At 45.8% G+C, this 57,671-nt stretch carries 56 protein-coding genes and 2 riboswitches (1 of these 58 running past the window's edge); of the genes, 9 read left to right on the forward strand and 47 right to left on the reverse strand.

Annotation, left to right across the window (positions count from 1 at the left end; all coding sequences use genetic code 11):
* Positions 1-690: 690 nt before the first annotated feature.
* Positions 691-1,497: an SGNH/GDSL hydrolase family protein gene (locus tag CHX35_RS13705; RefSeq protein WP_176392089.1), complete on the forward strand. Its 807-nt coding sequence runs from the start codon at positions 691-693 to the stop codon at positions 1,495-1,497.
* A gap of 253 nt (positions 1,498-1,750) precedes the next feature.
* On the opposite strand, the gene CHX35_RS13710 is transcribed toward CHX35_RS13705, so the two are convergent.
* Positions 1,751-3,877, reverse strand: coding sequence for an ATP-dependent helicase (locus tag CHX35_RS13710; protein WP_091838287.1), 2,127 nt, complete (start codon positions 3,875-3,877; stop codon positions 1,751-1,753).
* A 538-nt stretch (positions 3,878-4,415) separates the two neighbouring features.
* Here CHX35_RS13710 and CHX35_RS13715 point away from each other — a divergent pair.
* The 3 genes from CHX35_RS13715 (at position 4,416) to CHX35_RS13725 (ending at position 7,983) form a co-directional block, all read left to right on the forward strand.
* Complete coding sequence (locus CHX35_RS13715) at positions 4,416-5,579, forward strand: pyridoxal-phosphate-dependent aminotransferase family protein (RefSeq protein ID WP_091838289.1); 1,164 nt, start codon at positions 4,416-4,418, stop codon at positions 5,577-5,579.
* Positions 5,557-7,140, forward strand: a complete 1,584-nt coding sequence (serA, locus tag CHX35_RS13720; RefSeq protein ID WP_091838291.1) for a phosphoglycerate dehydrogenase — start codon at positions 5,557-5,559, stop codon at positions 7,138-7,140. The genes CHX35_RS13715 and serA overlap by 23 nt, the downstream gene beginning before the upstream one ends.
* Positions 7,141-7,284: 144 nt before the next feature.
* Positions 7,285-7,983: an SDR family oxidoreductase gene (locus CHX35_RS13725; RefSeq protein WP_091838292.1), complete on the forward strand. Its 699-nt coding sequence runs from the start codon at positions 7,285-7,287 to the stop codon at positions 7,981-7,983.
* A gap of 169 nt (positions 7,984-8,152) precedes the next feature.
* On the opposite strand, the gene CHX35_RS13730 is transcribed toward CHX35_RS13725, so the two are convergent.
* From CHX35_RS13730 to ribD, 17 genes are all read right to left on the reverse strand, one after another.
* Positions 8,153-8,953: a sulfotransferase domain-containing protein gene (locus CHX35_RS13730; protein ID WP_091838294.1), complete on the reverse strand. Its 801-nt coding sequence runs from the start codon at positions 8,951-8,953 to the stop codon at positions 8,153-8,155.
* Between the two features lie 173 nt (positions 8,954-9,126).
* On the reverse strand, positions 9,127-10,941 hold the full coding sequence (locus CHX35_RS13735; protein ID WP_091838295.1) for an ATP-binding protein: 1,815 nt from the start codon (positions 10,939-10,941) through the stop codon (positions 9,127-9,129).
* Positions 10,938-11,702: a response regulator transcription factor gene (locus CHX35_RS13740; RefSeq protein ID WP_425435363.1), complete on the reverse strand. Its 765-nt coding sequence runs from the start codon at positions 11,700-11,702 to the stop codon at positions 10,938-10,940. The genes CHX35_RS13735 and CHX35_RS13740 overlap by 4 nt, the downstream gene beginning before the upstream one ends.
* A gap of 21 nt (positions 11,703-11,723) precedes the next feature.
* Positions 11,724-12,941, reverse strand: a complete 1,218-nt coding sequence (ccsA, locus tag CHX35_RS13745; protein WP_091838297.1) for a cytochrome c biogenesis protein CcsA — start codon at positions 12,939-12,941, stop codon at positions 11,724-11,726.
* On the reverse strand, positions 12,938-14,533 hold the full coding sequence (gene resB / locus CHX35_RS13750; RefSeq protein ID WP_091838299.1) for a cytochrome c biogenesis protein ResB: 1,596 nt from the start codon (positions 14,531-14,533) through the stop codon (positions 12,938-12,940). Before resB ends, ccsA begins: the two co-directional genes overlap by 4 nt.
* A gap of 124 nt (positions 14,534-14,657) precedes the next feature.
* Complete coding sequence (locus CHX35_RS13755) at positions 14,658-15,380, reverse strand: pseudouridine synthase (protein ID WP_091838301.1); 723 nt, start codon at positions 15,378-15,380, stop codon at positions 14,658-14,660.
* 133 nt (positions 15,381-15,513) lie between these two features.
* On the reverse strand, positions 15,514-16,050 hold the full coding sequence (locus CHX35_RS13760) for a spore maturation protein (protein ID WP_091838303.1): 537 nt from the start codon (positions 16,048-16,050) through the stop codon (positions 15,514-15,516).
* A 29-nt stretch (positions 16,051-16,079) separates the two neighbouring features.
* Entirely contained in the window at positions 16,080-16,682 is a 603-nt protein-coding gene (locus CHX35_RS13765; protein WP_091838304.1) for a nucleoside recognition domain-containing protein, read from the reverse strand.
* A gap of 1 nt (position 16,683) precedes the next feature.
* Positions 16,684-17,829: a D-alanyl-D-alanine carboxypeptidase family protein gene (locus tag CHX35_RS13770; protein WP_091838306.1), complete on the reverse strand. Its 1,146-nt coding sequence runs from the start codon at positions 17,827-17,829 to the stop codon at positions 16,684-16,686.
* Between the two features lie 108 nt (positions 17,830-17,937).
* A complete protein-coding gene (gene ytfJ / locus CHX35_RS13775; protein ID WP_091838308.1) occupies positions 17,938-18,426 on the reverse strand; it encodes a GerW family sporulation protein in 489 nt (162 codons plus the stop codon).
* Positions 18,399-19,061, reverse strand: coding sequence for a DUF2953 domain-containing protein (locus CHX35_RS13780; RefSeq protein ID WP_091838310.1), 663 nt, complete (start codon positions 19,059-19,061; stop codon positions 18,399-18,401). The genes ytfJ and CHX35_RS13780 overlap by 28 nt, the downstream gene beginning before the upstream one ends.
* Positions 19,062-19,182: 121 nt before the next feature.
* Positions 19,183-19,839, reverse strand: a complete 657-nt coding sequence (gene scpB, locus CHX35_RS13785) for an SMC-Scp complex subunit ScpB (RefSeq protein WP_091838312.1) — start codon at positions 19,837-19,839, stop codon at positions 19,183-19,185.
* On the reverse strand, positions 19,832-20,599 hold the full coding sequence (locus tag CHX35_RS13790; RefSeq protein WP_091838314.1) for a segregation and condensation protein A: 768 nt from the start codon (positions 20,597-20,599) through the stop codon (positions 19,832-19,834). Before CHX35_RS13790 ends, scpB begins: the two co-directional genes overlap by 8 nt.
* Before the next feature lie 25 nt (positions 20,600-20,624).
* Entirely contained in the window at positions 20,625-21,107 is a 483-nt protein-coding gene (gene ribH / locus CHX35_RS13795; RefSeq protein ID WP_091838315.1) for a 6,7-dimethyl-8-ribityllumazine synthase, read from the reverse strand.
* A 19-nt stretch (positions 21,108-21,126) separates the two neighbouring features.
* Entirely contained in the window at positions 21,127-22,329 is a 1,203-nt protein-coding gene (locus tag CHX35_RS13800) for a bifunctional 3,4-dihydroxy-2-butanone-4-phosphate synthase/GTP cyclohydrolase II (RefSeq protein WP_425435364.1), read from the reverse strand.
* 39 nt (positions 22,330-22,368) lie between these two features.
* On the reverse strand, positions 22,369-23,001 hold the full coding sequence (gene ribE / locus CHX35_RS13805) for a riboflavin synthase (RefSeq protein WP_091838318.1): 633 nt from the start codon (positions 22,999-23,001) through the stop codon (positions 22,369-22,371).
* Positions 23,001-24,143, reverse strand: a complete 1,143-nt coding sequence (gene ribD, locus CHX35_RS13810) for a bifunctional diaminohydroxyphosphoribosylaminopyrimidine deaminase/5-amino-6-(5-phosphoribosylamino)uracil reductase RibD (RefSeq protein ID WP_245838834.1) — start codon at positions 24,141-24,143, stop codon at positions 23,001-23,003. The genes ribE and ribD overlap by 1 nt, the downstream gene beginning before the upstream one ends.
* Before the next feature lie 220 nt (positions 24,144-24,363).
* Positions 24,364-24,498: riboswitch (FMN riboswitch) on the reverse strand.
* Positions 24,499-24,701: 203 nt separating this feature from the next.
* On the opposite strand from ribD, the gene CHX35_RS13815 reads away from it, so the two are divergent.
* Positions 24,702-25,085, forward strand: a complete 384-nt coding sequence (locus CHX35_RS13815) for a hypothetical protein (RefSeq protein WP_091838320.1) — start codon at positions 24,702-24,704, stop codon at positions 25,083-25,085.
* A gap of 334 nt (positions 25,086-25,419) precedes the next feature.
* Positions 25,420-26,451 carry a beta-propeller fold lactonase family protein gene (locus tag CHX35_RS13820; RefSeq protein ID WP_091838322.1) on the forward strand — a complete coding sequence of 344 codons (1,032 nt, stop codon included), beginning with the start codon at positions 25,420-25,422 and terminating at the stop codon, positions 26,449-26,451.
* A 1,038-nt stretch (positions 26,452-27,489) separates the two neighbouring features.
* Here CHX35_RS13820 and CHX35_RS17315 read toward each other — a convergent pair.
* From CHX35_RS17315 to CHX35_RS13935, 22 genes are all read right to left on the reverse strand, one after another.
* Complete coding sequence (locus CHX35_RS17315; RefSeq protein WP_140413626.1) at positions 27,490-28,026, reverse strand: hypothetical protein; 537 nt, start codon at positions 28,024-28,026, stop codon at positions 27,490-27,492.
* 280 nt (positions 28,027-28,306) lie between these two features.
* Positions 28,307-29,233: a COX15/CtaA family protein gene (locus CHX35_RS13835; protein ID WP_091838328.1), complete on the reverse strand. Its 927-nt coding sequence runs from the start codon at positions 29,231-29,233 to the stop codon at positions 28,307-28,309.
* Between the two features lie 205 nt (positions 29,234-29,438).
* A complete protein-coding gene (locus CHX35_RS13840; protein WP_091838329.1) occupies positions 29,439-32,477 on the reverse strand; it encodes an efflux RND transporter permease subunit in 3,039 nt (1,012 codons plus the stop codon).
* A gap of 20 nt (positions 32,478-32,497) precedes the next feature.
* Positions 32,498-33,148 carry a TetR/AcrR family transcriptional regulator gene (locus tag CHX35_RS13845; RefSeq protein WP_176392090.1) on the reverse strand — a complete coding sequence of 217 codons (651 nt, stop codon included), beginning with the start codon at positions 33,146-33,148 and terminating at the stop codon, positions 32,498-32,500.
* A gap of 237 nt (positions 33,149-33,385) precedes the next feature.
* A complete protein-coding gene (gene lysA, locus CHX35_RS13850; protein ID WP_091838333.1) occupies positions 33,386-34,756 on the reverse strand; it encodes a diaminopimelate decarboxylase in 1,371 nt (456 codons plus the stop codon).
* Between the two features lie 81 nt (positions 34,757-34,837).
* A riboswitch (Lysine riboswitch) is annotated at positions 34,838-35,013 on the reverse strand.
* 142 nt (positions 35,014-35,155) lie between these two features.
* Positions 35,156-35,509, reverse strand: a complete 354-nt coding sequence (gene spoVAE / locus CHX35_RS13855) for a stage V sporulation protein AE (RefSeq protein WP_091838334.1) — start codon at positions 35,507-35,509, stop codon at positions 35,156-35,158.
* A gap of 63 nt (positions 35,510-35,572) precedes the next feature.
* The gene (locus CHX35_RS13860) at positions 35,573-35,998 is read right to left on the reverse strand and encodes a stage V sporulation protein AB (protein ID WP_091838336.1); all 426 of its coding nucleotides are present in this window, start codon (positions 35,996-35,998) and stop codon (positions 35,573-35,575) included.
* Entirely contained in the window at positions 35,982-36,614 is a 633-nt protein-coding gene (locus CHX35_RS13865; protein WP_091838338.1) for a stage V sporulation protein AA, read from the reverse strand. Before CHX35_RS13865 ends, CHX35_RS13860 begins: the two co-directional genes overlap by 17 nt.
* 93 nt (positions 36,615-36,707) lie before the next feature.
* Complete coding sequence (gene sigF, locus CHX35_RS13870; protein ID WP_091838340.1) at positions 36,708-37,475, reverse strand: RNA polymerase sporulation sigma factor SigF; 768 nt, start codon at positions 37,473-37,475, stop codon at positions 36,708-36,710.
* An 11-nt stretch (positions 37,476-37,486) separates the two neighbouring features.
* Complete coding sequence (gene spoIIAB / locus CHX35_RS13875; protein WP_091838342.1) at positions 37,487-37,942, reverse strand: anti-sigma F factor; 456 nt, start codon at positions 37,940-37,942, stop codon at positions 37,487-37,489.
* Entirely contained in the window at positions 37,939-38,292 is a 354-nt protein-coding gene (gene spoIIAA / locus CHX35_RS13880) for an anti-sigma F factor antagonist (protein WP_091838343.1), read from the reverse strand. The genes spoIIAB and spoIIAA overlap by 4 nt, the downstream gene beginning before the upstream one ends.
* A 136-nt stretch (positions 38,293-38,428) precedes the next feature.
* Positions 38,429-39,631: a D-alanyl-D-alanine carboxypeptidase family protein gene (locus CHX35_RS13885; protein ID WP_091838345.1), complete on the reverse strand. Its 1,203-nt coding sequence runs from the start codon at positions 39,629-39,631 to the stop codon at positions 38,429-38,431.
* Positions 39,632-39,777: 146 nt separating this feature from the next.
* A complete protein-coding gene (locus CHX35_RS13890) occupies positions 39,778-41,103 on the reverse strand; it encodes a pyrimidine-nucleoside phosphorylase (protein ID WP_091838347.1) in 1,326 nt (441 codons plus the stop codon).
* Complete coding sequence (locus CHX35_RS13895) at positions 41,103-41,933, reverse strand: purine-nucleoside phosphorylase (protein ID WP_091838348.1); 831 nt, start codon at positions 41,931-41,933, stop codon at positions 41,103-41,105. The genes CHX35_RS13890 and CHX35_RS13895 overlap by 1 nt, the downstream gene beginning before the upstream one ends.
* Before the next feature lie 144 nt (positions 41,934-42,077).
* Positions 42,078-42,914 carry a purine-nucleoside phosphorylase gene (locus tag CHX35_RS13900; protein WP_245838836.1) on the reverse strand — a complete coding sequence of 279 codons (837 nt, stop codon included), beginning with the start codon at positions 42,912-42,914 and terminating at the stop codon, positions 42,078-42,080.
* A 14-nt stretch (positions 42,915-42,928) separates the two neighbouring features.
* Positions 42,929-44,113: a phosphopentomutase gene (locus tag CHX35_RS13905; protein ID WP_091838350.1), complete on the reverse strand. Its 1,185-nt coding sequence runs from the start codon at positions 44,111-44,113 to the stop codon at positions 42,929-42,931.
* A 67-nt stretch (positions 44,114-44,180) separates the two neighbouring features.
* Positions 44,181-44,423 carry a DUF4227 family protein gene (locus CHX35_RS13910; RefSeq protein ID WP_091838352.1) on the reverse strand — a complete coding sequence of 81 codons (243 nt, stop codon included), beginning with the start codon at positions 44,421-44,423 and terminating at the stop codon, positions 44,181-44,183.
* 68 nt (positions 44,424-44,491) lie between these two features.
* Positions 44,492-45,625, reverse strand: a complete 1,134-nt coding sequence (ald, locus tag CHX35_RS13915; RefSeq protein WP_091838354.1) for an alanine dehydrogenase — start codon at positions 45,623-45,625, stop codon at positions 44,492-44,494.
* A gap of 96 nt (positions 45,626-45,721) precedes the next feature.
* Positions 45,722-46,201, reverse strand: coding sequence for a ferric iron uptake transcriptional regulator (fur, locus tag CHX35_RS13920; protein ID WP_091838356.1), 480 nt, complete (start codon positions 46,199-46,201; stop codon positions 45,722-45,724).
* 94 nt (positions 46,202-46,295) lie between these two features.
* Entirely contained in the window at positions 46,296-46,946 is a 651-nt protein-coding gene (gene spoIIM / locus CHX35_RS13925; protein ID WP_245838838.1) for a stage II sporulation protein M, read from the reverse strand.
* 77 nt (positions 46,947-47,023) lie between these two features.
* Positions 47,024-48,190 (reverse strand): endonuclease Q family protein, encoded by a 1,167-nt coding sequence (locus tag CHX35_RS13930; RefSeq protein WP_091838358.1) that lies wholly within the window; start codon positions 48,188-48,190, stop codon positions 47,024-47,026.
* The gene (locus CHX35_RS13935) at positions 48,187-48,732 is read right to left on the reverse strand and encodes an NUDIX hydrolase (RefSeq protein WP_091838359.1); all 546 of its coding nucleotides are present in this window, start codon (positions 48,730-48,732) and stop codon (positions 48,187-48,189) included. The genes CHX35_RS13930 and CHX35_RS13935 overlap by 4 nt, the downstream gene beginning before the upstream one ends.
* 90 nt (positions 48,733-48,822) lie before the next feature.
* Here CHX35_RS13935 and mciZ point away from each other — a divergent pair, with 90 nt between their 5' ends.
* Positions 48,823-48,960, forward strand: a complete 138-nt coding sequence (mciZ, locus tag CHX35_RS13940) for a Z-ring formation inhibitor MciZ (RefSeq protein WP_091838361.1) — start codon at positions 48,823-48,825, stop codon at positions 48,958-48,960.
* Positions 48,961-48,967: 7 nt separating this feature from the next.
* On the opposite strand, the gene bluB is transcribed toward mciZ, so the two are convergent.
* The 7 genes from bluB to CHX35_RS13975 all read right to left on the reverse strand — a co-directional run bounded on the left by bluB (position 48,968) and on the right by CHX35_RS13975 (position 55,304).
* A complete protein-coding gene (gene bluB, locus CHX35_RS13945; RefSeq protein WP_091838363.1) occupies positions 48,968-49,624 on the reverse strand; it encodes a 5,6-dimethylbenzimidazole synthase in 657 nt (218 codons plus the stop codon).
* A 73-nt stretch (positions 49,625-49,697) separates the two neighbouring features.
* Positions 49,698-50,822 carry a M20/M25/M40 family metallo-hydrolase gene (locus CHX35_RS13950; RefSeq protein ID WP_091838365.1) on the reverse strand — a complete coding sequence of 375 codons (1,125 nt, stop codon included), beginning with the start codon at positions 50,820-50,822 and terminating at the stop codon, positions 49,698-49,700.
* Between the two features lie 83 nt (positions 50,823-50,905).
* On the reverse strand, positions 50,906-51,214 hold the full coding sequence (locus CHX35_RS13955) for a hypothetical protein (protein ID WP_091838367.1): 309 nt from the start codon (positions 51,212-51,214) through the stop codon (positions 50,906-50,908).
* 20 nt (positions 51,215-51,234) lie between these two features.
* On the reverse strand, positions 51,235-52,764 hold the full coding sequence (locus CHX35_RS13960) for an acyl-CoA carboxylase subunit beta (protein WP_091838369.1): 1,530 nt from the start codon (positions 52,762-52,764) through the stop codon (positions 51,235-51,237).
* Between the two features lie 10 nt (positions 52,765-52,774).
* Entirely contained in the window at positions 52,775-53,218 is a 444-nt protein-coding gene (gene mce, locus CHX35_RS13965; protein WP_091838371.1) for a methylmalonyl-CoA epimerase, read from the reverse strand.
* The gene (locus CHX35_RS13970; RefSeq protein WP_091838373.1) at positions 53,215-53,625 is read right to left on the reverse strand and encodes a cobalamin B12-binding domain-containing protein; all 411 of its coding nucleotides are present in this window, start codon (positions 53,623-53,625) and stop codon (positions 53,215-53,217) included. The genes mce and CHX35_RS13970 overlap by 4 nt, the downstream gene beginning before the upstream one ends.
* A gap of 23 nt (positions 53,626-53,648) precedes the next feature.
* Positions 53,649-55,304: an acyl-CoA mutase large subunit family protein gene (locus CHX35_RS13975; RefSeq protein WP_091838374.1), complete on the reverse strand. Its 1,656-nt coding sequence runs from the start codon at positions 55,302-55,304 to the stop codon at positions 53,649-53,651.
* An 863-nt stretch (positions 55,305-56,167) separates the two neighbouring features.
* Here CHX35_RS13975 and CHX35_RS13980 point away from each other — a divergent pair.
* Both CHX35_RS13980 and CHX35_RS13985 read left to right on the forward strand, forming a co-directional pair.
* Positions 56,168-57,193, forward strand: a complete 1,026-nt coding sequence (locus CHX35_RS13980) for a YVTN family beta-propeller repeat protein (RefSeq protein ID WP_091838376.1) — start codon at positions 56,168-56,170, stop codon at positions 57,191-57,193.
* Between the two features lie 19 nt (positions 57,194-57,212).
* Positions 57,213-57,671, forward strand: partial view of a DUF6143 family protein gene (locus tag CHX35_RS13985; protein WP_091838378.1) — the 5' portion only. Its footprint extends 51 nt past the window's final position; 459 of the gene's 510 nt are visible here — the first part of the coding sequence; the start codon lies at positions 57,213-57,215; the stop codon falls past the right edge of the window.

The raw sequence follows: 57,671 nt of genomic DNA on the forward strand, positions 1-57,671 counted from the left end.
AACCGAAATTGAAACGCTTTGTGCAAAAGTTCACCCCCTTGCACTTAATTATATACGGGGATGGACAGACTTGCGAGGGGGAAAAAACACCCCTCGCAAGTCTGTCACGCCGATTCATCCCCCACCTACTTCGTTGAGGTGGGAGTATTCTCGGCGCAATTAAGATAAATAAAACACATGCTCCCCTGCGCCACACCTTTTCCCATAACTCTCATAATCCTGCCGATTATATTCAAAGAGTGGATCAATCTCACCCAATTGTCTTCGATCTTCTTCAGTATAGTAGTTAGCTCGATCTTTATAGGCATTTATCCAGACATACACCCCTTCAGGAAGCGAACGCCGCAATGACCGTATCGGCTCTATATACTTTTTTATTCCGACCACCCCGACACTAAAGGGAATCTGCTGCTCATATAAGCGATAACATGCATTCGCATTCCTTCTTCGTGTTGATCGTAATCAACGACGAGTCGAATCGTCTTCATCTGCCTCAATCCCTTCCCTTCGTTGTTTCATCAAGAACATATATTCGCTTCATTAATAATAAAACCCTTCTAATTCATATAAAAAACATTGGATATGGGAAATTATCCCCAAAAATCGTACTTCTGAGGCTCATATTTTTGTTATTTTTCTAAAATTTCATAATAACATGAATTATCACGGATAATGAAGGAGGCTGTTTTGATGCCAAGAGTTTCTCGCATACTGATGATTGTCCTGGTATTTGCTCTGTTTTTTCCTTTCACGACGAACCTTTCCGTTGCCCATGCAGCAGAAAAGGAAGCCAGCACAACCTATGAATACACGGCCATTGGCGATTCGATTGGATTTGGATTTGGGGCTTTTCATGGATATGTCCCCCGTTACGGTGATTACATGGAGGATGACACTTCCTCGAAGGTAAACATACAAAACAAAAGCGTGCTAGGATGGGAGACACCCCAATTACTCCATGCTGTGAAGACGGATACAGCAATGCGACTCCGCCTTGCCGTTTCTTCTGTTATCTCCTGGGATATCGGTGGAAATGATTTTCGAGTCGCCCGCAATAAATACATCGCTGGAACCTGTGGTGGCCCCAAAAATGAAGACTGTTTAGTGGAAACTTCTAAGTTAGTCAAAAAGAACTGGATCGAAATTGTCACCATTCTCCACGAATTACGTCAAGGGAAAGACACCAATTTCCGCACGATGGATCTGTATAATCCGTATATCGCCGTCGATAAAAAAGCAAAAAGTTACGATGGAACAAAGTCACGATTTGAAGTATTTAAGCCGTATCTGGATGACTTAAATCAATTTATCCATGACCAAGAATCAATGGGGTACACAACCGCCAATGTATATGATGCCTTTAATGGTCCCAAACACGATGAAGATCCAAGAGCAAAGGGATACATTTTCATCGATGGCCTTCATCCCAATTATAAAGGGTACGAAGTGATCGCGAAGGAATTTCGTAAATTGGGCTATGCGCCTTTAGTACCCTAACCCTATCCCCTTCGATCCATCTGAATCAATAGGATTAAGATGATCCCCAAGGGAATGACGATCAAATTGTTCTTAAAACTTTCCTGTTTGTATAAAAAGGAATACACACAATAAACCAACAACAAAATAGTAAAAATAATATTTAGATACCGCAACATAGCAATCAGCTCCTTTTGCTATCCACAATGAAAGCGCTTCCATGCATAAACCCTCTTCTTTTCCTTGACTCTCGTGAAGGAAATAAAGAGGGTTTTTATTTTGACGGCACTTTGATGAGCCCCAATTGACGGGAAAGCTCATAATGAAGAGAGATGGTTTCCTGTTGAAATCGCAGAGCAACCTTTCTCCCTGGTGTTGAACCTGTCAACGTTTCTACAGCGATAACCTCTCCCTCTCCCCAACGCTGGTGAGATACCTTCGAACCAATGGTGAGCACTTCCCCTGCATATTGAAGTTGGGGTTGCTCCTTTGACCCTTGATGGTTAATCCGTTGAGCATTCCATTTTGGTGAAAATGTTTCCTCTTTAGCTGGCACTTCTTCACCAAAACCCATCTCTTTCAAAAAAGGAGAAGGACCCACACGCCTTCCTTGTCGTGTACGACTAACGGAAAGCAGCAGTTCTTGTTTAGCACGGGTCATTCCTACATAGAGAAGCCTGCGCTCTTCTTCCCAAGCAGCATTTTTACGATGCTCTGCCACTTGAATACTCCTTCGGTGGGGAATCGTCATTGCATGAAGACCAATTAGAAATACACGATCAAACTCCAATCCCTTTGCCCTATGTAGGGTCATTAAATGAATGCGGGGATGCGATGCAGGTTTGCGTAGGGCTTCCTCAACTCGGTTCGCATGGTCAAGAAGTTCTTGGATCCCCTGAAAAGATCGAGCCGCAACAGCCAGCTCCTCCACTGGCTCCATGAGACTCATCACTTCCTGTCCTAGATCCTTTGCATAGGCAGTTAGAAAACGATCATATCCAATATCCTGTCGGATTCGCTGAATTGCTTCCCCGACGCCGAGTCCTTGGAGTGAGGTGACTTGTTTCTTAAGCTGACTCAGGTACTTTTTTTGATAGGTTTCAATCCCTGGTATTTCAGGTAAAGCATCTAACAGGGAACCCCTCATCGTTTGCGATTGATTCCAAACTGCATCAATCCATTCTTCACCAAAAAGGTATCGTTTGGGTTTATTCATAATGCGCACGAGGGAATCAAGGTCATTCGGATTTTCTACCAAAGAAAGGTAGGCAAAAAGATCTTTTATTTGCCAACGACGATAAAAGAGTGCATCCCCCATGGATGCAGCGAAGGGGATTCCCTTTCGCACCAGCGCATCAATTACGGCTCGAGCCTGGGTTGACGTGCGGTAGAGCACAGCGGTTTTGACAGAATCGTCAAGGGAGGCAATAATCTTTGCCGCTTCCTCTTCTTCATCAATCGGTTGAAGAAGGTCTGGTTTTTTCCCAGTCTGTCCGGTTCCAATTAGTTTTTTTTCTTGTCGCATTCGATTATGGCGAATCAGTTCTTGGCCAGCAGCAACAATCACATCCGTGGAACGATGATTAACCGAGAGAACAACTTGTCTACTTTTAGGGCGACGATTTAGCTCCTGCATAAATCTTGGGTCACTTCCACGAAATCCATAGATCGACTGATCATCGTCTCCTACAGCAAATAGACTCCCTTCATCTGCTAGCAAAAGCTTTAAAGATTCATATTGCACACGATTAATATCTTGGAACTCATCCACTAAAATATGTGAAAATGATCCACGTAGAGGATTATGCTCTTCCTTTAACCAACCACAGAATGCTAGTAAAATATCGTCATAATCCCAAACATTCTGTGCTTCTTTTTTCTTCTCGTAGGCTTGGAAGAGATCACGAAATAGTTGATTCTGTTGTTTTTTCACCTTCATTCGTTCGGGCAGTACCATATTTCCTTTGCAAAATCCAATCTGGCTGAGGGTTGTTGCTACCCCTTCTTCATCCGAGGGCTGTTCCTTTTCATTCAGAAGCTCTCGAATCCACATGCGTTGTTCACGATCATTGAGAAGGTGCGGGATCGATACCCCTTTTTGACGAAAGAGACGAAGAAAAATGGAATGAAAGGTGCCAAGGATCAGCCCCCTCGTCTTATTAGTCAGGGTCGTAATACGATGTTGCATTTCACCTGCCGCTGCACGTGTGAAAGTGACAACCAGAATCTGTTCAGGAGAAATTCCCCGTTCTAACAGGGTACATACTCGTTGGGTAAGTACGGTCGTTTTCCCACTGCCCGGACCTGCAAAAACCACGGTGGTTCCTTCACCGGCTGTAATGGCTTTCATCTGATCAGGGTGGAGTTTTACAGTGGAAATTGCCTGGGAAATCATTGTCATATAGGCTTCTCCTTCGCTCCTTTCTTATAATTCTTCCAGTTCTATGATCGTACCATATTCCCTCCGATGATGAGCTTAACAAAGTTGAAATTTTTCTGTTGACACCCTCCCTTTACCATGGTAGAGTAGTGAGCAACATTTAACCATATCCTACCGACTATGACAGAGCCAAGTCGCTTGATGGAACCTCAGAGAGCCGGGGTTGCTGAGAACCGGTGTTTCAGAAGCGATGGTCCACTCTAGAGTCATCCAGCCGAACCCTTTTTGTAAGCTGGATCGGAGAACCGTTATCCTATGGGTCTTTTATTTAATGACCTGCTGAGGCCCGGCGCTGTGAAGCCCGGGCGAATGAGGGTGGCAACGCGAGTCTTTCGCCCCTCACCGTATATCTGCGGTGTGTGGATGAAGGGCTTTTTTGTTTGCTCTTCTTCCTATTCAATCCTTGTTTACTCCTCTTTATCCGTTGTCTGTTGCCGCAGTTTAGTGCTCGCCTAAACATGAGGCGCTCACTTGACATATAAAACGAAGGAGAGAAATTATGCTACCCGATAAGTTTCGACTACAGATCCCTGGTCCCACACCGATCCCTCCCCGTGTTCAACAAGCCATGAATCAACCGATGATTGGACACCGTGACCCAGATTGTTCCAACATGGTGGCTCAACTAAGTCAACGCCTTGGTCCTTTATTTGGGACAAAAGAGCCCGTTCTCTTATTTGCATCAAGTGGAACCGCTGCCTTAGAAGCTGCCGTCGTCAATACCCTTGCACCTGGCGATGAAGCGGCAGTCATCGTCTCCGGTGCCTTTGGCGATCGATTTTCCAAAATCCTTTCCCGATACGATATTACGCTTCATCAGATGGATGTACCCTGGGGCGAGGCTTGTCAACCCGAGCAATTGGCCCGTTTCCTACAAAAACACGCCCAAGTTAAAGCAGTATTTCTCACCTATTGCGAAACGTCTACAGGGGTATTGCACCCGATTGGTGAGTTAGCCGCTGTGATCCATCGCGAAACGAATGCCTTAGTTATCGTCGATGGAGTCAGTTGTATCGGAGGTGTCGAGAGCCACTTTGATGAATGGGGCTTAGATATTCTGGTCACAGGTTCACAGAAAGCACTCATGCTTCCCCCCGGTTTATCCTTTGCCGCTGTGAGTCCACGAGCTTGGCAGATCATAGAGAAAAACCCCCGCCCTCGTTTTTATTTAGATTTTCAAACCTATCGAACCAATATCGCAAAGGAAACCACTCCCTTTACCCCTGCGGTTTCCCTGCTCTTCGGTCTTGCTGAAGTATTAGCTATGATCGAAGAAGAAGGATTTCAACAAGTGGTTGAGCGCCATCAATTGATGATGCGCATGACACGAGCAGGCATCCGGGCAATGGGCCTTACTTTAATGACTACGGATACCCATGCCTCACCCACTGTCACTTCCGTCATGGGAGACGATAACGGGTCCGCTGATGCTTTACGAAAAGAACTTCGTCGTCTATCCTTCCGAGTCGCTGGCGGACAACAACATTTAAAAGGTAAAATTTTTCGAATTGGACACATGGGTTACTGTGACCCCATCGATGTTCTTACTACCATTGCAACCATCGAAGTCGCTGCCAAACGACTCGAACTCCCTGTTCAACTAGGAGCGGGCATTCAAGCAGCCGAGGAGGAACTTATTTATGTATCGCATACTCGTAACTGATCCTTTGAGTGATCAAGGACTTGAACAACTGACCCAGGCACCTGATGTTGAAGTATCGATTCAAACCGCTTTAACCCCTAGCGAACTCCTCGAAGCCATTAAAGAGATGGATGCACTACTGGTAAGGAGCCAAACCAAGGTCACCAAAGAGGTCATCATGGCAGGGAAGCAACTAAAAGCAATCGGACGTGCAGGTGTTGGCGTTGACAATATTGATATCCCAGCCGCAACCAACAATGGTGTGGTGGTGGTCAATGCCCCTGATGGCAACACCATCTCCACAGCGGAACATACCTTCGCCATGTTAATCTCCATGGCACGTAACATTCCCCAAGGTTATCGCTCAACCGTCGAAGGCGAATGGAATCGTAAAGCCTTTGTAGGTGTCGAACTGAATCATAAAACCCTGGGTATCATTGGACTGGGTCGTATCGGCACCGAGCTTTCAAAACGCGCAAAAGCATTTAATATGAACGTACTCGCCTATGACCCTTATCTTACGGAGGAACGGGCACAAAAAATTGGGGTGACCAAGGCGACTTTAGATGATGTGATCGCCTCCTCCGATTTCATCACCGTGCATACGCCATTGACCAAGGAAACCCGTCATCTCATCAATGCAGATGCCTTCCGCCGCATGAAGGAGGGTGTGCGCATACTCAATTGTGCCCGTGGCGGAATCATTCAAGAAGAAGCACTTTATGATGCCATTCAATCGGGGAAAGTAGCAGGAGCTGCTTTGGATGTTTTTGAATCCGAACCTCCTGGAAACCACCCCCTTCTTTCTCTACCACAGGTGACAGCCACTCCCCACCTTGGCGCCTCTACCCATGAAGCCCAAGAGAATGTAGCCATCGATGTTGCTGCAGAGGTTTTAAATATCCTTCGGGATAAGCCCTTTAAAAATGCAGTCAATCTTCCTTCGATCCCACCCGAATTGGTGGAAAAACTGCGACCCTACCAAATTTTAGCTGAAAAACTGGGTCATTTTGCTAGCCAGACAACCCATGGCGCACTGAATGAAATCACCATCACTTACTCAGGTGAACTGAGTGACTGGGACACGGCTCCCCTTACCCGAATTGTCTTAAAGGGGGCACTCTCCCATTACCTTTCCGACATCAACTATGTAAACGCCCCTCATCTGGCGAAGGAACGTGGTGTTCGCGTCACCGAGCAAAAAGTATCCAAAGCCCAGGGGTTTACTAATTTAGTGACCCTCACCCTCAAAACGGATACTCAACATGAACACACCATCGCAGGAACTCTCCTCAATGGTTTTGGTCCTCGCATTGTTAAAATTGATCGTTATTCGGTTGATGTACAACCAACAGGCCATCAATTGCTGATTCACCATCATGACCGTCCCGGTGCAATCGGTAGAGTAGGGACTATCCTTGGGGAACGCAATGTTAATATTGCAACGATGCAAGTGGGTCGAACCGATATGGGTGGACGCGCTATCATGATGCTAACCGTGGATAAAGAAATTCCAGATGCGTTAATCATCGAACTGGAAGAACTCGAAGAAATTCAAGCCGTCACCGCCATCGATCTATAAATGAATCGATAAGCACACGCCCCCTAAAGGGGGCGTTCTTATATCCTTTGCGATTCCTTGTTATGATCACCATTGCCTTGGGTAATAGGTAATGAAGAGGACGATGAAAGGTTGCTTTAATCAACCAACTGGAAGGGGAATATTATGACTGATCTCAATGAAAAAGTGGCGATCGTCACTGGAGCAAGCAAGGGGGTAGGGGCAGCCATTGCTCGCCGTTTTGTAGAAAGCGGTGCACGAGTGATTGCCGCTGCTCGTAGTCGAGATAAACTTGAAGCTCTCCATCGCGAATACCCAGATCAAATTTTGGCAGTCCCCTGTGATATAACGGATCCTGACCAAGTGCAGGATTTAATCAACCATACTGTACGAGAGTTTGATCGCATGGATATCCTAGTAAACAATGCCGGAATCGGGCGCTTTGCCCCTGTGCAGGATCTCTCTGTCGAAGATTGGGAGCAAATGATCCAAGTCAACTTAAAAGGAACATTTCTTGCTTGCAAATTTGCGATTCCCCATCTTATAAAAAGCAAAGGGCACATTCTCAACATCTCCAGCGTGGCTGGTTCCGTTACCTTCCCAGGAGGTGGTGGATATTGCGCTTCAAAGTTTGGCATGATGGCGCTATCCGATGTACTCACCCAGGAATTAAAAAAACAGGAAGTTCAGGTGAATACGCTCTCCCCTGGCTCCATCCAAACCGACTTCTCAGCCAACCCGAAGGACTACGCCTTGACTGCTGAACAGGTCGCTGAAACTGCCTGGATGATGGTCACTGCACCTAAGGGTGTGATCTACAGTAATATAACCATGCGTCCACAAGTACCTCCTGAGTATCAATAACCCTGCTAGATAATGATCACTCACCTAGAGATTTTAAGGAATTTACCGGGCCAATGCCCTTCGTTTTCGTTAGGTACATAGAAGGGATTTTTTAGTAAAATCCCTCATCGATATCAATTTACTTCAATAAAAAAAGCTCCGGTGAGGTAACACGGGGCTTTTTTCCTTCCTACCAATTGCTACTTCTTTCATACCCAAGTCGCTGCAAAAGATTTCTCGTCTCCTCTTTAAATGCTTGCTTCACTTTCGGAGTAAATTCACTTCGCCAATTACCAATGCGTCCATTGCGAAAGGTTGATGACTCTGAGGGCTTTATGTTCTGCATCATCTTGCGGGCCATAATCTTTTTCGCGAAGGGGACAGGGACATTGCCTTCCCAAATATGATCCACCATTTTTAATGTTGCTTGATTTCGGGAACCCCCACTTCGCATCATCTCTTCAAAAGTAACCGAACAAATCCCTGGCTTTCCTCTCCAATCATAGTTCATTGAAGTATATTGAGTAAAGTTGGGCCAATCACACTTGCCAAGGCGTTTCACTTGCTTCCGATTCGGACGAACGCCTTTGATAACCGCAAGTAACCGTTGTTCCTGGTTGGGTAAATGATGCATATACCGATACATAAAGTGGCGGTTATGATTTTTCTTCCCAAAGACTGTACTCGGCTTCATCATAAAATGAACTAAGGAAACAACAACATCTCGTGGATCTCTGCTAATAAAAACCACCTTAATTCCTTGTCTCCTAAAAAACTGCAAATAGCGTGGAGCATATGGAAAATGTGAGAGCGCAACTTGTCCAGGCTTCATCATACGAAGTTGCGCCAAATCCGTTTCATAGCACCACGGATTATCCTTTTGGAGCATCGTTACTCCAGGGATCCCCATCATGAGTTGAAGCAGCAAATGCGTTCCACTTTTAGGCACTGAGATAACAAGCACTTTTGGCATGATGACCGGTTGATTCATTTAATTTTCCCCTTCGATCTACTCCATCACTCTTCCTCACAATCTATGCGCAACCGCATTCCATTGCTTCCATTCTTGTCCATGATGACAAAAGAAAAAGCATGCAGACAGGAACTTCATTCCTATCGACACGCTTTTTCATGGTCACCCTTGTCAGTCATTCTATCGAACAGTTAGTCCTTTTTTTCTGGTCCTGGGAGAGGGAGTTGTACAACAAAACGGGTCCCTTCGCCTAACTTACTCTTCACGGTCACTAACCCACCATGGGCTTCCACAATATGTTTCACAATGGATAGACCTAATCCTGTACCACCCGATTGACCACGCGTCCGTGCTTTATCCGCTTTATAAAAACGTTCAAAGACAAAGGGTAAATCTTCCTCTGGAATTCCGCTACCGGTATCCTTAACCGTCAGTTGCACCTTTTCACCCAGCTGTTGAATGGATAAAGTAACCTGACCACCACTAGGGGTGTGGCGTATCGCATTGTCCACAAGGTTGGTTAATACTTGCTCCACTTTATCCTCATCCCAAATCGCTTCAGCTAAGGTGGGATGAATTTCATCGACTAGCAATACTCCTTGCTCACGGGCGATCGCTTGAAATTTACGCAAAATCCTTCGCCCAAGTTCAGGAACATCGATTGCAGCAGGATGGAGGTTCATATGCCCTGCTTCCATGCGTGCCAAGTCCAAAAGCTCTCGCACTAACCGCCCCATTCGTAGTGATTCATCGTTGATGACGGTTGCAATCTCTTTTTGCTCTTCCGGGGTTTGAGCAAATCCATCAAGGAGCGCTTCACTATACCCTTGGAGCATCGCAAGGGGAGTCCGAAGTTCATGGGAGACGTTTGCGACAAAGTCCGTACGTAATTTATCAAGGCGACGCTCTTCTGTGACATCCCTAAGAACCGCTACTGCCCCACTCACATCCCCTCGTGCATAGAGCGGAGCCATCACTACTGCCCACGTGCGACCATCGACGGGAATATCTCCAAAGCGTTCTTTCTCCTCTTCAATCACCGTCAAAAAGAAATCATCCAAATGGGAGGGTAATCCATGACGAGACCCCTGACCCTCTCGATCACTATTCCATTCCTCGAGCAATCGATCCGCAGGCGGATTGGTCACAATCACTTGTCCCTGCGCATTCAGGGTAATCACACCATCTGCCATACTGCGCAAAATGCTGGCCAGTTGTTCTTTTTCCTGGGACAAGGCGTGGATGGATTCCTCCAATTGAGCTGCCATTCGGTTAAAGGTAACGGATAGATCACCGATCTCATCTCGTTCATGGGAACGAACGGGAATCCGTACAGAGAATTGGCCTTTCGCCATCCTCTCTGCTGCTTTCTTCATTTGAATGAGGGGTTGCGTAATCCGTGACGACAGGAAAAATGCGAAGATCGTAGTCAGAAAGATACCAATCAACGCAGAGTAGAAAATTAGCTTTTTAATCTCACTCTCAGAGAGTTGCTCCTGGGTCCGATAAAACACCACGGCTCCATTCACTTTGCCCTGAGTGTCTTTCAAGGGATAAGCGACCATCATAATCTCGTCTTTAAAAAGGGGAAAGGTTGCTTTGCCCTTCTCCCCGACCATCACGCGTCCGCGTAACTTTTGCTTTTTCCCATGAAAAACCTGATCGATCTCGGTTTGTTCCAAGATATCCTGCCAAGGAAGGTCCGGTACATTGGGAGATACCTCTGCTGGCTTTACGGAACCATTTGGTCCCAAAACAATCATATACGTATCATATAGGTCCGCTACATTTAAGACGGAGCGTAGATACTCTGCTTGACCTTCTTTTGTTGAATGCTCAAGGGTATTTCTCACTTGCACAGCTAATTGATCCAAACTATGCAATTCCGCTTCATAGTAGGTGGTCATAATCTGTTCCGTCAAAAAAAGCGACAGGACCAATAGAACCGCAGTTACAAGGATAATAATTGTCAACCAAAGCTTCCCAACGACACTACGCAGAATCACTCTTTCGGTACCTCGAGTTTATAACCCACACCCCAAACCGTATTGATCATGGATGCCGCTTCTGCTGATACACGGTTCAGCTTCTCACGTAATCGCTTAATATGTGTATCCACGGTACGAAGATCCCCGAAGAACTCATAATTCCACACATCCCGAAGTAATTCTTCCCTCGTAAATACTTTATCCGGAGAGGAAGCCAAGTAGTGCAGGAGTTCATATTCCTTTGGTGTCAAAGAAACCTCTCGACCACCTGCTCTCACTTCATGGGCATCATGATCAATGGTCAATTCAGGGAAAACAATCACATTGTGTGTCTCCGTCTCTGTCGATAGAAAAGCAGTTGCAGAAGCCCGGCGGAGTACGGCCTTCACCCGATGCACCAATTCCCTCGGGCTAAATGGCTTGACGATATAATCATCTGTCCCCGCTTCAAACCCTTCCACCCGATTACTCTCTTCTCCACGGGCCGTTAACATGATGACCGGTGTCGCTTTTTTGTTACGAATTTCTCGACACACTTCCAACCCATCTGCTCCTGGCAACATTAAGTCAAGAAGAATCAAGTCATAATCTGACTCCAAGGCTTTCATCATCGCCTCTTCGCCATCTTCCGCTTCATCGATACGGTATCCTTCTCGCTCTAAGTACATCCGTAGCAACCGGCGAATGCGATCTTCATCATCCACAACTAAGATGTGTTCTTGTTTACCCACTTGACTCACCTCTTTGGCATCCCTGGAAAAAATGATTGTTCCTATCATACCATAATCTTCATGATTGTATCAGGCATAGGAATGGAGCCCTGCCAGTACGAGGTTGACCGCAATGAGATTCAACATGATTACGACAAAGCCCCCCACTGCCATCCATGAAGATTGTAATCCATGCCATCCACGCGAGAGACGTAAATGAAGGTAGACACTATAAAATAACCAGGTGATTAACGCCCAAGTTTCCTTGGGGTCCCATCCCCAAAAACGTCCCCACGCCTCATGGGCCCAGATCATCGCAAAAACGAGTCCACCCAGTGTAAAGATCGGATAACCAATTGCAATCGCCCGATAACTTACCTCATCCACCATCTCCAAATCGAGGTTTTTAACGAGTGGATATAACCATACGTGAAGACGACGGCGAAGAATTAAACGAAGCAGTCCATAAAGGAGTAACCCTGAGACAACCGACCAGATCACAGTATTTAACTTACTCGCCGCTTTTTCTCCCTTTAGCCATGATGGGGCTTCAAAAAGGGCTTTATCCAACCCTGGAAAGGAGTCCATCGCAACAACTTTGCTATTGATTGGACTAACCACAGGAGGCATCGAATAATCTTCAACGACTGGCTTTCCATCGACCGTATGTTGGAAGGAAGCTTGATAACCCAGCCCACCAAAACTCGCAGACAACAGGACAAAACCAACGAGCATCAGGAGTATCGCCAGCACACCCTCAAGTAGAGACGCGGTACGAGTATGGGCTCGATTTCCCTGCCCCACCCAACAGAGCAAGTAGATCAGCCCAGCGACAAAACCAACAGCTAACGCCCCTTCACCAATGGCTACCGTTGTCACATGAACACCCAACCAATAACTTTGCAGGGCAGGAATGAGCGGTTTTACTTCCGTTGGAAACACTGCAGCATATGCCAGCATAATTACCGCTAACGGCATAACAAAGGCACCCAACACCGTAATACGGTAAATAAAATAGATAATGATAAACGCGATCACGATGGATAGACATAGGAAAGCGGTAAATTCAAACATATTGCTTGTAGGAAAATGACCACTGATACCAATGCGAATCACCGTAAAGAGGATATGTAATGCCCCGCCGATCATCGCTAAGATAAGCCCACGCTTCCCCCAACGCTTGATATGGACCTCTTTTCCTACGCGAGAAGCTTTTCCTGTTACCGCTACAACATAGGCAATCGTTGAAAATAAATAGAAAAAAAACGCGGCGAAAAGAGCGTACTCCATTGCTTTTTCCATCATCATTCCTCCCGTCTCTGTTCAGGAGAGAAAGAGAGTGGTAGACCTGCTGCTTGAGTGGCCTGCTCTAGCTCCCTTCGAAGCCCAAACCAGTTTTTGTTGGTGTGTGCACCCACATAAAGAGTGCCATCTTGAATTCGTATCCACACGCGGCGATGGTACCAAAAAAATCCCATTGATAGACCGACCATAAAGATGCCAAGCCCTGTAAAGATTATCGGCAGGCTCTTGTCAATTCGTACCATCAATCCCGAGGTATTGACCGTTTCTAATCGGGATAAGTCGATCGCATAACGATTGGATTTACTGATATCATCCAAGTTTGTCCCAGCAATCATCCAAGATTTTTCCGATTTTTTCAGCTTGGGTCCCATTACTTCAAAAACAAAGGCAGGGCGATTCGGGTTCTCTGATTTTGTCGTAGGGCGATTCCCCTCCATGACGAAATCAGGGAAATAATTAAGAATTCGCACCTTGATTCCCTTATCCAACGCATATTCCTTAGCAGGATCGTAAAGATTGATACGAAACTTCCCCAAGTCTTCCTTGGTTTTCTTATCGGTTAGTTGTAACTGAATCGCTTGTGTCTGATTCGCTTCAAAGTCCGCTTGATAGAGAAGAATATCGCCCACCTTTAGCGGGTGATTGACAACAATCGGACCCCGCTTCACTTCCTTTAACTTGCCCGTATTCGGATCTTTTTGATAGACAATCGCTTTGGTTTCATACTTCTTCACTAAGGGCTGTCCCTTTGATGCTTGTTCACGCGAGTCGGTCTGATCATATAGCTCCATTGTTGCTTTCTCATTCTTAAGGTAGTAATTCACTTCCGGTAATTTTTTGGTCTCCCCTTCGCGGACAAACACTGATTCATCCAGATACCATCCAGGAACCAATATCCGTAGCAAAATCCCCCCAAGAAAGATAATAAGACCAATATGATTAATGTAAGGACCCCACCGACTGATTCGGCCCTTTTCTGCTAGAAGCGATTCCCCCTCGGTTCGAACATGGTATCGCTTCTTCTGTAGCGCCTGAGATAGCGCTTTCAAAACCTCACCCCGATCCGCCTCAGAGACGGATTCGGTACGACTGACCCTTTGTCGGGTAAGAAAGGCAGGATTTTTCTCGATTTTTTGATTGTTAAGGGCTTTGTATAAGGGAATGACTCGATCCAGGCTACAAACAACGAGCGATATACCAATCATCCCTAATAGAATCATAAAAACAGGAGAGTTAAATACATCAGATAAACCCAAATTGTAATATAAATCCCCTAATGTTCCATACTTTTGTTTGTAATAAACATCTGGATTACCACTCGGGATGACTCGTTCCTGAGGGAAGATTGTACCGAGAGCCGATATAATCAGCGTAATTAAAATAAGCCAAATTGCCACTTTTACAGAGGAAAAGAAATTCCACACATGATCTACCCAGGTGGCATTCTTCGTCTGCGATCGGCGTGCTTTCCCGTCATAACGCATCTCCAACGGTTGACCAGAGGCACTTTCTTCTTCTAACGGTTTACCACAATACTCACATAGTGTGGTACCTACGGGGTTACTATGTCCGCATTCGCACTTGGTATTTTCCAATTCGCCACCCCCTACTCGGCATCGACACACCCATGGTTTGCCGAAAACAATGATCAATCATCCCTCTATTATACCGTTTACTCGCAGGGGCTCTAAACGCTTCCTATGACTATTGTTTGAAAGATCAGAGCTTAACCAATTCCTTGAGTCGACTTATTTCCTCCTTGGTCAAGACCCGGTACTGCCCACGCGTGAGGTTTTCTAACTCAAGAAATGCAACTTTGGTACGAACCAGCCGTTTGACAGGGTGTCCCACCGCTTCACACATCCGTCGGATTTGTCGATTTCGCCCTTCTTGAATCGTCAATTCAAGCACGGCATCGTGTCCTTCATTTTTCGTCCTGACCACTTGAACCTGCGCAGGCGCTGTCCAACCATCCTCCAAACGAACGCCATTCGCCAACCGTTCAATCGTTTTTTCTTTAGGTGAACCTTGAACCGTTGCCCGGTAGGTTTTCCCTACTTCAAAACGAGGATGCGTTAGTCGATTGGCTAACTCACCATCATTGGTCAGAATTAATAACCCTTCTGAATCGTAATCTAACCGTCCTACAGGATAGACACGCTCAGGAATCTTTTTAAGAAAATCAGCGACGGATTTCCGTCCTCGTTCATCCGAGAGGCTCGTGATTACACCTCTGGGCTTATGGAAAAGAAAATAACGCTTATTTTCTTTTTTAATCCCACGCCCATTCACTTCAATCCAATCCGAAGAGGGGTCCACTTGAGTACCCAGTTCGGTAACGGTTTGTCCATTCACCTTCACTTTACCAGCTAAAATTAACTCTTCACTCTTGCGGCGGGAAGCCACACCTGCTGTCGCCATCACTTTTTGTAATCGTTCCATTTTGTCACCTCATTCACATCTTATCCATCCAACAACCCCTTCACAAGCAAATCCCCCTCCGTGTCACAAAAAGAACACGAAAAACACGCCAAAGACAGCCGAATTTCCAATTATTGAAAAGTTGGCTGTCTTTTTACGCACCAAATAGCAAACGAACAATGAACCAAGCGGCAAGTAATCCAGCAAAGTCTGCCATCAAGCCCACCTTTAACGCATATCGTGAACGGCGAATGCCCACAGCCCCAAAGTAGACGGTTAGCACATACAATGTGGTATCCGTACTGCCTTGCATCGTTCCTGCCAATCGTCCAAGAAAAGAGTCCGGACCATAGGTGCGAAAGATGCTTTCCACATAAGCCAAAGCACCTGCACCGGTAATGGGTCGCATCAATCCAAGAGGGAAAACCTCCTCTGGAAAGTGAACCCTAGCTAGTAAGGGCTTAAAAACCCCCAAATAAAATTGCAACGCCCCCGTTTCTCTAAAAATAGAGACAGCCACCATCATCCCTACCAAATGAGGAATGATTTGAATGGCTGTAGGAAACCCTTCCTTTGCTCCATCAATGAAGCTCTCATAAACAGGCACCCGTCGGACAGTTGCATAGAGAGGGATAAACGCAAGGATGATCGGAATCATCCATTGAGAAATCTGTGTGACAATCGCTAGCACCGGACCTCCCCCTTTCCTCCACTGCCGATTTAAGATGCATTGGTTTTATTTGTAGCTTCAAGGCGATGACGAAACCAACGATCCAGTAAAATAGCCACAATTGTTGAGCATAGGGTAGCAAATATCGTTGTGCCGATGATATCCGTGGGATTTGCGGAGCCATGTTCCATACGCATTCCAATAATGGTTGTTGGAATTAAGGTAAGGCTGGATGTGTTGATCGCAAGAAGTGTACACATTGCAGGCGTTGCCGTTTTCGGATCGGGGTTCAGTTTTTGTAACTCCTCCATCGCTTTTAATCCCATAGGCGTTGCAGCATTTCCCAAGCCAAATAGATTGGCACTCATATTGGAGAGAATGTACCCCAATGCGGGATGCCCCTTGGGTACACCAGGGAAAAGAAAACGAACAACGGGATTGAGTAGCTTGGCTAATTTCTGAAGTAACCCAGCGTCCTCTGCAATCCGCATCATCCCCAACCAAAAAACGAGAATACTAATTAACCCCAGACAAACAGCAACACCGTCTTTCGCCCCCTTTAAAGCCGCCATCGTGACCAAATCAAGTTCACCCTGGATCGCTCCAGCTACCACACCACTTACAATCATAAACAGCCAGATATAATTAACCACGTTATCTCTCCCCCCGACCGAACACTTCGGCGATTACCTGAAACCATTTTTGAAGTGCAGATTCTTCCTCAGGAACACCACTGGTTAGGGGGACACTTCCGATCAATTTTCCATTGAGATAGATCCGTCCACTCCCTATTCGCAACCCTTCCTTATTAATTTTAGCAAGAGGATAGGTCAGTAGGGGTTTTACCTCAATGGTTTTCCGTTCCTCTTCGGTTAAGGGATAGATAAATGATTTTTCTGCGATGATGGATAAAGCAGATTTTTTTCTCTTTAGGGGAGCAATCTTCTCTCCCTTTTGAACCAACTCCATCGGTTGATAATGGGTAAACCCATAATCCAATAATTGCATGGAATCGTGCCAATCATCCGAAGCATCCAAAGTAACCGTTACCAATTGCCGTCCATCTCTTGTCGCTGAGGAGACAAGTGTCCGTTTCGATAATTTCGTATAGCCCGTCTTCACACCATCAGCGCCCGGATACAAACGCAACATTTTATTTTTGTTTCTCCATGTACGCTTCCAATCTTCTCCTGGCCATGGCACTGTTTTCAAAGGTGTGGAGACAATCTCTTTAAAGATTGGATTTTTTAGCGCATAGGCTGTTAATCGTGCCATATCCTCTGCTGTGGAGTAATGGTCATCACTATCCAGCCCATGTGGATTTTCAAAATGCGTTCCTTTTAATCCGAGATAGGCTGCTTTCTCATTCATCATATAAACGAACCCTGGTACTGACCCGCCCACACTCTCGGCAATGGCGACAGCGGCATCATTTCCTGAGCGCAGCATGAGACCATAAAGTAACGTGTGAAGAGGTACCTGATCCCCTTGTTTTAAATAGATCGATGACCCTTCCACTCCAACAGCCCCAGGACTCACCGTCACTTTCTGATCAACATCGGCATTTTCAATGGCTACAATTGCCGTCATGATCTTTGTTAAACTAGCAATTCTCATCCGCCTCTGTGCTTCTTTTTCAAATAGAATGCGATTACTACTCACATCAATCACCGCTGCTGCATGGGCACTTAGATCCTTAGCAAGTTCTGGTGGCGACTCCTCTCCTCTCTCTGCGTGCACCCCAGGGGTACAGAAGAGGAGGGTGAGGATTACCGCTATCAGAATGGCTGGGTATCGCATCACTTTCCCACCTTCAAGCTTGTTTAATCCCATTTATATGCGGGTGGGACAGGGTTATGAAAAACCATAAAAAAAGACCGACTCTTTATAAGAGACGGTCTTTCTCTTTTATGATTCTTCCTTTGCCTCTTCCTTTGAACAGGATGGTTTGGAGGCGGCGTGATCCCCTTTTTTAGTGCCGCCTTTCATCATTCCCTGTACTTTTTCCATCAGGTTTGGGGCTAAATCAATTAAACGGTCGTAGAGATGATTCGATCCTTCTATATTGAGCATTCGGATCCCCCGATCACTCACCACCAGAAATCCAATCGGAGTGATGGAAACCCCTCCCCCGCTTCCTCCCCCAAACGGTAGAGAATCACTTTTACTTGACTCTGGAGCACCTTTGCCGGAACCATCCTTTCCGGTTCCTTCACTCTTTTTTCCTCCAAATTCACTACCCCCTGCAGCAAAACCAAAGCCTACACGAGAAACAGGGATAATGATACTTCCATCGGGGGTTTCCACCGCATCGCCAATGATCGTATTGACATCCACCATTTCCTTAATGTTTTCCATTGCTGTGGTCATCAAGCCTTGGATAGGGTGTTCTGCCATTTCCCTTCACCCCCTTTGTTCATGCGCAGAAATAGTTGCACACCAGCACGAATAGCGTGCCCGACTTTAAAGCGCACAATGCATTCGAAATCGGTTTCTAAGCGCTCTTCCGTAAACAGGGGTGATACGTTAATGTAAGGCGCGCTTTTCCATTGAATATGGGAATCGATTAGGCCCACAACACCATATTTGACACCCCAAGCAATTCCTGTTAACACTCCTGTCTCGGCAGCATCTCCTGTCCCTAACCGGGACGTCCACTCTAATTTTTCACATACCATCCGGCTAAAAAAGAAGCGAATGATGTTGGATAGATGCACAATATTTTGTTGCAAGTAACGCCAGGATCGACTGGCTCGTTGAATTGAAGCCAAATTAATTCGTTCACGAAGTTTCTTTTTGGGGCTTGGAATATTACTTTTCATTTTTTCTTTTACATCGATTCCTTCCTTGGTCCATTCAATTTGCGAAGCTTTCCAGCGATAACGGATCAATCCCCATAGCCAATAAACCGTAACGGTTGCTTCGTCATTCTCTTCGCGGCGCTGGTACACGATCCGAATACGAAGGGTTGTTAAAGGGAGTAGACTGAGTAGAACGACTAAAATTGCTATCAGGATGAGCCACCAAGACATGACGCCCTCCCCCCTTCCAATATTCGTCAGTATGGACAGGGAGAAGAAAGATCATACCGATGATTCATCCCTCATGATAAAAAAACACCGCATCCGATGGATGCGGTGTTTTTTTATCATCTTATCTATTTTCAGTTGTTTCCAATGATTTAAACGCTAAGGTTTCTTCCATAGAATCCTCGGTTTTGACTTCCTCTGATACGGGTTCAACCCCCAATCGTTGATAAAGGGCTTCTCTCTCCTGCTCTAATTCCGCCCAATTGAAGAGGGAGTCTGCTGGTGGTAGCTCTTCGAGCTTAGAGAGGCCAAAATAGTCAAGAAACGCACTCGTTGTACCGTACAAAATCGGTCGACCAACCCCCTCTGCGCGACCCACATCCTTGACTAACCCTTTCCTTTTCAAATAATAGATGGTTTTTTCGCATTTGACGCCACGAATCTCTTCCACATCTACCCGGATAATGGGTTGCCGATATGCAATGATCGCAAGGGTCTCTAATGCTGCTCTTGAAAGTTGGGAACGCGTCGGGGAGGAAGCCAACTTTTCAAAATAGCGCTGATGTTCAGGCAGCGTTGTCAGTTGATAGACATGAGCGACTTCGACAATTTGCATACCTCTCCCGGCATCTTTCCATTCGTGCATCATCTCTTTTAACAACGCACGTACGTTACGTTTATCTAAATCGATGATCTCAGCAATTTCTGCAACCTTTAATCCTTCATCGCCAGCAGCAAAGAGGAGTCCTTCGATGACTGCTTTACAATTGTCGTTATTCAATAGAAGACCCTCCTCCTGCAGGTGTAACTTCGATTTCCATATCGTCAAAGAGATGATGTTGTTGAATCCTTACACGATGGGTCTTCATCAACTCCAAAAGCGCTAAAAATGTGGTTACGACCCGTTCTTTGGTTAATTTTTTCCAGGTAAAAAGCTGCGAAAAACGAAGTTTGCCTCCCATTTCTAACACTCGCAACGCAATCTCTTCCATCCGGTCACTGACAGAGATCTCCTCTCGACTCATCTCAGTAAAATCGGATTCGGTCTCCACCTGATTGGTTAACGCATCAACAAAGTACTGAAGCAGATCCTCTGGGGTCACACCCTGAAGTGGATTCTCTGTCGGCGCATAGGGAGAGAGGTCCATTCGCTCACGGGTATATACCTGACTACGTGCTTCTTCACGTTCCCGTAAATTATCCGACAAGCGCTTGTACCGTTTGTATTCCAATAATCGTTGGACAAGCTCTTCCCGCGGGTCGATCCCATCCTCATCGTCCATGAACATATCAGCCAGTTCGACAGGCTCTGCCTTTGGAAGTAGCATCCGGCTTTTGATTGCGAGTAGAGTGGCTGCCATGACCAAAAATTCACTGGCTACATCCAATTGGAGTTCCTGTGTTGCTGATAGAATTTTCATGTACTGATCCGTAATACGTGCTATGGGGATCTCTGTGACATCTACCTCTGCTTTATCAATCAGATGTAAGAGGAGGTCGAGTGGGCCTTCAAACATATCGAGCTTAATCTTTACATCCACGGTCCGACTGCCCCCTCAATTGTTTTTATCCTTGATAGGCTCTGGTTAATTCACGAGCTAAATTGGCTGTTTCGATCGCAGCTGTTGCTGCTTCCCAGCCCTTATTGCCAGCCTTTGTCCCTGCACGTTCGATGGCTTGTTCAATGGTATCGGTCGTCAATACCCCAAAAATGACGGGAAGTCCATGCTTTAGCGATGTCGCCCCTACTCCCTTAGCTGCTTCCGAACAGACATAATCAAAATGAGGCGTTGCACCCCGGATCACTGCCCCCAGCGTAATAATGGCATCATATTGACCAGAGGCTGCCATCCGGTCTGCAATCATCGGAATTTCAAAAGCGCCAGGTACCCAAGCCACTTCGATATCTTCTTCCCGAGCGCCATGACGAAGGAGAGCATCTTGTGCACCTGCTAACAGCTTTCCAGTAATCAACTCATTGAATCGACCCACAACAATCCCTACACGTAACCCTTCTGCGGTCAATTTACCTTCATACACCTTCGCCATTCCTTAACACTCCCCTTTATTAGAAATGAAGCATGTGTCCTAATTTGCTTTTCTTCGTTTTTAGATAGTGTTCATTCTCTTTTACCGCCGCCATTTGAATCGGTAGTACCTCCGTGACTTCAAGGTCATACCCCTTTAAGCCAGTGATTTTCCGGGGGTTATTGGTTAACAGTCGCATCTTCTTCACACCAAGATCGCGTAGAATCTGCGCTCCAATTCCATACTCCCGAAGGTCAGGTCGAAACCCTAATTCCAAATTGGCTTCCACCGTATCCAACCCTTGTTCCTGTAACTTGTAAGCTTTCAGCTTATTAATCAGGCCAATACCACGTCCTTCTTGCCTCATGTAAAGGAGGACACCTGATCCTGCTGCTTCAATTTGACTGAGGGCCGCATGGAGCTGAGGACCACAATCACAACGATGCGAACCAAATACATCCCCGGTTAAACATTCCGAATGAACACGAACCATCACTGGTTGATCCGAGTGAATCGTGCCTTTAATCAACGCAATGTGTTCCTTGTCATCGACCTCATTTCGATAACCCACAGCCATAAATTCGCCAAATTCCGTAGGGAGCTTCGTCTCTACCACACGCTCTACCAACCGATCCTTACGATTGCGATATTGGATTAAATCTTGAATCGTAATGATCTTCAATTGATGCTTATCTGCCAATTCCAACAAATCAGGGACACGTGCCATGGAGCCGTCTTCCTTCATCACCTCACAGATCACTGCCGCAGGATAAGCCCCACACAATCGTGCCAAATCAACCCCCGCTTCCGTATGACCCGCACGGCGAAGTACGCCGCCATTTTTAGCAATCAAGGGGAAAATATGGCCTGGGCGTCGGAAATCCTCTGCTTTACTCTGGGGATCAATTAACGCTTGAATCGTAGCGGAACGCTCATGGGCTGAGATGCCAGTGGTACAGGAACTATGGTCAACCGAAACGGTAAAAGCAGTCTCATGACTGTCCGTATTGCGACTCACCATCGGCGGTAAGTCTAACGCCAATGCCCGATCTTCTGAAATCGGCGTGCAGACGAGGCCCCGACCATGGGTCACCATAAAATTGATAACAGCCGGGCTTGCCTTTTCTGCTAGGGCAACAAAGTCCCCTTCGTTCTCTCGATCTTCATCGTCCACCACGATAACAATACCACCCTGGCTCAAATCGATCATCGCTTCTTCAATCGTATCAAAGGTTCGCATCATAAGTCCCTCCTGATGGCTTAATAGACCTCCCTTCCATGCTCAAAACCCAAAGTCGGAGAGGCTTTCTGCGGTCATTTTGTGGTTATTTTCACCCATCAACTTCGCAACGACTTTACCCAGCATATCCGTTTCGATGTTTACCACATCACCTGGTTTCGCATCCCGTAACTGGGTATGTTCAAGGGTATGGGGAATGATGGATACCGTAAACGCTTCCTTTTCCACTGTCACGAGGGTTAGACTGATCCCGTTCACTGTGACTGAACCTTTCTCCACCATCGTACGCGTTAAGTCTCTTGGAACCTGGATGTGAAAGAGAACTGCATTTTCCACCGGTTTGCGGGAGCGAATCTTGCCAACACCATCCACATGGCCCTGTACAAAATGGCCTCCTAAACGATCTCCCACAGCTAATGCACGTTCCAGGTTGACAGTCGCTCCTGGACTCAATTGACCGAGGTTGGAATGTTTCATCGTTTCTGGCATGACATCCACGGCAAATCGATCCGAAGCAAAATCAGTGACCGTTAGACAGACACCATTGACGGCAATGCTATCGCCTATCGCCACCCCTTTAAGCACGCTCTCTGCTTCGACTGACAACCGCATGGCCATCCCTTTCCGGTCGAGCATGCGAATTGTTCCAACTTCTTCTACCAAGCCGGTAAACATCAGTGGTTCGCTCCCTTCTCCTCGTGAAGTGGCTTTCCAGTAATACATAAGTCCTCACCAAACGGCTCAACCTTGACGTCTGTAAGATGGATCGCTTCCGCCATCTTCAAAGGATTCTCTCCGGATACAGCAGTAGCACTTTCTTTCCCACCCAAAAGCTTTGGCGCCATAAAGACCTTTACTTCGGTAACATGGTTGCCCCGAAGTAGCGAGGCATTGAGTTCACCACCACATTCCGTTAGAACTGAGAGGATCCCTTCATACCCTAATGTTTTAAATACACGGGATAAATCTACCTCTTCTTCTCCCATTCGAAACACACGCAGTCCTTGTTTTACAAGCTCCTGTTCCCGTTTTCTATCGGCTTCTTCGGTGCAAAACACCCAAGTGGGCGCCACAGACACATCACTTAGTGGCGTATCCAAAGGAAGGCGTAATTGGCTATCAATCACCACACGCAGGGGATGAATGCCCCCTCCAGCAAGTCGAGTCGTCAACTGAGGGCGATCCGCTAATACTGTACCCGATCCCACTAACACCGCATCGTGGATATGACGAAGTCGGTGCACCTCAGCGCGAGCGGCCTCCCCTGTTACCCAGCGACTGTCACCAGTCGCTGTTGCAATCTTTCCATCCAACGTGACAGCGGTTTTCAAAGTGACAAAGGGAAGGCCGGTTTTCCGATGATGGAAATACGCTTCATTCAGCTGAAGACACGCCGCCTCGAGTATCCCTACAACCACCTCAATCCCTGCCTCACGCAGACGGTTAACCCCTTCGCCTGCCACACGATGGTCTGGATCGATACAACCGATGACGACCCGTTTGACACCAGAGGCAATTGTTTTCTCTGTACAAGGAGGCGTGCGCCCAAAGTGATTACATGGCTCTAAGGTCACATATAACGTACTACCCTCTGCTTCAGCACCTGCCATCGCTAACGCATGAACCTCCGCATGGGGTGTTCCTGCTTGCAAATGTGCACCCAATCCGATCATGCGCCCCTCTTTTACGGCGACCGCACCCACCATCGGATTGGGTGACGTTTGTCCTTGGGCCGATTGTGCGAAAGTTAAGGCCAAGCGCATCCATTCTTCATCACGATCCCTCACCCACGCCTCACGCCCCTTCTTTAACTTCAATAAAAAAAGCCCCGGGATTCGGGGGCTTGGTTGGATCAGACAAGAAAGACGCCGCCTGAAAAAGCATAGCAGGAGAGACCTTGTCACACGGGACAATGTCTTGTACTCCCACACGACCGGAGGAGGAAGAACCTTTGATTCCACAGGAAATAAACCGGGCCATTTCCGCCCGTTTTCTCTACCTCGCCAGGTCATGATCAGGCATCTTGCATCTGTCCTGCTCATCCTTCTCCCATCCAGACTGTTACTGTCGGTCCCGGATTTGCACCAGGTCCACCGCTTTACGCGGGTCACGGACTGAGGTCTTGCGACCATCACCGCCGGTAGGGAATTTCACCCTGCCCCGAAGGATTAACAGAGACACACGGCAACTCATTCCATGGTCATCTATATTCCAATATTATATAGCACCCAAAGTATCGTGTCTATGAGGATACTCTTCATTTAATTTAAGACAAGATGCCCTTTTTTCATTAAATCCATCCTCATCCAAGCTAATCACACCCAACTGCATATTCTATGACAAAATGAATGATAGAGAATAAGTAGGAGGAACCGATGAAAAATCAATATCGAAATTTAGTGCGAGGCGTCCCCATCACCTATCGATTTACCGCAAAACACCCTGTATGCCCTGCCGATGTCATCGCGCAATTACCGAGGGGATTACTCAATCAACGCCCACTACAATTAACGCTGTATAACATTAATTTTTTACCCATTCGCGGCTTAACCATCCCCGTGCTTTATCTATTCACCGCCAGTGAACGAACGCAAATTACCTTCGTCAATATTAAAAACAATGGGAGTGGTGATCGAATCACCGTTACGAACTTCTTTCCTCTTAGCAAAACCATTCCATCCAATCATACTTTGTTTGTTACCAGCCCCAATGGCACTACCGATGGATACAACTTGAAATTAGGGAATTACCCTTATTAAATTGACCACAAGCCACCCATCGAGTGGCTTTCTTTTATTCAATATAGCCTGACCTATGTGGGCATTCATACGCTCTGCCTTTTCAAGAAACCCATACGGTTCCAGACTACTTCCCTGCTCCAATTTATATGAGATTAATGCACCGCCCATCTTCTAGCCGATTGACCCTTGATGATCTTTGATTCTCTTCACTCCCTGCGTAAACATATGCATTTGCATGCAAAGATAAACTTAATTACTCATACCTATTTAAAAAATAGCGAGTCCTCTACCAGTGTCATTACAAGAGAAACACCATATAATAGTTTAATTCTATCTTAAGGAGAATAGGTGTATGTCTTCTCTTTTAAAAGTGAATGCGATTAAAACCATTAAAGTAGGAAGAGGACCCAGTGAAATTGCCATAACAAAAGATGAACGTCGTGCTTATGTAGCTAACCAACAAAGTGATACGGTATCGGTGATTCGTATTCGTGATTCAGCCGTGATTGATACCATTCCAGTGGGAAAGAGTCCCTTGGATGCTGAACTTTCGGTGGATGATCAGTTCCTCTATGTTGGACATTATGGTGAGAATACGGTATCCGTGATTCGGACTAGTAACAATAAAGTCGTAAAAACACTTCGAGTAGGAAGAAACCCAGTAGATATTGAGGTTGCTAAAAACGGAAAAAAAATTTATATCGGTAATTTAGGTGGGCGTACGGTAGCTGTGATTCGCACATCGGATAATACTGTTATCAAGCGAATCCGTGTAGGAAAAACACCTATAAATATGGATTTTACTCCTCTGCAACGACGCCTTTATGTTCCTAATTTTGATAGCAATACGGTTTCGGTGATTCGTACTCGCGATGATCAGGTAATCAAAACGATTTTAGTGGGTGCGGGTCCAGGGAATGTGTTTGTTGCTCCAAATGGATTGCGTGCCTATGTTACGAATAAAACGGAAGGGACGGTATCGGTTATCCGAACCCTTGATAATGTTGTGATTAAAACGATTGCGGTAGGTAATGAACCCTATGCTAGCGTCGTTACACGAAATAATCGCTATGTGTATGTTTCCAATTCCGGGGAGAATACGGTGTCGGTGATTCGTGCATTAGACAATCGCGTGATCAAAACCATCATTGTGGGGCGAGGACCCAGGGGATTTGCAATTTCTGAAAATGGTGGTCATGTCTATGTACCCAATTATGGTGGGAGGACAGTGGCAGTCATTCGCACCCGTGACAACACCTTAACCAGAAGAATTCGTGTAGGCAGAGGGCCGTCCGATATTAAATTTTTTAATAATGGAACGCAGGCATATGTATCGAACTCAAGGGGGGACACCTTGTCTCTGATACGGGTTAGCCCACTCTAAACGACCTGTAAAGCCAGTTGAGTAGCTGCCCCAAACCGGGGGAGTTTTACATAAGCAATGACAGGCATGTTGATTAACCAGCATATGAGTCGATCAAGGCGATAATGGGAACGAGAAAACTCTCTGTCATGGATTTACACTCCAAAAAGATGATTGGCTATTCCTTCTCACGAACATGGATCAACAGCCACCCGATGGGTGGATTCCTACTCCATTTGATACTCACTGATTATTACCTTCTTAGAAAATGATAGTTAATTCTTACGCAACTAATCAGTTTAAATCATTATATTTTAGGCAAAAGAAATAAACCTCCCTTATCACATTTTCAATATACGCCAGATATCGTATAATTATCTTGTGAATTTATTAATCGTAGTTATACTTTTATTGAAAGGATAACATCTGATCGATCAGACCTAATGACTCCTTATTAGGGAAGTAAAAGGAGGTGCGCGAGGGGCAAAAGAGGCTCTGCCATTGAAATTGAAAGGGGTTTCGTTTACGTGAATATTATTGGGAGAAAGGTGATTACCAGTATCATTTGTTCGCTTGTTTTTCTTACTTTATCGATCCTTCTCCATAATGATGTACAATCTTCGATCTTGTTTTGTATTAATCTTGTCCTTCCAATCTATTTAATATACGGTAGTGGAGTCTCTTACTTTGCTGAACATTATACAAATAACCATCTGTTATATACGTTCTTTTTATGTTGGATCGGAGCTCTCGCTTTCCCACCTATCGTACTGATATTAACCGGTCAATTAGACATTGAGTTTCTCTATCCATATGGACATTATTCCATTTATCTGATAGCCCTTATCTTCTCCTCATCCTACTGGTTAATCGATCGTTTGTTATGGGTCTTCCCATCGAGAGGAACCAAAGAATTGGATTGCTAGACGTTGATGATTTAACAGTTATCATGGTATCTACCCACCTCACTTAAGCTGATCGTGACCTTGAGGAGAATGATGGGCCTCGTAACAAAAATAGCGCCCTTTGATTCGGCGCTATTTTTCCTATGCCTCCAAATTAACCGCGAATGGGAGTGAATGGTACTAATCTCAGTCCACTGGTGGGGGTCGGGAAAAGAATCCTTCGTGCTAATCGGGGTGTAAAAAGAAATGCCTGTTGTTGGTTCGGGTTTGTTCTCCTGGTTACAAAGGTCGAAAGAGAAATTCTCGGAGTTACACCCATTGATTTTCTTACAACGGTGAACTGTGTAAGACTCGCAGGAAATAGAAAATACCGCGATTGTCTTCTCGTAAACGAGATGGTAGAGACATCCGCATTGACAATAATCATGGATCGTGGATTAACCCCACATAGCTGGGCACAACTACATCCGACCTGGGGGGAATCAAAATCACAAGTGCAAAAACAGGTGACCCGATTGGTTCCTGTACAAGTACATCCCTGATCAATTTCACTTGTTTCACAACATCGCATACGTTGCGAAGCTTTGACATCGGGGGTGCGATCCAGTCGTTTTGTCTCCACACTAACCCCATATTTCTTTCGTTCACTTCGATCCATGCGCAGTATTTTTTGTATCTCTCGAATATTCAAAAAACCACTCCTTCCTCTTTTATGATACGAATCACCTTCTTTATTGGTCTGTGTGAATGAAAGGGTCCGAAAGCATAGATTCATAGCAACCTTCCTTTACCATGAAGGGGTTATCCTCTTCTCCTTTGTTTGACCGGAACTATACGGATGTGGACAGGGCGTTCTCATTCCCATAACTGACAAGCCTTCTTAAATCTCACTACATTAAATAACAGCCACCGACGGTGGCTGTTATTTGATATTAAACTCTTGATATTGAATTTCACCGATCGATTAACGATCAACGGTTAATCATATCCTTCCGCTTCCAAGGCAAGCCCACTTGCATGGCCAAGTAGCATAGGGATGCAAAAAACGCGGCGATCAGTGTGGTGTGTAGAAGAGCAATCAACAATTCCAATTGCGTAAGTACAATCAGTCCCCCTGTAAATACCTGGGCAAGAACGAGGGTAAAAGCAAACCAGGCCCCTCGCTTCAAATCCCTACGTGTGGGATACCCCTTATAAATCACAAACAATAGACCAAGCACGAGGAAGAAAAGAACCCCCGCAAAGAGGCGGTGCATGAGATGAATGCCTTGGGGTGTACTCATATCAGGAACCCAAGCCCCTCCACAAAGTGGCCATTGTGAACAACCTAGGCTTGCACCCATATGCCGTACGTAGGCACCTGTGTATACAACGACATAGGTATAAACAGCAAGCCCCCAAATCCCCATTTTCAAGCCTTGTGACACATCTGCCTTTTCTTCTACCGCCGTCTCTCCTGACCGCTTTAATTGGAAGAGGACAATACAGAGAAGCGTCGAAGAAGCAAAGGATAATAAGGACAATCCAAAATGAAGCGCAAGTACCGCCTCAGATTGACTCCAAATTACCGCTGCGGCTCCCATTAACCCTTGTAGAAGAATGAAAAACAAACTGGCTGACGCAAACAATTTGACGCTTCCATGTTTGCGATAGGTAAGCCAAGCTAAAATCGTGAGAACGACGACGATCAATCCAATCATACCCGATACAATGCGATGACTATATTCAATCCATAATTCCAGCGTTTGATAGGTGGGAAATACCTCCCCATGGCAGAAGGGCCAGGTGTTCCCACAACCCTCTCCAGAACCTGTTTTTGTCACGACGGCTCCCTGAATGAGAATAATAAAGTTCCCTACTGCGGCAAAAACAGCTAGTATGCGAAGTAGTTGTTTCATATCGCCATTTCTCCTTTTGAATCAATCCATTCCAGTATCATCTTACCATAGGCTTTGCTAAACCCAGGCATCCATCGATAAAAGGCACAATTTCTCCATAGTTCCACAGAAAAAGTCCCTGAGCATCGTGGAAAGTAACGCCTTCCAGACATCAGGGACTTTCATTTTTTTTCACTGTGGCATGCTTCGTCGGTTGTCGATGAACCTACGCGCGTTTCATTTCTGCTTTTCGCTCCTTACGATGTAGTAATTCGTACACAATCGGCACAATGACCAAGGTGAGTACCGTTGAAGTGATTAATCCACCAATCACCACCACTGCCAATCCCTTGGAAACAATCGCACCTTCACCCACCCCTACCGCGAGTGGTAACAGGGAACATATGGTGGTAATGGCCGTAATTAATACAGGTCGAAGGCGTGTTCTTCCCGCTTCTAAAATCGCCTCCCGAATGGTCGACCCACTTCTCACCTGTTGTTGAATCCGATCCACTAAAACAATGGCGTTGGTAACCACAATTCCCACCAACATTAACATTCCGATAAAACTCGCTGAGGATATCGGTTGCCCTGTGATATAATTCCCCAACAATGCCCCCGTGACAGCAAAGGGAAGCGAGAATAGAATTGCAAAGGGTGCACGCCCTTCACCAAAGGCAATCATCATGACAATGTACACCAAACCGATGGCAAGTAGGATGGCAATTCCCAGATCCTTAAAGGATTCGTTAATCTGATCATTACTCCCACCTAATGAAACATCCACATCCTCTGCAAGATCCAAATCCTTTAACTTGGCTTGAATGTCCAGTAGGACACCCCCTGTATTTTCTTTTACAATATCGCCAGAGATCGTTGCATATTTCTCACCATTCCGCAGTTGCAGTACCGCTGGGTAGTGCACTTTTTTCACATCAGCAATCGCTTTTAGTTTGATATCTCTTCCCATAGGGGTCGAAATTTCTAACTCTTTGAGATCGTCTATGCGATTCATGTCTTTGGCGGCAAGTTTCAGTTTAATCGGCTGAAAGTCCCCCTTTGAACCGACCTTTCCTACCTCCTCCCCAGCTAAGTAAGGACGGATGAAATTGGATACCTGTGCCGTTGTTAGTCCATACTTTAAGGCATCCTCATCACGGATTTGCACATCAATTCCATCCATTAGCGATACCAGGGTATTATCCACATTATCGGTACCGTCTACTTTTTTCACGGCATCCGTTACCTGATTGGTTGCTTCAGCAATGCTTTTATCTGATTGACCTGTGACCGTAATTTGAATGGGAGCAGCAGCGCCTGAGGTACTCTCCTGATCCTGCACAATAAAGCGTGCCCGATCGTCTGTTGGTTTTACGTTCTTTTTCAAACGCTTCATGCATGCTTTTGTATCGGCATCCGAATGCAATTTCACCAACCAATTGGCCTTTGCCCCCTCCGTTGACATCGAAAATACGTCGAGCTCACCCTTTGGGGAACCGATCATGACCTGAGAAAGTTCTACGTCTTTATCTTTACGTAGCGCTTGATCCAGTTGTAATGCTTCTTTTTTCAATTGCTCAAAATCGGTGCCATGGGGCATTTTTAAATTGAGAATGAGGTACTTCTCTTCTTGTTCGGGCATAAAAGTAAAGCCATTTAAACCAGCCAAAGGCAAACTTCCTAAAAACAAAAGGGTCGCTAAAATGAGGGTAATCACCTTGTGATTCAGCGTCCACTTTAATGCTTTGTGGTAGCCATTGCTCACCCACATTTCCTTCTTCGTTTTGGGAGTTGCGCGACGCATCAACAGATAAGCAAGGGCTGGTACGACCGTGACTGCAATCAAAAGGGAGGCGAGTAGGGAACAAACGACCATCAAGGCAAATGGCGTGGTAATTTGCCCGATCAACCCACCCACTAGACCCAATGGAGCAAAGACGGCAACCGTTGTTAAAGTGGAAGCAGCAATGGCGATTCCCACTTCCTTGGTCGCATCAGCAATGATCTCCTTTGTCACCTTTTCATTTTGCAAGCGACGAACGATATTTTCGATCACCACAATACTATCGTCAATCACGCGTCCCACCGCAATGGCAATCCCACCAAGGGTCATAATATTGAGTGTTAATTCAGGAACCATGTATTTTAACAAAGCCAATGCAAGAAATATCGAGAGGGGGATCGTCACAATCGCAATCAGGGTCGCTCGGATATTTCGTAAGAACAAAAGAATTAATAGGCTCGCAAACAGTGCCCCGAGACCGGCTTCTCGTGCCATCCCATTAACCGATTTTTTAATTTCCTTTGACTGATCATAGATTACATTGAAGGAGATCCCATCGGTATGTTTCGTGTAGTCTGCAATCTCTTTTTTCACCTTATCGGCGACATCCACTGCATTGGCATCGTTATTTTTCGTAACATTGATCGCAATACTGGGTTTGCCTTGAATCCGTGTCAGGGATTCGATTTCACCGGAACCCACAGTCACTTTCGCTACATCTTGTAACGCCACTTTTCCGACAGGTGAAATCACTTGTTTTTTTAATTGGTCAATCGACGCTGCTCTACCCTTAATTTGCACAGGCTTTTCCTGCCCATGATCCTTCAGCTGGCCAGCTGGCAAATCAATATTGGAACCTTTTAAGGTTTGAATAAATTGTGCAAGGGGGATTTTTTTCTCCTTTAAGCGTGTGAGATTCGGCTCGATCACTACATCCTCCGGTAGTGCCCCAATCACTTGCACATTGCCTACTCCATCGACCCCTTTTAACGTAGGCACAATTCGATCATTTACCAGGGATTGAAGATCCGCTAACGTTTTCCCATCTTTTGCGGTAACCGCACTATAAATAATGGGTTGTGAATCCGTCGTGATTTGATTCACCTTGGGCTTTTCTGCTTCAGGGGGGAGTGTTACCCCAGACAAGGCCTCTTCCACCCGTGATTTCAACTCACCCATATCTTCTCCAAAGTCAAATTCGAGACGAAGACTCGAAACATTCGCAGAAGAGTCGGAATAAATCGCTTTTACGCCATCCACGTTTTTTAATGCCTTCTCGAGAGGAAGGGTCACTTCCGTCTGCATCTCCCGAGGTGATGCCCCTGGATTCACATCCGAGACAAATAAATACGGGATCGAAATATCTGGCATCGCTTCTTCGTTATACTTTGTGGTTGCATAAACCCCACCCATCGTTACCATCAAAGCCAGAATAATCACTGCTGTGACATTTCTCAGGCTAAATCGAGTTAAGAATGACATCCCACTCGTCCCTTCCTAATTTACTCGTCACGCTTGTTCTCTTTCTGTTCATACAATCCATACCGAAGAACTTCAAGGTATTGTTTCAACTCTTCATTCATATCGTCCAACTTACTTAATCCGCGGTCTTCCTCTTTCGCATAACGATCCATTAGTTTATTGGAGATCATCTCTAACATCGAGTAAAGAAGTTCAATCGCTTTTTGTACATCCAGTCCTTTTCGAAAACGCGTAAAATCGATCCCTTCAACCATTAAACGTGGAAAGTGCTCCTCCGCAAGCTTCGCTTGACGCGTCGCAACCTCTTCCTGAAGTTCTGGAGGAGTATCCACCCATGCGGATACCACCATCCGATACATTTGTGGAGTCGTTGTACACATGCGTATCTTTAACAAACTAATCTGCATGATCCGATCCATTATATCCGGAGATAGATTCACCATCTTGGCATAGACATAGTCTACATAGTATTGCAGGCAATGATCTAACGCAAAAAGGTAGACATTCTTTTTACTACCTAAGTAATGAAATAACAGCCCCTTCGATATCCCCGATTGCTGAATAATTCGGTTGGTTGACCCCTGTTCATACCCCCGTTCCGAAAATTCATTAATCGCCGCCTGAAGTACCGCTTCACGCTTATCTGACGGCATATTCGTTACATCTGGCACAGAGAAGCCTCCCCTTATCATCGCTTGCAATCGATTACCAATAACATTGACCGAGTGGTCAATGTTATTGTATGTCGGATTGACCCATTGGTCAATCAATTTTTACTATCACTACAATTTCTACGTGAAGTCACAATAAAAAAGCCCCCGCTATTCACCTAACTTGTCGCCAACATCGCGAAGCATTTCTTGGTGTAGCTATCGGGCTTTTTCATGTATGGTTGGACATCGATCGGGTTATTCCGAACCTGTTCCTTCCACTTCTAAAATCGGATTCGGTTGATGATGTGGGGCTTGGCCCTTCTTTAACCGATCGGGCAATTGATCATTTTGCAAAAGATCCAGCAAACTTTCGCGACGCACAACAAGATCCGATTTTCCTTCATAGAGAAAGACAACAGCAGGGCGACGTACACGGTTATAGTTATTGGACATGGAGTAGTTGTATGCACCGGTACAACTCACCGCAAGTAAATCCCCATCCTTCACATTTGGGAGCGTTGCATCCCAAATCAACATATCGCCACTTTCACATAGCTTTCCAGCAATCGATACCGTCTCAGTAGGCGGCTCTGCACCGCGGTTAGCCAACATGGCTTCATAGCTCGCTTGATAGAGTGCCGTACGTGGGTTATCATTCATGCCTCCATCGACTGCAATATATTTGCGCACCCCAGGCACTTCTTTCATCGTTCCCACCGTATATAAGGTGGTACCTGCTTCACCCACGATACTACGGCCGGGCTCCACCCAAATCTCCGGAATTTCCCTTCCTTGAAATCCTTTCCTCACACCATCTTCAATCGCTTGCACATAGTTGGATACGGGAAGAGGTTGGTCCTGATCATTGTATCGGATACCAAAACCACCACCGAGATTTAGAATGGTCGTTTGAAAACCGAGGGATTCTAAACACTCCTTACATAGATCCGCCATCTTTCCAATCGCGAGGGAGAAACCCTCCGTTTCAAAGATCTGACTTCCAATATGACAGTGGAAACCGAGAAGTTCTAACCCACTTGAAGAGAGAGCGTATTGAACGGCTTCTATCACCTGACCACTTTGATAATCAAAACCAAACTTTGAATCTTCCTGTCCCGTCTGGATGTAATCATGGGTATGGGCTTCAACTCCTGGTGTTGTTCGAAGTAGAATGCGAGCTTTACTTTCTTGCTCGGTTGCCATCCGATCTAACCGAGTCAATTCTGTAAAATTATCAACGACAAACAGCCCCACCCCTGCGGCTAACGCCATGTCCAGTTCTGCCAGGGTTTTATTATTACCATGGAAATATATCCGCTCAGGTGGAAAGCCTGCTTGTAAAGCCGTATACAGTTCTCCATCCGATACCACATCTAAAAGGAGACCTTCCTCATCTACAATTCGGCACATCGCCAGTGTACTAAAGGCTTTACTTGCATAAGCCACTTGATAAGAAAGGCACGTTTGCTCAAATGCATCGACAAATTGACGCATCCGGTTTCGAATGTGAGCTTCATCCACCATGTATAGAGGGGTACCGTATTGTTCGGCCAGCTTGACCGTGTCACACCCTCCAATTTCTAAATGACCTTGTTCATTGATCCGACTTGTGCCATGTAAGTACATGATCGCGTCTCCTTTCTCCCTTTTTTTTGCATATAAAAAAGCAACGGACGAATATGCGTCTGTTGCCTAGAACGCCATCCTCCTGACGGTAGCTCTCCGTAACAATCTGCTACGGCAATCCCCAGGTTATTTACACAAGGGATCAGCATAGTGAATATGGCATTCACTTACGCTTCGGCGAGACACCCTTTCTCTTTCCATCATCGATGCCTTTCTCCGGAAAAATACTAATGCGTCCTCGCTCCTCTACTCATTCAGAGCCGGTCTTATTTGGTTTTCGTTCCTTGGAGGATAACATATTCTTCATCGTTCTGCCAAGGGAAATTTACCCAGATTGCACTTGCAATTTTTCACAAACATGACTGCTTGTTGTTCAAAACAAAGAAACCGAAGGGATTCTCATCCCTTCGGCCGAAAAATGACCGCTGTAAAAAAGCCAAAAATAATCGCGGAAGAAATACCCGCACTGGTCACTTCAAAAATACCTGATAAAACACCAATCAAGCCATCTGTTCTCGCTTCTTGTAAAGCGCCCTTCACAAGGGAGTGACCAAAACTGGTGATTGGAACGGTAGCGCCTGCCCCCGCAAACTCAATTAATGGTTGATAAAGATCAAAACCAGAAAGAATGGCCCCGAAGACGACCATCCCACTCAGAACATGGGCGGGGGTCAAGGGCGTCAAATCCAAAAGTATTTGTCCGATGACACAGATCAGGCCCCCGATAATAAACGCTGTTAAAAATGACCCCATCTTCCTTCCTCCCTCTTTCATGAATCAACGAAGGTTTCATGTGTTTAAGCCTCCCAGATACTTTTAATGAACCGTAAATAATACCCATTGGAACAATGACCCGATGACCTTGCCAAAAACCATCGCCATTAGAAGAAATTTCACATGATCCTGTAAGCGAATTCGCTTTGCAAGAATCGGTAAAACATTAATCACTTCCGTTAATGCAGCAGCTAATAACCCAATAAAACATCCCTCGATTAAGCCAATGGGAATCAACCCCATCGGGGACAGATGTACCGTCCACCCACGGAAATCCATCCAAGTTGCACAGAAGGCGCCGAGTATCAACGCATGTTCATAAGAACGAATGTAGCGTTGTGTGCGGGTAATTACGGTTAAACGCGGTATGATATCCAACACAGTAAGAAATGCAACAAAGCCACTTCCCACGGCTAATCCCCCTGCCAAACCAATAAAAGCAAGCAACACATTATCGATGAGGCTCATCAGGTGATCCCTTCCCATTTTTTTTTGCTTTTTCATGATCAATTACAAACTGATCCATGTTTTCTTGATAAAGAAAAACCTCTAACTCAAGGGGGCTTGGTTCTTCATTAAACTTTCGGTTAAACAGATGATTAAAAAATAAAAGCATCCCAATCCCTATTCCAAAGGAATAAGGAATTTGCATAATCAGCGGATGAGCATTTTTCATTCCCGTCATCAAGTAGTAAATTCGTTGATGAACATCTTCCATACTCACATCCGCATGGAAATTCATAATGGCAAGACCCGAACCGATAAAAAGTAGAATCCAGACAAGCGTCGCATACAATAACACAGGTACTTTTCGATCTTTTTTCATCTCGACAATGGTATGAGTAAGCCCCACACTTTCGACTTGCACCTGGTCCTTCGCTTGCTTCAGCACATGCAATACATCCATTAAATCAACAACCGCTAGATTTCCAAGATCTTGTTCATAGCGAAGGACTGGCAGTTCTTCCAACGCTATTTCTTCTTCATCCACGAGAAGTCGTGCGATATCTTTCACACGAAGAACTTGGCCAGGGACGGCTGTGATGCGCTTCCTCATCTGAACGTACACCTTTGAGATCGCCACATCGCGCCCCCCTTTCACATTGTTGCCTCACTTAGTATGTGTTCTCAATCAATTCCCATACAAAAAAGCTTCACCCCGAGTCGGGGTGAAGCTTTATATTTCTTCCTCTTCATCGATTTCATCACGAATCCGTCGGATAATCTTTTTTTCCAGGCGGGAGACTTGAACCTGTGAAATCCCTAACCGTTCAGCAACCTCGGATTGTGTCTGATCCTTGAAAAAGCGCAAGTAAACAATTAAACGCTCCCGTTCATTTAACCGGTTAATCGCTTCCTTAAGAGCGAGTTTATCAAACCAAGCCATTTGCGATTCATCGGCGATTTGGTCCATCAATGTAATGGGATCCCCATCATTTTCATAAACCGTTTCATGAATCGACGTGGGAGCACGGTTGGCTTCTTGGGCAAAGACGATCTCTTCTGGACTAACATCCATCGCTTCCGCTAATTCATTCACCGTTGGTGAACGACCTAACCTCTTCGTTAGATCATCCTTTGCCTTGCGAATGCGGTTGGATAACTCCTTGAGGGATCGACTTACCTTTACCATCCCATCATCCCGTAAAAATCGCTGAATTTCTCCAATGATCATCGGTACCGCATAGGTTGAGAATTTCACATCATAACTTAGGTCAAATTTGTCCACCGCTTTTAGCAAACCAATACACCCGATTTGAAATAAATCCTCCGCCTCATAGCCCCGATTTAAAAAACGCTGAACGACAGACCATACCAGTCGGATATTATGACTGACCAATCGATCCCGTGATGCTGCATCACCTTCTTGACTCTGTCGAATCAATCGTTTTACTTCCTTATCTGACAAATGGGGGTGACGGGAATTACGTACATCGGATTCCATAGACACCGCCCCTAGTGTTGCAAGGTCTGCTGATGGGTTTTTAAATGCTTAACCAATCGAATGGTTGTTCCCTGTCCTTCTCGACTATCCACCGCCACTTCATCCATGAAATTTTCCATAATTGTAAAACCCATACCGGATCGTTCGAGTTCAGGCTTGGATGTATAAAGAGGTTGGCGTGCTTCCTCCACATTCGTAATTCCCAACCCTTGATCCGATATCTCAATGGAAACCTTCTGTCCTTCTATCCACGTACGAATGGTAATAACACCATCTGTTTTCTCTTCGTACCCATGAATCACCGCATTTGTTACCGCTTCAGACACCACCGTCTTAATATCCGTCAGTTCCTCCATCGTCGGATCCAATTGCGAGATAAAAGAAGCGACGGCAACTCTGGCAAAGGATTCGTTTTCTGATCGACTCGCAAAGGAGAGTTCCATAAAATTTTTATGTACTTCGCTCATGATGCCACCCCACAGGCTCGAATTGCACGTTCCTCATCTTCAAAAAAGGAAAATACTTTAAATAATCCAGACATTTCGAACAAGCGGTGAATCGATGGTTGAACCGAACAAACAGCCATTCTCCCTCCCAGTTGGGAAATTTGACGATATCTTCCGAGGACAACACCCAGACCTGAGCTATCCATAAAGGTAAGGTTCTCGAGATTGAGTACCAGATTGGTATCAATCCCTTTGGATAATTCATCTTCTAGACGATGACGCACTTGTGTAGCCGTATGATGATCCAATTCCCCAGACAAACGGACAATCAGCACGTTTCGTCTGCGGGCCACATCGACATACAGACCCATTTAGTCCCTTCCCCCTCCGCTTTACTGACTTGATCCTAATGTGTTCTACGATCATTGGACAGTCTCCTCCTCCTTGACAAAAGAACCAAAAAATCGGGAAAGCCCGTCAGGACTTTCCCGATTTTGTCAAAGCGATTTAGGAAGGGTTCCCTTGGGAAGGTTCCACATCCTCCGGCAAGAAAAACATCCACTTTAAGGTTCGTTTGGTTAATTGCCATGTATTGGCCCGCGGGATCTCTTGCCCTGCAGCTAAGTCCATTCGTGCGACTTCTCGGCCCCCTTTTTCGACAAGAATGCTTCCGAGGGATTGACCTTTTTTCAAAGGCGCCGTCAATTTATTCCACTTCACACGTTTTACATACCCTTTGGGATCTTCCCCCTTTTTAATCACTAAGCTAAACTGATGGGGCGCCCGGATCATCATATGGTTTTTCTTCCCCTTATCCACATGAACCGTCGCAATTTTTTCGCCGTGTTTATACACCACATGGTTGGTATATTGGCTAAAAGCAAAGTTTAACATGCGGGTAATCTCCTGATTACGTGTCTTGCCGTTTGGCGCTCCCATGACCACAGCGATGACCCGAAAATTTTTCCGTTTCGCTGTGGCTGAAAGACAAAATTTCGCTTGAGCGGTAAAGCCTGTTTTTAATCCGTCCATTCCTTGATAAAACTTCACGAGCCGATTGGTATTGACCAACCAAAAAGGATTTTTGGAATCCTTTCGCAAATGGTCTTCATAAATACGTGTAAAACGAGTGATTTCGGGATGTTTTAATAATTCCCGAGACATGATCGCGATGTCATGGGCGGTACTATAGTGATTGGACGCGGGTAACCCATTTGGATTTTGAAAATGCGTATCCTTCATCCCGAGTTGCTCGGCACGTTTATTCATTTGTGCCACGAAATCCTCTTCCGTCCCAGCTAGATGTTCTGCCAATGCTACTGAAGCATCATTAGCACTCCCTACTGCCACCCCTTTAAGTAATTCACTCAACTTCATCGTTTCACCCGGTTCAAGGAAGATCTGGGATCCTCCCATCGAGGCCGCCCGTTCACTCACGCGCACAGAATCCTCGTAGGAAATTTTATGGGCATCTAATCCTTCCATGACGAGTAGCATCGTCATGATCTTTGTAATACTTGCTGGTGCAAGTCGTTCCCGGCTATTTTTCTCATACAACACCGTGCCTGTATCTGCATCCAATAACAAAGCAGACTTGGATTGTGGAGCCAATCCTCCCTCGCTTACCTGAGAAGCCCAGGCCATTGAAGGCATTACTAAAGGACAACAGAAAAAGATCAAGAGCGTCACCAAGCCTATACGTGATCGCATCGCGTAATCCCTCCCATCTTCGTACACCATAGTCTGAGCGATGATGAGGATGATTATTCCAACTAAGGAAATCAAAAACTAAATAATAAAGAAGGTAGCCCTACTAGGCTACCTTCTTAACTGATTTCATATATGCTTCCTTCGATTTACAATGTGGTTACGCCTTGCTCGGTGACTAATGCCCGAATTAAACGGGGAGGGCTTGAAGGTTTATCGGATAGCGTAACGGCTTTTAGGAAACGTTCTTTTACTTCCGCCACCTTGCTCTGATCATTCGCATGGAGCACCGCCAATACTTCTCCTTCTTCAACACGGTCTCCTACTTTCTTTGCTAAGACGATCCCCACTGCATGATCAATCACGGCATCCTTGGTTTCTCGTCCTGCTCCCAGCATCATGGCGCAAATCCCAATTTCCTCAGCTTCTAATGCAGCAACCGTACCCGCAGCCGGTGCTTTTACCTCGATAAGGTGGTGAGCCTGGGCAAGTTGTGATGGATCATCAATCGCTCCTCCATTGCCTCCCTGGGCTTCGATAAATTCGCGGAATTTAGCAAGAGCCGATCCATCAGCAATTTTCTCCTCAAGGAGGTGGCGAGCTTCCTCGGCAGTCTTCGCCTTGCCACCAATCACAACCATATGGGCACCTAAGGTGAGACAGATTTCTGTCAGATCCGCAGGGCCCTCCCCTTTTAAGGTATCGATGGCTTCCTTTGCTTCCAATGCGTTGCCAATAGCCAACCCTAGAGGCTGTTCCATATCACTGATGATCGCCACGGTTTTCCGTCCCACATGAGACCCGATTTCAACCATTGCCTGGGCAAGTTCAACTGCATGCTCCTCATCCTTCATAAAAGCACCTTTGCCCGTTTTTACATCCAGGACAATCCCATTGGCTCCTGCAGCAATCTTTTTTGACATGATGGAACTTGCTATAAGTGGGATCGAATCCACCGTCGCTGTTACATCTCGCAAACCATACAACTGCTTATCTGCAGGGGTCAAATCTGCGGTTTGACCCATCACGGCAACCCCGAGTTCATTCACTTGCTTGACAAAGGCATCAGTGGTGAGTGAAGTAGAAAAACCTTCAAAGGACTCCAATTTATCGATCGTGCCCCCAGTATGACCGAGTCCACGACCCGATAGTTTTGCCACGGGAACACCCGCTGCCGCCACTAAGGGTCCAAGTACTAAGGTTGTGGTATCTCCAACCCCACCTGTACTATGCTTGTCCACTTTAATCCCTTGAATCGAATCCAGGTTTACAACCTCTCCAGAATGCACCATTTCCATTGTGAGCGCCGCACGCTCACGGGAGGTCATTCCTTGGAAGAAAACAGCCATCGCCCAAGCAGACATCTGATAGTCTGGAATGGTTCCAGATGCATATCCTTGTACCAAATGACGAATTTCCTCTGTCGTCAATTCTTTGCCATCTCTTTTTTTATGAATCAATTCTACCGTTTGCATTAGAGTGATACCTCTGCTAGGATTCCCTTCACCAATCGTATAAAACGAGGGCGTGTCCGGTCAGCAACTTCCACAACTTGCTCATGAGTGAGGGGCTCTAGATTTTCACCAATCGCCATATCCGTAATGCATGAGATGCCAAGAACCCGCATCCCAGCATGGTTTGCAACAATCGTTTCAGGGACCGTTGACATCCCCACTGTATCGCCACCTAAATTACGCAACATGATCAACTCAGCAGGGGTCATGTACGTCGGGCCACTAATGCCTGCATAAACTCCTTTTTTCAAGGAGAGACCCTGGGCTTCTCCAACTTGCTCAGCTAGGGATATAAGCTCTTTATTATAGGCTTCAGACATATCCGGGAAACGAACCCCAAGACGTGAATCGTTGGGACCAATCAGTGGGTTCGCACCCGTCATATTAAGGTGATCTTCGATCAACATTAGATCGCCCGCAGCAAAGGAGGCATTCATTCCACCACAAGCATTCGTAGCAATTAACATTTCAGCTCCAAGGGCTTTCATCACATACACAGGAAAGACCACATCCTGTACGGGATATCCCTCATAAAAATGAAAACGACCCTGCATCGCAATAACGGTTTTTCCGGAAAGTTGACCGATCACTAATTGACCCGCATGCCCTTCTACCGTTGAAACGGGGAAATGGGGAATATCGGAATAAGGAATGACGGCTGCGTCCGCTATATCATTTGCAAGATCACCTAAGCCAGAACCTAGGATCAGACCAACCTGTGGTACATGGTTTGTTTTTTGTTGAATCCAATTTTTCGCTTCTTCAATCCGTTCAAATGCAGTGGTTGCCATTGTGTAGAACATCTCCCTTACTTTAATCTCATGATGTAGTAGACACCTATCGGGTGTAGCCATTTCGTGGGTTACGTTTATAAAATAAGTACGACTTCCCTTGTAGTAAGAATCACGGGAGCCCCCGCATTCTCACCTTGCCCATCAGATATGAAGAATATCCTGGACAATACCTTTCACCAGTTGAATGAATTGAGGTTTTACCTTTTCAGCGATTTCCATCACCTCATGATGAGCCAGTGCCTGCCCTTGAATACCTGCACCCATATTGGAAATGCAAGAGATCCCCAATACGCGAATCCCTGCGTGCCGAGCGACAATCACTTCCGGTACCGTCGACATGCCGACTGCGTCTGCCCCCATCTTTCCAAACATCCGTATTTCTGCAGGGGTTTCATAGGAAGGTCCAGTCACAGCAAGATAGACCCCTTCCTGAAGGGGGATATTATAGGATTCAGCAACGCGTTTAGCCAACTGCGCATAAGCAGGGTCATAGGCTTCGGACATATCTGGGAAACGAACACCCCACTCCGAATGGTTGGGACCCATCAGCGGATTATTCGATTGAAAGTTGATATGATCCCGAAGCAACATCAATTCGCCCGCTTGAAAACCCTTATTAATTCCACCTGCAGCATTCGTCACAATTAACGATTCCACGCCCAATTCCTTCATGACACGAATAGGGAAAGTAAGTTCCTGCATACTATACCCTTCGTAATAATGAAATCGTCCCTGTAAAGCAATCACTGGTTGACCTTCCAGCTTTCCAAGAACCAGCTGTCCTGCGTGTCCCTCTACCGTTGATACAGGGAAATGCGGGATTTGTCCATAGGGAACGACTTGCGCATCGGCAATCTCATCGGCTAATACACCTAGACCTGAACCGAGAACAAGCCCTAGCTTCGGTTGAACGGAAGCGGATTGACGGATAAAGTCCGCTGCTTGCTTTGTTTTTTCCAAAATGGCATCCGACGACATGATATCTCCTCCTCTTATCTCTTTGAATGCAACTCAGGTAAAAAGCTGGTGCCATGGCGTGGTTGCGGCAACTCAAAATTATCGGCAATGGTGGCTCCGATATCGGAGAATGTATTCCGCACACCCAGGTGGATCCCCTCTTTTAATCCAGGGCTCCAAACAAATAATGGTACATACTCCCTAGTATGGTCGGTACCCGGGTGAGTGGGGTCATTCCCGTGGTCTGCCGTAATGATTAATAGATCCTTCTCTCCCACCGCATCCAAAATTTCTGGCAAACGCTGATCAAATGCTTCCAAGGCCTTTCCATACCCTTCTGGATCTCGACGGTGACCAAATTTGGCATCAAAATCAACCAAATTGACAAAGGCAAGCCCGTGATAACCTGCTTTCATTACCCCAAGGAGTTTGTCCACACCATCCATGTTGTCTTTGGTTTTAATGGAGCGGGTTACGCCATTTCCTGCATAGATATCGGAGATCTTCCCGATGGCGATGGAATCGAGTCCTGTCTCTTTTAAATCATCCATCACGGTATTGTGAGGAGGTTCTACGGAGTAATCCCGCCGATTGGCTGTTCGCTCAAAGGATCCGGGTTGTCCGATGAAGGGACGAGCAATTACCCGCACCACCGAGAAGCGTTCATCCAGTGTCAACTCCCGGGCAACTTCGCAAATATGATACAGCTCCTCGAGGGGAACCACTTCCTCATGTGCAGCAATCTGAAAAACGCTATCTGCAGATGTATAGACGATGAGCGCACCGGTCTTCATATGCTCAGCGCCATATTCATCAATGATCTCTGTACCTGAAGCAGGCTTATTCCCTAGAACTCCTCGACCAATTTTCTCGGAGAACGTTTGAATTAACTCTTCAGGAAATCCTTCTGGATACGTTTTAAATGGTTTGTGTGTATGTACCCCCATCAGTTCCCAGTGCCCCACGGTTGTATCTTTTCCGGCAGATACTTCAGCCATCTTACCATAATGGGCTTTTGGTAAGGTAGCGGGTTCATTTCCGGGAATCGCCTCAATATTAGACAAGCCAAGCGCTGCTAAATGAGGCATATTCAATCCTCGGGTTTCAGCAATATGCTTCATCGTATGGGCCCCAACATCACCAAAACGATCCGCATCAGGTAATTCTCCAATCCCGACGCTGTCCAATACGATCATGGCAATCCGTTCAAATCGTTGCATACTTGTTCACCTCATCTCAAAGTAGAAACAAAAAAGCCGCACAAGGAAAGATCCTCGGCGGTCGTCCTCACTCCCCCAACCAATAGAATAAACGAAGTCGTTCTAAAAAGCTGACCTCTTCTATTTGTTCACCGGGTTGTCCATAAAGGGCAAACACCTTCACCGCCCGTCCCTTCGGTTCACCATACCGATGAGATGGCTGGATCCAATGGGTGAAGAACGCAATCACCTGATACAGGATCAAAGTTAGCACCACAAATGCAGTGAGAAACTTCGCCCACCCAGCGAGCCGTTGTAAGGAGATAACCATCGGACTCGTCCCCTTCCTAAGGAATATACTCTCATCCTATGGAAGGAGGTAACTCCATATGACGGCAACTAGCTTTGTTGTGCCCCTCCTAACAGCTCGTCCAACGGTTTGTAAGTAAGATTTAAATCATCTGCAACCGCCTGATAGGTCACATAGCCACCATATACATTGACACCACGGGCAAGTGGGCGATTTTCTTTAAGCGCTTGCTCTATCCCTTTGTTCGCCATCATGACGGCATAAGGAATTGTCACATTGGTCAGCGCATAGGTAGAGGTACGTGCAACAGCTCCAGGAATGTTCGCCACTGCATAGTGCACAACATCATGTTTGATGTAGGTAGGGTCACTATGGGTGGTAATGTGATCAATCGTTTCAATGGAGCCCCCTTGATCAATGGCAACATCCACAATCACCGATCCAGGAGACATCGCTTTTACCATCTCCTCGGTAACCAAACGAGGAGCCCTGTGACCTGGAATGAGGACGGCTCCAATTAAAAGATCTGCTTTTTTTGTCGCCCAAGCAATATTATAGGGATTCGACATCAACGTATGGATGCGGGAATGGAAGATATCATCTAACTGCCTGAGCCGCTCGGGGTTTAAATCCAAAAGGGTCACATTTGCCCCCATACCTAAAGCGATTTTTGCAGCATTGGTCCCTACAACCCCCCCACCAATGATGACAACCTCTCCTGCTAAAACTCCAGGAACACCACCTAAGAGGACCCCTTTACCACCTTTGGGCTTCTCCAAAAATTGAGCACCGATTTGCACAGCCATGCGACCGGCCACCTCAGACATCGGAGTGAGAAGGGGTAAAGCTCCATTATCTAACTGAACGGTTTCATATGCAATCGCTGTCACTTTTTTCTCCATCAGCGCTTTAGTAAGTTCTGGTTCTGGCGCTAAGTGGAGATAAGTAAACAGATTGAGTCCCTCACGGAAATATTGATATTCTTCTGGTTGCGGCTCTTTTACTTTCAGGATTAACTCAGCAGAACGCCAGACATCTTCTGCTCGATCCACCATTTTCGCACCATTGGAAGAAAGCGCTTCATCCGTAAAACCTGAGCCCAGCCCAGCTTCTTTCTCCACGAGGACTTCATGGCCTGCTGCGACAAGCGCATCTACGCCCGCTGGTGTAATCGCTAGTCGATTTTCATTATTTTTAACCTCTTTGGGAACGCCGATGATCACTTGCTACTCCCCCTTTTCCATCCACTATCATACCACTGGAGTACATAACTTCATACTCCATCCGACAAAAAACGCGAGATCCCTGGAGGAAGGGACTCACGTTACTTTGGAACCAATCAATTTTTTAGGATCTTTAACTTGTCCTTTACACCGGTAGCAGATCCCGTGAAACGTCAACCGATGGTCAATAATTTGAAAGTCAAATTCTGTTTCCACTCGTTTTTCAATCGGCCCAAGCCAATCATCCGTAATCTCATCCACTGCTCCACAATGGAGACAGATTAAGTGATGGTGATGATGCTCAGCATCTTCAGCACGAAATTCATACCGGGTAACGCCATCGCCAAAGTTTAACTTATGAATTATCGACAAATCACTTAGTAGTTCTAGCGTCCGGTATACCGTTGCCAAACCAATTTCTGGTGATTTGTCTTTCACCAACAGGTAGACATCTTCCGCACTGAGATGATCCTGTTCATTTTCCAGGAGCACGCGGACCGTCGCTTCCCGTTGGGGGGTTAGTTTATAGCTGTGGCCGGATAATTGTTGCTTGATTTGCTTCACACGCTCTTCCATCTCAATACCCCCCCTTGCCCTCTTTTCATTATATGGGAGGAAATTAAGTGAAGTCAATTAATTGATAAAAACTCTCACATTATAATGATTATAATCAAGGTAGTGCAACCCGCATCAGCATCGGAGATACATAGGCTTCAAAGAGCGATGCAATAACCATTACCCCTGCCATCATCGTCACCAGGACGGAATAAGATAAAAATTGCGGATAAATGGAACCCCGCCGTTGGATCAAACGATTTTTTGCAAGTAGAATCGAGAAGGCCATCCCACTGACAGAGACGACGAGTAGGGCAGGAACCACCAACAGATTATGGGGCACTACCGATGTAAAAGCAAACCCCAAGCCCTTCCAGGATAGTTGATTCACTAAAAAGCCGACGGTAAAACCAATTACCATGCCCTTTAGAAACACCAGTAGTAAAATCAGTGGCATCCCGACTACAGAAACACCCAACAGCCAGATCAATCCAATCGTTTTGAAATGTTCACCCATGCTATGTTGGAATGCCGTTCGTGGATCTGCCACTGAATCGGTTTTCATCCCTTGAAAGAAATGTCCTAAATAACCGAGGAGATTTTCTTTTTGTACAGGCGACATTGTATTAACAATCACCGCGCCAAAAATAACACCCATCATAAAAAGTACTGCCACAAATAGATACAGTGACATTTGATTCTGTACATGTAGACGGAGCGATTGACCCCAAGCACTACCACGAGCTCTCATTGGTTTTTTCATCATAATATCCGCCCTCCTCACTCATTACTCTATTTCTATGAAGAGGTTGGATAAATAGACTTCATTTACGAGATTTACATTCACTTCTTTGCAATGCGGCCATAAACTCCACCTCCGCCCTCCTCCAACACAAGGCAGTTCTCTCTCGCAAGCCCAATCTGTTTAGCGATCGGTTCACCGACTAAACGAGCAATCGCCTCCAGGGGCGTTCGATGGATCACGGTCATTTCGGTACCAAAATGGGTAAATAACTTATCAAGGGTTTTCGGTCCAACTTTCGGAATAAACTCTAGTGGCACTTGATAGATATAGGGAGCGCGATGAGAGGGGGGAACTGCTGAAGGAGTAGCAATTTCTGCGATTCGATCAGATACCCCTTTGATGATGCGTGGGCTCTTACAAACAGCACAGCACACCTCACTTGTCTCGCATCGCTTTCCGCAATTTGCGCAACGTGTGCGATAATATTTCCCCAGTTTAGGATCAAGGCCATAATTTTTTGTCACCTGACGACCATCCTGGCGCATCAAAGCCATTTTCAATTCACTAAAGGAAGATTCTTTCAGCGCGATTTCATTATATTCACGACCAATTTTACCAAGGGAATGGGCATCTGAATTACTCAAGAATGTGAATGACGCTAACTCTTCAATTTGATCAGCCATCGCAGTATCACAGGATAATCCTAATTCAATGCCGGCTAGGGTGTTTGGCTCAAAAAGCTCTGTTATATGATGACATGCACTCCCATACACGCTTTTAAAAGGGGTAAATACATGAGCAGGGATAACAATCCCCCCCACTTTTTGTACCTTTTCAACCAATTGATCAATCCCACCGTGAAAGCGCTGGGTAGATAGCTGTGGATTTTTCATATAGCGAGCGAGAAAGTGACTGAGTTCCTTCATCGCCATCAAATCAGGAACATATGTAAGCACATGGAACAGACCTTGAGTTCCTCTCAACTCAATTTCTGTCCCTAAAATTGCTGTCGTCCCTTGGTAGAGAAGCCCTCCACCTTGATGTTCTTTTAAACGCCTATCGGCAATACCCTCTTCGATCTCCGCAATGACAGGAGGTGAATGGGCATCAATAATCCCAACCATATCCATCCCTTTCCGATGGGACGCTTCCTGAAGAATGTTGGCAAAGGTGAGCTTGCGTGATCCCGTTACTTTTACAGGAAGCCCATTGGCTGTCCAGCCAATATGAATATGTAGGTCGGCAAAAATCCGTGGGAAGTTCACCGCCCTTCTAGCACCTTATTTTTCCACAAATAAAGAGCCGCTACCGTCTTTGCATCACAGATCTCCCCTGCATCCATCGCTGCAAAAGCTTCATCCAACGTTAGCTCCACGCGCTCGACAAATTCATCTTCATCAGGGTTGGCCTTCCCTCTGGTCAAACCAGTTCCTTCGTAGAGATATAAGATCTCATCTGCAAATCCTGGTGAGGTATAAAAGGCACGTACTTGCTTTAAACTGGCGGCATGATAGCCGGTTTCTTCTTCCATTTCACGTCGTGCACAGTGATCAGGCTCTTCCCCAGGTTCTAATTTACCTGCAGGGATTTCCAGGATCGTTTTTTCGAGCGGCTTACGATATTGACGAACCAATACCATACGATTCGCCTCAGTGATCGCCATGACTGCCACAGCACCTGCATGCTTTACAAGTTCTCGCGTGGAAGTATTCCCATTGGGAAGCTCAACGGTATCCACTTGGACGTGGATCACCTTCCCTTTAAAAATCGTTTCACTTTGAATGGTCTTCTCTTCAAACTGACTCATTTTATTTCCTCCTCACTGCTCAATGGGTATAAAAAAACCCCTCCCTCGATAAGCTGATGAACAAGATCGCTTCGTCAGGAGGGATAGATCATGAAAACCATCATGGATGAAAAACATTTTTGTGTGGTCGGCAAGGGCTGGCAAGTAAGAGCCCTTCTGCGACAAATGGCAAAGCATCCCTTGACATTAGAGGAATGGCTTTCCCGACGATGTCATCAGCGCCGATAAATCGACTTTATTTCGCAGGCTGTCCCCAACGGTCTTCATATACCAAATCCGCTAAGTTTAGGCGGGACTTCCAGCCAGCTTCTTCAAGCATGGGTCGATCTTTAAATTCAATGGGATAGCCCACACAAAGATAGGCGACCAATTGAATGTGGTTGGGAAGCCCAAGAATCTTTGCTGTCTTTTCTGGATCAATGATACTTACCCATCCCACCCCGATCCCTTCTACCCGAGCAGCTAGCCATAAGTTTTGCACTGCAAGACAGGTACTGTATAAATCCATCTCGGGCATTTGACCTTGACCTAAGTGAAAGGGAGCATCACGATCTCGGTCACAAGTCACTGCTAGATTGAGGGGTGATTCCATAATGCCCTCTAACTTTAGGCGGGAATATAAATCACTCCGTTCATCCCCAGACAACTTTTCAAGTTCCTCTTTATTTGCCTCTTCGAATAAATTTTTGATTTGGCTCCGCACTTCCATCGAGCGAATTAAGATAAAATTCCATGGTTGTTTAAAACCAACGGAGGGTGCGTAGTGAGCCGCTTCCAAAATCCGTGCTAACATATCCTCTGGCACTGGGTCCGGTCGAAAGTGACGGATATCTCGACGTGCACGAAGAATCCGATGTAACAATTCTCGTTCTTCACTGTTAAAAGATGTCACGTCTTCTCACTCCCTCTATAACGCCTGTAATTGTCTAGAAAAACCAACTTCCTAAGAAGTTGGTAAGAAGTCGTTATGATTTCGTTTTCGAAGCATCGATCAGGGCAACAACCAATTCTGCCGCCTTGTTCAACTCAGCGATCGGCATTTTCTCACTGGTGGTATGAATGTTCTCATAACCAATTCCTAGATTGACGGTAGGAATTCCATGCCCTGCGATGACATTTGCATCACTGCCACCACCGCTTGCCAATAGTTTTGGCTTTCGACCCACTTTTTCAACAGCAGCAATGGCCTTTTGTACGACTTGATCGGACTCATCATATTTAAATCCGGGGTACATGACATCGACATCCAAATCAACAATGGCACCAAACTCTGCAGCTGCCGTCTCATAGGCTTTGGTCATTTTTTGCACTTGCGAATCCAGCTTCTCTTGAACGCGACTCCGCGCCTCTGCTAAAACCTCTACATATTCAGCTACCACATTGGAAGCCGTACCGCCACGGAACCAACCGATATTGGCAGTCGTCTCCTCATCGATCCGGCCCAAGGGCATTCTACTGATGGCTCGACTGGCAACCTGGATCGCACTAATCCCCTTCTCAGGGTTAACGCCTGCGTGAGCCGCTTTTCCGTGGATTTTAGCCAAAATCTTGACCTGTGAAGGCGCTGAGGTAACAATGTCGCCGACTGGACCATTCGAATCCATTGCAAAACCAAAATCCGCCTCGATCAAATTGCGATCCAATGCCTTGGCACCTACTAATCCAGACTCTTCTCCTACTGTAATAATGAGCTGAATTTTACCATGGGAAAGGTTTTGCTCTTTGACCGTCCGTAAACCTTCAAAAATCGCTGCTAACCCTGCTTTATCATCACTTCCTAAAATCGTCGTTCCATCCGAAGTGATCCATCCATCTTCGATTTGTGGTTTAATGCCTTTCCCTGGGGCAACGGTATCCATGTGACTGGTGAAATAAATGCAAGGTGCACCTTGTTCAGTACCTTCTATGGTAGCAATCAGGTTCCCTGCGCCATGGCCGGTTTGTTTCGCACTATCATCTTCCGTTACAGCAAAGCCGAGTGCCTGCAACTTTTCCGTAATGAGATCACAGATCTGACGTTCTTCTCCTGTCTCGCTATCGGTGGTTACCAGTTCAATAAATTCATCAAGCAGTCGTTTTTCATCAATCATGTATGTGTACACTCCTTCACCCTACTTAAGTATCATATCCTTCTCGGCTAAAAGTGAGCCACCCTTTCATCCTTGCCTCGTTCTTACCAACGGCCCTGAAGTGAATCCCTCCACCCATGGGGAGAGCATCGGAATCGAGTCCTTTCCTTCCATTCTTTACGCTGGATCAGATCTCGTTGGCGGTGAGCTTCATAACGCCCCTCTTCTCTCCAAGGAGAGCGATCCTGTGGTCCGCGGATAAATTTGATATCATATGCCCGTAACATGCGTAATTTGCGGCGGGGGCGAATCATCACTGCTCCGGTTGTTTTTCGATGTTGCAAGCGGGGAGGTTCGTTGCCTGTGCCTCGATCCATCAATCGTAGTACAAGCGGCTTCTCTTCCTGTGCCAATGGAGTACCCCCCTTCTTCCTTATAATGGGATATTGCCGTGCTTTTTCGCTGGACGCGTCTCTCGCTTATTCTTTAACATCTCAAGGGCTTGTTTCAGTTTTTTACGCGTTTCACGAGGATCGATCACGTCATCCACCATGCCCTTTGATGCCGCGACATAAGGATTAGCAAATTTCTCACGATACTCATCGATTTTTTCCGTGCGGGTAGCCGTCGGATTATCTGAATCGGCAATTTCACGACTGTAGATAATGTTGGCGGCTCCTTCTGGCCCCATCACTGCCACTTCAGCACCTGGCCAAGCATAAACCATATCCGCCCCGATCGCTTTGGAATTTAACGCCACATAGGCACCACCAAATGCTTTTCGGGTAATCACGGTAATCTTTGGCACGGTTGCTTCAGAGTATGCATAGAGGATTTTCGCCCCATGGCGAATAATGCCTCGATGTTCTTGATTGACGCCCGGGAAGAATCCGGTTACATCAACAAAAGTAATGACAGGGATTTGAAAGCTATCACAGAAGCGAATAAAACGGGCTAGTTTATCAGAGGAATCAATATCTAACCCTCCTGCCATGACCTTTGGTTGGTTTGCGGCAATACCGACCGGACGACCTCCGATGCGACCAAATCCAACCACAATGTTTTTGGCGAACTTCTCTTGCACTTCCATAAACTCGCCATCATCCACTACGCGATCAATCACCCCACGAACATCATAGACTTTGGTTCCTTCTACCGGAACCACCTCAGCTAATTCCTCTACCCAATCGTCTGTTTCCTTCGCGTAAATTCGCGGGGGGTCTTCCACGTTGTTTTGCGGAAGAAACGAGAGCAGTCGCCGAACTTCATTGAGCACTTCAGACTCTGAAGAAGAGGTGAAGTGGGCATTTCCACTGATACTACCATGGACTTTAGCCCCACCCAAATCTTCTGAGGAGATCGTTTCACCTGTTACGGTTTCAATTACCTTTGGACCTGTAATAAACATCTGGCTAGTCTCTTCCACCATAAACACAAAGTCGGTAATCGCAGGGGAATAGACCGCTCCTCCAGCACAAGGTCCCATGATCACTGATATTTGAGGGATTACTCCTGAATAAATGGAATTGCGATAGAAAATATGGCCATACCCATCTAAGGAAAGAACCCCCTCTTGAATACGTGCACCCCCTGAATCATTGAGTCCGATAATAGGCGCGCCATTCTTCGCTGCAAGATCCATAATACGCGCAATTTTAAGGGCATGGTACTCGCCAAGAGCGCCTCCAAACACCGTAAAATCTTGGGCAAACAGATACACATCGCGTCCATTCACTTTGCCATAACCGGTAACCACACCTTCTCCCGGTGCTTCACCATAGTCCGTGCTGGTGTTCTCTACAAAGGGGTTTAATTCGACAAAGGTATCCTCATCTAGCAACAGATCAATCCGCTCCCGAGCGGTTAATTTTCCTTTATCGTGTTGAGCACGAATGCGACGATCTCCTCCACCTAATTCGACACGCCGCCGGCGCTCATGTAATTCATCGATTTTTTTGTACATCGTCTCCTGTTCACCCTTTCTGACGCGATTGATCGTCTAAGACTGGTTCACATAGCTCATAAAGCACCCCACCGGTTGAACGAGGATGCACAAAAGCGACTTGAGCACCCCCTGCACCACGTTTCGGTTGTTCATGAATAAGACGAAGACCTGCCTCGGATAGTTTGTTCAGTTCCCCATCAATTCCCTCTACACCTAAAGCCACATGATGGAGTCCTTCCCCTTTTTTTTCAATAAAACGGGCGATCGCACTTTCTTCAGAGGTCGGCTCCAACAATTCCAATTTGGCTTCTCCTAGCTTAAAAAAAGCGACGCGAACCTGCTCACTCGCCACCGTCTCCATTCCGAGATAAGTTAACCCCATGATATCGCGATAAAGAGGAAGCGACGCTTCCAAACTTCGAACAGCGATCCCGATATGATCAATTTTTTTGAGGTCAAGGGATTCGCTCATTGTCGATCTCCTCTCTCTGCAACCGCTTTGCGAATAAAATCAGCGGTCTCCTTTGTTGAAGTCCCGGCAGTAAATACCCCCGCGACACCTTGCTCCAACAAGAAAGGGATATCGGTTTGTGGGATGACGCCCCCTGCAACCACTAAAATATCCGATGCCTCTTCTTCTTTTAATCGACGGGTGACTTCAGGAAAGAGTTCATTGTGTGCCCCGGATAAACAAGAGAGTCCAATCACATCCACATCCTCTTGAATCGCTGTGGCAACAATTTGAGCAGGGGTTTGTCTCAACCCGGTATAGATCACTTCCATTCCTTCATCCCGTAAGGATTGGGCAATGATCAAGGCCCCTCGATCATGACCATCCAACCCAGGTTTTGCAACCAATACCCGTATCGGTCGATTCATCGTTTTCATTCACTCCTTTACCCTTACACATTCGGTTGATATTCGCCAAAAATTTCTCGCAAACTGTTACAAATTTCGCCTACCGTCGCATAACTTTTAACCGCTTCAATAATGAGCGGCATCAAGTTCACATCACTCGTAGCACTTTGTTTCAATTTGGTAAGCGCCTCTTCTACTGCTTCGTTATCCCGTTTTTCACGCAGGACTTGTAACCGATCTAATTGTTGATGTTGAATGGCAGGATCGGGTTTATACAAGGCAGGTTGCTGCTCATTTTCCAAACGATAACGATTGACCCCTACCACAATTTCTTCACCTGATTCGATTTTCTTTTGCGTGGTGAGTGCAGCTTGATGAATTTCACGTTGCATGTATCCCTGTTCCACAGCGGTCACAGCGCCGCCCATCTCATCAATCCGATCGAGATAAGCCTGTACTTCGGCTTCAATTGCATCCGTAAGGGCTTCAACATAATAAGAGCCGCCCAATGGATCGACCGTATCGGTGACACCGGTTTCATAAGCGAGGATCTGTTGGGTACGCAGGGCAACGCGAGCCGATTCCTCTGTAGGTAATGCCAGCGCTTCATCCCGAGCGTTGGTATGAAGACTTTGCGTTCCCCCGAGTACAGCAGAAAGTGCCTGCATCGTCACGCGCACAACATTATTATCCGGTTGCTGGGCGGTAAGGGTGGAGCCGCCTGTCTGGGTATGAAAGCGTAACTGTAGCGATCGGACATCCTTTGCATGGAAGCGCTCTTTCATGACACGTGCCCAAATCCGTCGGGCCACACGAAACTTTGCAACTTCTTCAAAGAAATGATTGTGTGCATTAAAAAAGAATGAGAGCCGGGGTGCGAAGCGATCGACATCCAAGCCAGCGTCCAAAGCGGCCTGAACATAAGCGATACCATCCGCTAACGTAAATGCCACTTCTTGTACCGCGGTGGAACCTGCTTCGCGGATGTGATAACCACTGATACTAATCGTATTCCAGCGCGGAACATGCTCTGCACAATACGCAAAGATATCGGTAATTAATCGCATAGAGGGTTTCGGTGGATAGATATACGTCCCTCTTGCAATGTACTCCTTTAAAATATCATTTTGAATGGTACCGGTTAATTGATTTGCCGGAACCCCTTGTTTCTCACCGACTGCAATGTACATTGCCAAAAGAACAGAAGCCGGGGCGTTGATGGTCATGGATGTACTGACACGATCAAGCGGAATCCCTGCTAATAAGCGCTCCATATCTTCTAAGGAATCAATCGCAACGCCGACTTTCCCTACTTCACCCGCCGCCATTGGATCATCAGAATCATATCCAATCTGTGTCGGTAGATCAAAGGCTACTGAAAGTCCCGTCTGCCCCTGATCTAAAAGATAGCGAAATCGCTTATTGGTTTCATCTGCTGAGCCAAACCCAGCGTATTGTCGCATCGTCCAATGTCGGGAACGATACATCGTTGGACGAACCCCCCGAGTATACGGGAATTCTCCTGGCAACCCAATGTTCTCTTGAAAATGTTCGGATACTTCCTTGGGGGTATAAAGCCGATCCACTTCAATTCCAGAAAGCGTTTCAAAACGCTCTTTTTGTTCTGGATATTTTTGAAGGAGTTGACGGGTTTTTTCTTCCCATTCTTTGTACAACTCCGTAAAGGATTTCGTAGTCACCCATTTCTCTCCTTCCAAATTCCATGACTAATCAAATCAGGCCTGGTTGAAACATTCTTAATTACCATCAGCATACATTCATTAATGGCCTTCTTCCAACGAGTAAAGCGCTATCAGTTTTAATATATCAAAAATCACATGCCTTTGCCGGGATTTCCCCTTAGTATTATGATGGACAACCTGTACCTTCTACACTAAAATAAAGGCTTGAGGTGGTTAAAAATGAATCCACGCTGGATAAGAATTGTCGTATTTGTCTTAGTCTTTACCTTACTGATCTCTACCGTCTTAACGAGTACATTCTTCATTTTTGGATAAAAATACGTGAGAAGCTGATTGGCTATTGAAAGTTCGCAGGTTTTGGGTATAATGCAAATAGTGAGTAGAGGGCCTTCTGCGCTCTCTTTTGCGTGGATTCGGAAGCGCTTTCACCTCTTCCGATGACTGTAGATTCCCTCAACTTTTGAAATGTGGACTGGAAAGCGGGTGAACAACCATGTATATGACAGTAATCCTGGTCTTCCTCAGCATCCTAGCCGTCATGGGCACCCGGAAGAACATAAAAATGAGCAACAAACCGGGCCTATTGATCGGCGGTACTTTCACAGTTCTATTGGTACTTGTCACATGCATTGCCGTCTATGATGAAATCATCGGGATTCAATGAACGACGAGAAGCGACCCCATAATGGGGTCGTCTTTTTATTGCATAATTAATTAGACTTTATTAATTATGCAAAATATTTATCTAAATTTAGGCAGATCATTTACTTACAAAACTAGTTACTAGTACAAGAGAGTGGATCCCCTCTGAATATATTAGGAGAACAGAAGGATACATCCTAAAAAAGAGGGGTTAATGAATGAACATAAGAAAAGGGATATTTTATGTGAATAATGCCGGGTCAAATAATGTATCAGTCATTAACACTGCCATCAATCGTGTAGTAAAGACATTAAAAGTCGGAAGACGTCCCTATGATATTACTGAATCCCCCAACCTACGCTTTCTATATATCGGCAATAGAGGCTCGAATAATATTTCTGTTATCGACACTCGAATCAATAAAGTAGTAAACACCATTGCAGTAGGAAAAACTCCTAACGACATCGATTTTAACCCAAATGGGAAAACCATTTATGTTGTGAATCGAGGGTCAAATAATATTTCAGTCGTTAGTATTGCAAGAGGTCGCGTCATCGCTACGATTAAAGTGGGTAGAAGGCCTGAAACCTCCAGTTTTACACCTGACGGGAAGTATTACTATGTCCCAAATAGTGGGGGGAATACCGTCTCCGTCGTCGATGTAGCGAGAAGTAGGCTCTTCCAGACAATTCGAGTGGGTAATGGTCCCTTTCAAGCTCGAGTTTCTCCGGATGGGAAGTCTGTATATGTCTGTAATAGAAGATCAAACACCTTATCCGTAATCGAAGTAGCGACCAATCAAGTAATTAAAACAATTCGAGTCGGTAGAGGACCCACAAAAAATTACGTATCACCCGACAGTAAAACGATCTATGTAAGTAATACCCTTGCGAATACAATATCTGCTGTGAATGCCTCTACATTACGAGTGGTTAAGACGATTCGAGTGGGTAGAGCCCCTCGTGTAGGAATCTTCTCCCCAGATGGTTCACTGTATTACATGGCCAATACGAGAGGAAATACCATTTCAGTCATTAATGTTTCAACAAACAACGTAATCAATACTGTTAAAGTTGGTAGAAGGCCTGGTATCGGGCGTTTCACAGCAGATGGTAAATTTTTCTATATTCCGAATGCTGGTTCAAATACTGTCTCAGTAATTCGTGTGCCTGGGAGACCCAGAGTGATTGACACCATTTCTGTAGGTAGAAGACCCGTTCAAGGATTTATGCTAACACGCTAAAAAGTTGGAGGGGTTGTTATTGGGAAAGGTTATTCGCTCTAAAAAGGTCGTGAGTATACCTGAATCTTCTTTCGAATCTTCAAAAGGGAGAAATTATATAGGATTAACTCCCCTGTTAACCTTTGGAAGAAAAACTTTTGCTTGGGCTCGTTTGTTTAACCCAGCTAACTCCAAGGTTTGTCTGTTTTTAGATTTTTTCAACCTCACTAATCTTTCTACTTCACCCTTTACTGCAAATGGTTTTGCTAATGCCACCCCTCCAGGACAACCTCACCCTATACAAACTGGAAATCTAAAGCTAGATACTACAAGGCCCGCTAAAGGTAAATTTCAATTCAATTCTTCTGTGACACAATTCCCAAGAGGCGGATTAAACATTATCGACAGGCAAGTACCCTCTAATCAATCTGTAACCAGTGGTCAAATTAGTGGAAAAGTGATAATAACACCTGGGACATCCTATCTCTTTTTCCTAAGT

Source organism: Marininema halotolerans, assembly GCF_900116235.1.
Classification (GTDB): domain Bacteria; phylum Bacillota; class Bacilli; order Thermoactinomycetales; family DSM-45169; genus Marininema; species Marininema halotolerans.

Coding starts and splice junctions, on each gene's coding strand:
- mce (WP_091838371.1), bottom strand. CDS start 53,218: ATGAGCGAATCCCTTGACCTCAAAAAAATTGATCATATCGGGATCGCT.
- CHX35_RS13730 (WP_091838294.1), bottom strand. CDS start 8,953: ATGAATCAACCGGTCATCATGCCAAAAGTGCTTGTTATCTCAGTGCCT.
- CHX35_RS13970 (WP_091838373.1), bottom strand. CDS start 53,625: ATGAATCGACCGATACGGGTATTGGTTGCAAAACCTGGGTTGGATGGT.
- fur (WP_091838356.1), bottom strand. CDS start 46,201: ATGGAAGAGCGTGTGAAGCAAATCAAGCAACAATTATCCGGCCACAGC.
- serA (WP_091838291.1), top strand. CDS start 5,557: ATGTATCGCATACTCGTAACTGATCCTTTGAGTGATCAAGGACTTGAA.
- CHX35_RS13890 (WP_091838347.1), bottom strand. CDS start 41,103: ATGCAAACGGTAGAATTGATTCATAAAAAAAGAGATGGCAAAGAATTG.
- spoVAE (WP_091838334.1), bottom strand. CDS start 35,509: ATGGGGTCATTTTTAACAGCGTTTATTATCGGGGGCCTGATCTGTGTC.
- CHX35_RS13885 (WP_091838345.1), bottom strand. CDS start 39,631: ATGCGATCACGTATAGGCTTGGTGACGCTCTTGATCTTTTTCTGTTGT.
- CHX35_RS13960 (WP_091838369.1), bottom strand. CDS start 52,764: ATGTACAAAAAAATCGATGAATTACATGAGCGCCGGCGGCGTGTCGAA.
- CHX35_RS13755 (WP_091838301.1), bottom strand. CDS start 15,380: ATGGAACGATTACAAAAAGTGATGGCGACAGCAGGTGTGGCTTCCCGC.
- CHX35_RS13950 (WP_091838365.1), bottom strand. CDS start 50,822: ATGATTGATGAAAAACGACTGCTTGATGAATTTATTGAACTGGTAACC.
- CHX35_RS13910 (WP_091838352.1), bottom strand. CDS start 44,423: ATGGTTATCTCCTTACAACGGCTCGCTGGGTGGGCGAAGTTTCTCACT.
- CHX35_RS13725 (WP_091838292.1), top strand. CDS start 7,285: ATGACTGATCTCAATGAAAAAGTGGCGATCGTCACTGGAGCAAGCAAG.
- CHX35_RS13840 (WP_091838329.1), bottom strand. CDS start 32,477: ATGTCATTCTTAACTCGATTTAGCCTGAGAAATGTCACAGCAGTGATT.
- ytfJ (WP_091838308.1), bottom strand. CDS start 18,426: ATGGCAGAACACCCTATCCAAGGCTTGATGACCACAGCAATGGAAAAC.
- CHX35_RS13800 (WP_425435364.1), bottom strand. CDS start 22,329: ATGATGCGAACCTTTGATACGATTGAAGAAGCGATGATCGATTTGAGC.
- CHX35_RS13895 (WP_091838348.1), bottom strand. CDS start 41,933: ATGGCAACCACTGCATTTGAACGGATTGAAGAAGCGAAAAATTGGATT.
- ribH (WP_091838315.1), bottom strand. CDS start 21,107: ATGGCGAAGGTGTATGAAGGTAAATTGACCGCAGAAGGGTTACGTGTA.
- spoIIAA (WP_091838343.1), bottom strand. CDS start 38,292: ATGGGTCTGTATGTCGATGTGGCCCGCAGACGAAACGTGCTGATTGTC.
- mciZ (WP_091838361.1), top strand. CDS start 48,823: ATGAAAACCATCATGGATGAAAAACATTTTTGTGTGGTCGGCAAGGGC.
- CHX35_RS13980 (WP_091838376.1), top strand. CDS start 56,168: ATGAACATAAGAAAAGGGATATTTTATGTGAATAATGCCGGGTCAAAT.
- ribE (WP_091838318.1), bottom strand. CDS start 23,001: ATGTTTACCGGCTTGGTAGAAGAAGTTGGAACAATTCGCATGCTCGAC.
- spoIIAB (WP_091838342.1), bottom strand. CDS start 37,942: ATGAGCGAAGTACATAAAAATTTTATGGAACTCTCCTTTGCGAGTCGA.
- CHX35_RS13710 (WP_091838287.1), bottom strand. CDS start 3,877: ATGACAATGATTTCCCAGGCAATTTCCACTGTAAAACTCCACCCTGAT.
- CHX35_RS13935 (WP_091838359.1), bottom strand. CDS start 48,732: ATGAGTCAGTTTGAAGAGAAGACCATTCAAAGTGAAACGATTTTTAAA.
- spoIIM (WP_245838838.1), bottom strand. CDS start 46,946: ATGATGAAAAAACCAATGAGAGCTCGTGGTAGTGCTTGGGGTCAATCG.
- CHX35_RS13815 (WP_091838320.1), top strand. CDS start 24,702: ATGAAAAATCAATATCGAAATTTAGTGCGAGGCGTCCCCATCACCTAT.
- CHX35_RS13820 (WP_091838322.1), top strand. CDS start 25,420: ATGTCTTCTCTTTTAAAAGTGAATGCGATTAAAACCATTAAAGTAGGA.
- CHX35_RS13715 (WP_091838289.1), top strand. CDS start 4,416: ATGCTACCCGATAAGTTTCGACTACAGATCCCTGGTCCCACACCGATC.
- CHX35_RS13740 (WP_425435363.1), bottom strand. CDS start 11,702: ATGATAGGAACAATCATTTTTTCCAGGGATGCCAAAGAGGTGAGTCAA.
- ccsA (WP_091838297.1), bottom strand. CDS start 12,941: ATGATGATGGAAAAAGCAATGGAGTACGCTCTTTTCGCCGCGTTTTTT.
- lysA (WP_091838333.1), bottom strand. CDS start 34,756: ATGTACTTACATGGCACAAGTCGGATCAATGAACAAGGTCATTTAGAA.
- CHX35_RS13905 (WP_091838350.1), bottom strand. CDS start 44,113: ATGCAACGATTTGAACGGATTGCCATGATCGTATTGGACAGCGTCGGG.
- CHX35_RS13705 (WP_176392089.1), top strand. CDS start 691: ATGCCAAGAGTTTCTCGCATACTGATGATTGTCCTGGTATTTGCTCTG.
- CHX35_RS13770 (WP_091838306.1), bottom strand. CDS start 17,829: ATGCGATACCCAGCCATTCTGATAGCGGTAATCCTCACCCTCCTCTTC.
- CHX35_RS13860 (WP_091838336.1), bottom strand. CDS start 35,998: ATGAGCCTCATCGATAATGTGTTGCTTGCTTTTATTGGTTTGGCAGGG.
- sigF (WP_091838340.1), bottom strand. CDS start 37,475: ATGGAATCCGATGTACGTAATTCCCGTCACCCCCATTTGTCAGATAAG.
- CHX35_RS13780 (WP_091838310.1), bottom strand. CDS start 19,061: ATGTCTTGGTGGCTCATCCTGATAGCAATTTTAGTCGTTCTACTCAGT.
- CHX35_RS13835 (WP_091838328.1), bottom strand. CDS start 29,233: ATGAAACAACTACTTCGCATACTAGCTGTTTTTGCCGCAGTAGGGAAC.
- CHX35_RS13900 (WP_245838836.1), bottom strand. CDS start 42,914: ATGTCGTCGGATGCCATTTTGGAAAAAACAAAGCAAGCAGCGGACTTT.